52 protein-coding genes (2 of these 52 only partly in view) are annotated in these 57,671 nt (G+C 50.7%); 23 read left to right on the top strand and 29 right to left on the bottom strand.

Annotated elements, in window-relative coordinates; translation table 11 throughout:
- Together O0S10_RS01025 and O0S10_RS01030 are read right to left on the bottom strand one after the other, a co-directional pair.
- Positions 1-66: the beginning of an SPFH domain-containing protein gene (locus tag O0S10_RS01025; RefSeq protein WP_268924026.1), read on the bottom strand. Its footprint begins 993 nt before the window's first position; only the first 66 of its 1,059 coding nucleotides appear in the window; it begins with the start codon at positions 64-66; the stop codon falls past the left edge of the window.
- Positions 67-531, bottom strand: a complete 465-nt coding sequence (locus O0S10_RS01030; protein WP_268924027.1) for an NfeD family protein — start codon at positions 529-531, stop codon at positions 67-69.
- Positions 532-663: 132 nt separating this feature from the next.
- Here O0S10_RS01030 and pepD point away from each other — a divergent pair, with 132 nt between their 5' ends.
- Together pepD and O0S10_RS01040 are read left to right on the top strand one after the other, a co-directional pair.
- Positions 664-2,088: a beta-Ala-His dipeptidase gene (gene pepD / locus O0S10_RS01035; protein ID WP_268924028.1), complete on the top strand. Its 1,425-nt coding sequence runs from the start codon at positions 664-666 to the stop codon at positions 2,086-2,088.
- Positions 2,085-3,287 carry a hypothetical protein gene (locus O0S10_RS01040; protein WP_268924029.1) on the top strand — a complete coding sequence of 401 codons (1,203 nt, stop codon included), beginning with the start codon at positions 2,085-2,087 and terminating at the stop codon, positions 3,285-3,287. Before pepD ends, O0S10_RS01040 begins: the two co-directional genes overlap by 4 nt.
- Before the next feature lie 25 nt (positions 3,288-3,312).
- On the opposite strand, the gene O0S10_RS01045 is transcribed toward O0S10_RS01040, so the two are convergent.
- On the bottom strand, positions 3,313-5,139 hold the full coding sequence (locus O0S10_RS01045; RefSeq protein WP_268924030.1) for a Na+/H+ antiporter NhaC family protein: 1,827 nt from the start codon (positions 5,137-5,139) through the stop codon (positions 3,313-3,315).
- A 1,179-nt stretch (positions 5,140-6,318) separates the two neighbouring features.
- Between O0S10_RS01045 and O0S10_RS01050 the strand changes: the two genes are divergently transcribed.
- Positions 6,319-6,606, top strand: coding sequence for a DUF6110 family protein (locus tag O0S10_RS01050; protein ID WP_268924031.1), 288 nt, complete (start codon positions 6,319-6,321; stop codon positions 6,604-6,606).
- A 7-nt stretch (positions 6,607-6,613) separates the two neighbouring features.
- Complete coding sequence (locus O0S10_RS01055; RefSeq protein ID WP_268924032.1) at positions 6,614-8,716, top strand: heavy metal translocating P-type ATPase; 2,103 nt, start codon at positions 6,614-6,616, stop codon at positions 8,714-8,716.
- 72 nt (positions 8,717-8,788) lie between these two features.
- Here the strand turns inward: O0S10_RS01055 and O0S10_RS01060 are convergent, their stop codons facing one another.
- Complete coding sequence (locus O0S10_RS01060; protein ID WP_268924033.1) at positions 8,789-10,282, bottom strand: RecQ family ATP-dependent DNA helicase; 1,494 nt, start codon at positions 10,280-10,282, stop codon at positions 8,789-8,791.
- A gap of 97 nt (positions 10,283-10,379) precedes the next feature.
- Between O0S10_RS01060 and O0S10_RS01065 the strand changes: the two genes are divergently transcribed.
- Entirely contained in the window at positions 10,380-10,754 is a 375-nt protein-coding gene (locus tag O0S10_RS01065; protein ID WP_268924034.1) for a VOC family protein, read from the top strand.
- A 546-nt stretch (positions 10,755-11,300) separates the two neighbouring features.
- Here the strand turns inward: O0S10_RS01065 and ilvC are convergent.
- Entirely contained in the window at positions 11,301-12,287 is a 987-nt protein-coding gene (gene ilvC, locus O0S10_RS01070; protein ID WP_277612724.1) for a ketol-acid reductoisomerase, read from the bottom strand.
- 129 nt (positions 12,288-12,416) lie between these two features.
- On the opposite strand from ilvC, the gene mptA reads away from it, so the two are divergent.
- From mptA to O0S10_RS01100, 6 genes are all read left to right on the top strand, one after another.
- Positions 12,417-13,352 carry a GTP cyclohydrolase MptA gene (gene mptA, locus O0S10_RS01075; protein WP_268924035.1) on the top strand — a complete coding sequence of 312 codons (936 nt, stop codon included), beginning with the start codon at positions 12,417-12,419 and terminating at the stop codon, positions 13,350-13,352.
- Between the two features lie 395 nt (positions 13,353-13,747).
- Positions 13,748-15,115 (top strand): coenzyme F420 hydrogenase subunit alpha, encoded by a 1,368-nt coding sequence (gene frhA / locus O0S10_RS01080; protein ID WP_268924036.1) that lies wholly within the window; start codon positions 13,748-13,750, stop codon positions 15,113-15,115.
- A gap of 8 nt (positions 15,116-15,123) precedes the next feature.
- Positions 15,124-15,606, top strand: a complete 483-nt coding sequence (gene frhD, locus O0S10_RS01085; RefSeq protein ID WP_268924037.1) for a coenzyme F420-reducing hydrogenase, FrhD protein — start codon at positions 15,124-15,126, stop codon at positions 15,604-15,606.
- 2 nt (positions 15,607-15,608) lie between these two features.
- The gene (gene frhG / locus O0S10_RS01090; protein ID WP_268924038.1) at positions 15,609-16,595 is read left to right on the top strand and encodes a coenzyme F420 hydrogenase subunit gamma; all 987 of its coding nucleotides are present in this window, start codon (positions 15,609-15,611) and stop codon (positions 16,593-16,595) included.
- A 20-nt stretch (positions 16,596-16,615) separates the two neighbouring features.
- Positions 16,616-17,488, top strand: coding sequence for a coenzyme F420 hydrogenase subunit beta (gene frhB / locus O0S10_RS01095; RefSeq protein WP_268924039.1), 873 nt, complete (start codon positions 16,616-16,618; stop codon positions 17,486-17,488).
- 120 nt (positions 17,489-17,608) lie between these two features.
- Positions 17,609-18,496 carry a hypothetical protein gene (locus tag O0S10_RS01100; protein WP_268924040.1) on the top strand — a complete coding sequence of 296 codons (888 nt, stop codon included), beginning with the start codon at positions 17,609-17,611 and terminating at the stop codon, positions 18,494-18,496.
- A gap of 290 nt (positions 18,497-18,786) precedes the next feature.
- Here the strand turns inward: O0S10_RS01100 and O0S10_RS01105 are convergent, their stop codons facing one another.
- The gene (locus tag O0S10_RS01105) at positions 18,787-19,887 is read right to left on the bottom strand and encodes a hypothetical protein (RefSeq protein WP_268924041.1); all 1,101 of its coding nucleotides are present in this window, start codon (positions 19,885-19,887) and stop codon (positions 18,787-18,789) included.
- A 61-nt stretch (positions 19,888-19,948) separates the two neighbouring features.
- Positions 19,949-21,208 (bottom strand): DUF1015 domain-containing protein, encoded by a 1,260-nt coding sequence (locus O0S10_RS01110; RefSeq protein ID WP_268924042.1) that lies wholly within the window; start codon positions 21,206-21,208, stop codon positions 19,949-19,951.
- Positions 21,209-21,258: 50 nt separating this feature from the next.
- Here O0S10_RS01110 and rimI point away from each other — a divergent pair, with 50 nt between their 5' ends.
- From rimI to O0S10_RS01140, 6 genes are all read left to right on the top strand, one after another.
- Complete coding sequence (gene rimI, locus O0S10_RS01115) at positions 21,259-21,741, top strand: ribosomal protein S18-alanine N-acetyltransferase (RefSeq protein ID WP_268924043.1); 483 nt, start codon at positions 21,259-21,261, stop codon at positions 21,739-21,741.
- 42 nt (positions 21,742-21,783) lie between these two features.
- Positions 21,784-22,116 carry a cupin domain-containing protein gene (locus O0S10_RS01120; RefSeq protein ID WP_268924044.1) on the top strand — a complete coding sequence of 111 codons (333 nt, stop codon included), beginning with the start codon at positions 21,784-21,786 and terminating at the stop codon, positions 22,114-22,116.
- Between the two features lie 430 nt (positions 22,117-22,546).
- On the top strand, positions 22,547-23,233 hold the full coding sequence (locus tag O0S10_RS01125) for a GTP-binding protein (protein WP_268924045.1): 687 nt from the start codon (positions 22,547-22,549) through the stop codon (positions 23,231-23,233).
- Positions 23,230-24,240 carry an ATP-binding cassette domain-containing protein gene (locus O0S10_RS01130; RefSeq protein ID WP_268924046.1) on the top strand — a complete coding sequence of 337 codons (1,011 nt, stop codon included), beginning with the start codon at positions 23,230-23,232 and terminating at the stop codon, positions 24,238-24,240. The genes O0S10_RS01125 and O0S10_RS01130 overlap by 4 nt, the downstream gene beginning before the upstream one ends.
- A 9-nt stretch (positions 24,241-24,249) precedes the next feature.
- Positions 24,250-25,017: a DUF364 domain-containing protein gene (locus O0S10_RS01135; protein ID WP_268924047.1), complete on the top strand. Its 768-nt coding sequence runs from the start codon at positions 24,250-24,252 to the stop codon at positions 25,015-25,017.
- 281 nt (positions 25,018-25,298) lie between these two features.
- On the top strand, positions 25,299-26,006 hold the full coding sequence (locus O0S10_RS01140; RefSeq protein WP_268924048.1) for a phospholipase C/P1 nuclease family protein: 708 nt from the start codon (positions 25,299-25,301) through the stop codon (positions 26,004-26,006).
- 27 nt (positions 26,007-26,033) lie between these two features.
- Here the strand turns inward: O0S10_RS01140 and O0S10_RS01145 are convergent, their stop codons facing one another.
- From O0S10_RS01145 to O0S10_RS01195, 11 genes are all read right to left on the bottom strand, one after another.
- On the bottom strand, positions 26,034-27,056 hold the full coding sequence (locus O0S10_RS01145) for an ABC transporter substrate-binding protein (protein WP_268924049.1): 1,023 nt from the start codon (positions 27,054-27,056) through the stop codon (positions 26,034-26,036).
- Positions 27,057-27,110: 54 nt separating this feature from the next.
- On the bottom strand, positions 27,111-27,602 hold the full coding sequence (locus O0S10_RS01150) for a type IV pilin domain-containing protein (RefSeq protein ID WP_268924050.1): 492 nt from the start codon (positions 27,600-27,602) through the stop codon (positions 27,111-27,113).
- A complete protein-coding gene (locus O0S10_RS01155) occupies positions 27,599-28,075 on the bottom strand; it encodes a type IV pilin N-terminal domain-containing protein (RefSeq protein ID WP_268924051.1) in 477 nt (158 codons plus the stop codon). Before O0S10_RS01155 ends, O0S10_RS01150 begins: the two co-directional genes overlap by 4 nt.
- Entirely contained in the window at positions 28,072-28,845 is a 774-nt protein-coding gene (locus tag O0S10_RS01160; RefSeq protein ID WP_268924052.1) for a hypothetical protein, read from the bottom strand. The genes O0S10_RS01155 and O0S10_RS01160 overlap by 4 nt, the downstream gene beginning before the upstream one ends.
- On the bottom strand, positions 28,842-29,264 hold the full coding sequence (locus tag O0S10_RS01165) for a type IV pilin N-terminal domain-containing protein (protein WP_268924053.1): 423 nt from the start codon (positions 29,262-29,264) through the stop codon (positions 28,842-28,844). Before O0S10_RS01165 ends, O0S10_RS01160 begins: the two co-directional genes overlap by 4 nt.
- A gap of 9 nt (positions 29,265-29,273) precedes the next feature.
- Positions 29,274-31,079, bottom strand: coding sequence for a type II secretion system F family protein (locus O0S10_RS01170; RefSeq protein WP_268924054.1), 1,806 nt, complete (start codon positions 31,077-31,079; stop codon positions 29,274-29,276).
- The gene (locus O0S10_RS01175) at positions 31,076-32,830 is read right to left on the bottom strand and encodes a type II/IV secretion system ATPase subunit (RefSeq protein WP_268924055.1); all 1,755 of its coding nucleotides are present in this window, start codon (positions 32,828-32,830) and stop codon (positions 31,076-31,078) included. Before O0S10_RS01175 ends, O0S10_RS01170 begins: the two co-directional genes overlap by 4 nt.
- Positions 32,830-34,212: a hypothetical protein gene (locus tag O0S10_RS01180; RefSeq protein WP_268924056.1), complete on the bottom strand. Its 1,383-nt coding sequence runs from the start codon at positions 34,210-34,212 to the stop codon at positions 32,830-32,832. The genes O0S10_RS01175 and O0S10_RS01180 overlap by 1 nt, the downstream gene beginning before the upstream one ends.
- A 4-nt stretch (positions 34,213-34,216) precedes the next feature.
- A complete protein-coding gene (locus tag O0S10_RS01185; RefSeq protein WP_268924057.1) occupies positions 34,217-36,790 on the bottom strand; it encodes a hypothetical protein in 2,574 nt (857 codons plus the stop codon).
- Positions 36,791-37,192: 402 nt separating this feature from the next.
- A complete protein-coding gene (locus O0S10_RS01190; protein WP_268924058.1) occupies positions 37,193-37,807 on the bottom strand; it encodes a type IV pilin N-terminal domain-containing protein in 615 nt (204 codons plus the stop codon).
- 1 nt (position 37,808) lies between these two features.
- The gene (locus O0S10_RS01195) at positions 37,809-38,576 is read right to left on the bottom strand and encodes a type IV pilin N-terminal domain-containing protein (RefSeq protein ID WP_268924059.1); all 768 of its coding nucleotides are present in this window, start codon (positions 38,574-38,576) and stop codon (positions 37,809-37,811) included.
- 709 nt (positions 38,577-39,285) lie between these two features.
- Between O0S10_RS01195 and O0S10_RS01200 the strand changes: the two genes are divergently transcribed.
- The 6 genes from O0S10_RS01200 to O0S10_RS01225 are packed head-to-tail and all read left to right on the top strand — an operon-like array spanning position 39,286 to position 43,399.
- Positions 39,286-39,933, top strand: coding sequence for a type IV pilin N-terminal domain-containing protein (locus O0S10_RS01200; RefSeq protein WP_268924060.1), 648 nt, complete (start codon positions 39,286-39,288; stop codon positions 39,931-39,933).
- Entirely contained in the window at positions 39,930-40,607 is a 678-nt protein-coding gene (locus tag O0S10_RS01205) for a type IV pilin N-terminal domain-containing protein (protein WP_268924061.1), read from the top strand. The genes O0S10_RS01200 and O0S10_RS01205 overlap by 4 nt, the downstream gene beginning before the upstream one ends.
- A gap of 18 nt (positions 40,608-40,625) precedes the next feature.
- Positions 40,626-41,276: a type IV pilin N-terminal domain-containing protein gene (locus O0S10_RS01210; protein WP_268924062.1), complete on the top strand. Its 651-nt coding sequence runs from the start codon at positions 40,626-40,628 to the stop codon at positions 41,274-41,276.
- Positions 41,273-41,926: a type IV pilin N-terminal domain-containing protein gene (locus tag O0S10_RS01215; protein WP_268924063.1), complete on the top strand. Its 654-nt coding sequence runs from the start codon at positions 41,273-41,275 to the stop codon at positions 41,924-41,926. The genes O0S10_RS01210 and O0S10_RS01215 overlap by 4 nt, the downstream gene beginning before the upstream one ends.
- A 13-nt stretch (positions 41,927-41,939) precedes the next feature.
- The gene (locus O0S10_RS01220) at positions 41,940-42,692 is read left to right on the top strand and encodes a type IV pilin domain-containing protein (RefSeq protein ID WP_268924064.1); all 753 of its coding nucleotides are present in this window, start codon (positions 41,940-41,942) and stop codon (positions 42,690-42,692) included.
- Positions 42,686-43,399, top strand: coding sequence for a type IV pilin domain-containing protein (locus tag O0S10_RS01225; protein ID WP_425438300.1), 714 nt, complete (start codon positions 42,686-42,688; stop codon positions 43,397-43,399). The genes O0S10_RS01220 and O0S10_RS01225 overlap by 7 nt, the downstream gene beginning before the upstream one ends.
- 693 nt (positions 43,400-44,092) lie before the next feature.
- Here O0S10_RS01225 and O0S10_RS01230 read toward each other — a convergent pair.
- The 11 genes from O0S10_RS01230 to O0S10_RS01280 form a co-directional block, all read right to left on the bottom strand.
- Complete coding sequence (locus O0S10_RS01230; RefSeq protein WP_268924065.1) at positions 44,093-44,605, bottom strand: class I SAM-dependent methyltransferase; 513 nt, start codon at positions 44,603-44,605, stop codon at positions 44,093-44,095.
- Between the two features lie 488 nt (positions 44,606-45,093).
- Positions 45,094-46,278 (bottom strand): ABC transporter substrate-binding protein, encoded by a 1,185-nt coding sequence (locus O0S10_RS01235; protein ID WP_268924066.1) that lies wholly within the window; start codon positions 46,276-46,278, stop codon positions 45,094-45,096.
- A gap of 103 nt (positions 46,279-46,381) precedes the next feature.
- Positions 46,382-47,566, bottom strand: a complete 1,185-nt coding sequence (locus O0S10_RS01240; RefSeq protein ID WP_268924067.1) for an ABC transporter substrate-binding protein — start codon at positions 47,564-47,566, stop codon at positions 46,382-46,384.
- Between the two features lie 236 nt (positions 47,567-47,802).
- Complete coding sequence (locus O0S10_RS01245) at positions 47,803-48,792, bottom strand: AEC family transporter (protein WP_268924068.1); 990 nt, start codon at positions 48,790-48,792, stop codon at positions 47,803-47,805.
- A gap of 255 nt (positions 48,793-49,047) precedes the next feature.
- A complete protein-coding gene (locus O0S10_RS01250; RefSeq protein WP_268924069.1) occupies positions 49,048-49,845 on the bottom strand; it encodes an ABC transporter ATP-binding protein in 798 nt (265 codons plus the stop codon).
- Positions 49,842-51,023 (bottom strand): FecCD family ABC transporter permease, encoded by a 1,182-nt coding sequence (locus O0S10_RS01255; protein WP_268924070.1) that lies wholly within the window; start codon positions 51,021-51,023, stop codon positions 49,842-49,844. Before O0S10_RS01255 ends, O0S10_RS01250 begins: the two co-directional genes overlap by 4 nt.
- A 167-nt stretch (positions 51,024-51,190) precedes the next feature.
- Positions 51,191-53,272, bottom strand: coding sequence for a sodium-translocating pyrophosphatase (locus tag O0S10_RS01260; protein ID WP_268924071.1), 2,082 nt, complete (start codon positions 53,270-53,272; stop codon positions 51,191-51,193).
- 157 nt (positions 53,273-53,429) lie between these two features.
- The gene (locus tag O0S10_RS01265) at positions 53,430-54,863 is read right to left on the bottom strand and encodes a DNA-directed DNA polymerase II small subunit (protein WP_268924072.1); all 1,434 of its coding nucleotides are present in this window, start codon (positions 54,861-54,863) and stop codon (positions 53,430-53,432) included.
- Between the two features lie 56 nt (positions 54,864-54,919).
- Complete coding sequence (locus O0S10_RS01270; protein WP_268924073.1) at positions 54,920-56,083, bottom strand: aminotransferase class I/II-fold pyridoxal phosphate-dependent enzyme; 1,164 nt, start codon at positions 56,081-56,083, stop codon at positions 54,920-54,922.
- Between the two features lie 13 nt (positions 56,084-56,096).
- Positions 56,097-56,588, bottom strand: a complete 492-nt coding sequence (locus tag O0S10_RS01275) for an Lrp/AsnC family transcriptional regulator (RefSeq protein ID WP_268924074.1) — start codon at positions 56,586-56,588, stop codon at positions 56,097-56,099.
- 28 nt (positions 56,589-56,616) lie between these two features.
- Positions 56,617-57,671: the 3' portion of an ORC1-type DNA replication protein gene (locus O0S10_RS01280; protein ID WP_268924075.1), read on the bottom strand. The gene runs 202 nt beyond the window's last position; 1,055 of the gene's 1,257 nt are visible here — the last part of the coding sequence; its start codon lies off the right edge, out of view; it ends in the stop codon at positions 56,617-56,619.

Consider the following 57,671-nt stretch of genomic DNA (forward strand, 5'->3'; position numbering starts at 1 on the left):
GCCTTTGGCAAAGATGTAGAGAATAATAATGATCAGTACGATGGATATGAGAGTGAATGCGTCCATTTAGCGGACCTCCTCAACAGTCAGATGAACGCCGGATGCGGCAGTCACCTGTATTTTTGTTCCGGGCGCAAGTACTGCGCCCGTGCTTTTTGCGCTCCAGATAACACCGGAGATGTCAACCTTACCGGAGATGGTGTCAGGGACCACGGTCACGGTAACAACACCGGCCTTTCCGACGATAGTATCCTGACCGGTGGTCACCGGCGTCTGATCGGGAGAGATTCTCCGGTAGATGAGAACACTCACCGCAGCCGCAACAACTGCGGCAAGTACAGCGATGCCGACACCGACGGGAGAGGCAAAAATGTCAACACCGGCAAGAACCATGAGTCCGAGAACGATCATGGCAGTTCCGGGAACTGCCATGAAAAATCCCGGCGTTGCCGCTTCGATGACAAGGAAAGCCGCTCCGGCGACGATAAGAATCCACGGGAATACCGCGGGATCCAAGAGTGTTTCAAGCATGGTATAATGTAGTAATAGCGGGGGAGAGGCAATAAAGGATAGGTTCGTGAAAAATTGTTAACCCCGCCGGAAAAAGATGATTATTTCCGGCATCCAATACATTGCAACCAATACTTCGCTCAGGAACCCCTCATGAATCACGGACACGTTCTGCAGTACTTTGAAGAGATCACCGGAATTCCCCGCCCCTCCGGTCACGAGGAAAAAATACGGGAGTATCTTCTTTCATTCGCAAAGAGTCACGGCCTTTTCGCAAAAACAGACACAGCAGGAAACGTCTGCATCAGAAAGCCTGCGGCAAAAGGCTTTGAAAACTCAGCCGCAGTCGTCCTGCAGGCGCACATGGACATGGTCTGCGAAAAGGATCCGGCAAAGGCGATCAACTTTCAGACCGATCCGATCGAAACCGTAACCGAAGGGGACTGGATGCATGCATGCGGAACAACGCTTGGTGCGGACAACGGAATAGGTATCGCCCTTGCGCTTGATGTGCTTGCCGCAGATATTCCCGCAGGACCAGTTGAGTGCCTGTTCACGGTGGAAGAGGAGACCGGACTTACCGGAGCAGAAGCCGTGTGCCCTGATTTTTTCACGGGAGCAATGCTGATCAATCTTGACAGCGAGGAGGAGGGAAGCATCTGTACCGGATGTGCGGGCGGCGTGGAAACGTTTGCCGCAATTTCCTGGAAACCTCTCGCAGCACCAATAAACGATGTGTATTACCGGATCGACATTGACGGACTCACCGGCGGACACTCCGGAACGGACATTCATCGAGGACGAGCAAACGCGATTAAAATTCTTGCCGCATTCCTGCACCGGCTCCCGGATGCAGCAGTCTGCGAACTGTCCGGAGGTAATCTGATAAATGCCATTCCCCGCCACGCAACCGCGGTCTTTGGTGTTTCTCCGGAACAGACCGCTGAGGTTGAGAAAATGTTCGCGCAGTTTAAGGAGGAAATGATCTGCGCTTGGAGCAGTACTGATCCGGGCATCTCGCTCTCCCTCCTCCCCGAATCTCCACAGGAACAAGCGATTCCTTCCGCCGCAGCAATCATCGACGCTCTTGATGCATGCCCGAATGGTGTTCTTGCGATGAGCAGAACTATTCCGGGTCTTGTGCAGACCTCAACAAATCTCTCCTCGATCAGGATGCAGGACCGTTCCCTGATCATCGCAACTTTTCAGCGGAGCGTGATTGAAGAGGAAAAACGCGAAGCCGCGAAGATGGTTGCAGCGGTGTTCCAAAAATGCGGTGCGGGAATTACCTCCAGAAACGAGTACCCCGGCTGGACACCCGATCCGTCCTCCCCGCTGCTACAGATGGCAGCCGCGGTTTATGAAGATCTCTTCGGCACCGAGCCTGAGATCACGGCAACACACGGAGGACTTGAGTGCGGACTGTTCCGTAGAAATTATCCCGTACTTGACATCATCTCAATCGGGCCGAACGTTCTCGACGCCCACTCCCCCAAAGAACGGCTGCAGATATCATCAGTTGAGAATGTCCGACGGTTCCTCGCAGAACTGCTCAAAGAGATCGGGACAGCTGCATGAAGGATGCTGTTGCCTCTCCGCTCGATATTTTTCAGCTGCATCTGGGCGATGCAGATCATGCATTTCTTCTCTCCATTTCTGTGAAGCTATCCGGGATCATTGACGAGGGACGCCTTCGAAAGGCAGCAGATCGGGCAGCAGCTGAGATACCGATACTCACCAGCCGCTATGCAGGAAACCTTCTGGGAGGATGGTTTGTGAAAGGAACAGAACCGATTCCGATCACGATCACCTCTGAACATCCCGACCGCGTGATGACTGCACTCTCTTCGTATGCAGGACCACTGTTCCGGATGACTGTCTGTCGGAACACGACTGACACCATTGTGTTCTCTGCAGCACATCTCTTAACCGATGCACGGGGAGTTCTGTCAATCGCCGCACGGATTGCAGCGTTGTACCATACTCCGACACAAAAAAATTTCAAAGAAATGGATCGGACTTTATCGCCGGTGTTCAAAAAATTTTCCGCGGAAAAACTTCAGGAACTTTTTACTCAGGAACGCGATCGTTCTCCGGAGGCACTTGCCGACAAAAAATATTTTGAAACCGGATCGGATCCAAACGCAGAACTGACAATCATCCGGGAACAGTGTTCTCCTGAAACACTTACAAGGATGAAAACAGTTGCAAAATTTCACAAGGCAACGATTCATGATCTCTTGGAAGCTGCATACGGAACAGCACTTCGTGACTGGCTGACGGAACAGGGTATCCTGCTTGACATTGTCCCGCTCTGTTCAACCGCCGATCTCCGCCGATACTTCCCGGAAGGCGAACGAGATTATCCGATGAACTATACCGTCGCCTACTGGTCACCGATCCGCTGCAGCAAAAATATTGCGGAAACCCTTGCCCACACTGCAAAGATGTCACAGGATCTCAAACAGCATGCAATAGGAGTCGGAGCCGCCCGGCCATTTTCCGGACCGTTCCTGCATGACGACGACATTGGGAGATTCGCCGGAGTACCGTTCCTCACAAACCCGGGGATAATTCCTGATGAAACGATACACTTTGGTGACAGCATCCGTGTTGAGGAGGTGGAGTTTCAGGGTGTAATCGCCGGAGGGAATGCTTTCTCCGCAGGAGCGTGGACGTACAACAACACACTGCACCTGAGTATCTGCGCAGGAAAAGATGCGGATGCAGCAGAATACATTCTCAAACGTACCGGAGAGATTCTCCGCGGGCTGTAAAAAAAGAAAAAAATATTTTGGAAGATTACTCCACCAGTTTTTCTTCGTCAGGTTTCCAGGTCGGAACTTTCTTTCCGAGAACGAACAGAACACCGACAAGAATTGCCATCGTAATCAGGAGGGTAATCCACACACTCATGCCGAATCCGACAATGATGTAACCGATGACAACAACTGCTGCAATCGTTAAGGCATACCACAACTGCGTGTCCACGTGATCAATCAGACTACACCCTGCTCCCATAGAGGAGAGAATGGTGGTATCCGAGATGGGTGAACAGTGATCTCCGAAGATTGCACCGGTTAATACACCGGACGAGCAGACAACAATGTATGAGTAGACGGAGGCATCCGGCATACCGGTCGAAAATCCCGCAATTGCTGCGGCGAGCGGAATAACGAGCGGCAGAAGAATTGCCATTGTTCCGTATGCGGTTCCCGTTGCAAACGAGATGATGCCGGCAATGATGAAGATGAGCGCTGGAACAATCCACATCGGCAGGGACTCGGACAGGGCTCCGACGAGATAGTGTGCGGTTCCCAGATCACCGATGATCGAGCCAATCGACCAGGCAAGAATCAGAATGATACACACATACAGCATCGACTTCATGCCGTGCGCCCAGGTCTCAATACCGGTCTTTAAGGTAAAGATCTTCTGGGCGAAGCCCATCACGATGGAAACAATACAGGCGAGGAGTGCTGCCTGGAACAGTACAATACTTGCGTCAGAGGAACTGTAGGCTTCACGCACCGAATCAAGGAACCCGAGCTGGACAAACTCTTCCGCGGAGATTAAACCGTTGCCGGCCATGATTGCATCTGCACCATTGGTGAAGAACAGAATCAAAGCAGAGACGATCAGCACGCCAACCGGAATGATGGCATTCCAGATGTTTGCCGGAGCTGCCTTTTTGGAGGTTGCGACAACCGCGTGATCCTCTTTGCAGATCTCCTGATCTTCGACAGGAACGGCATCGTCGTCCTTCTCCACCTCAGAACCAGGGCGGATTGTCGCACCCGTCCGGCGTGAACGAAGTTCTGCGGTAAGCATCGGGCCGTACTCGCGAAGGAGCATTGCAGAAGCAAACACGAAGAAGAGTGCTAAAATGTTGTAGAAGCGGTAGGGAATCGTGTCGATGAAGATACTGTATGCGGAAACACCGGTGATGCCGGCGATTGCAAGACCTTCATTGATGTTCACCAGCTCGGTTCCAATCCAGGTCGAAATCACAAAAATACCTGCGATTGGTGCTGCCGTTGAGTCCACAATGTAGGCGAGACGCTCGCGGGAAATGCGGAACTTGTCACAGACCGGCCGCATAATGGGACCGACGATCAGGGCGTTTGCATAGTCATCGAAGAAGATGACAAAACCCATGATCCATGTTGCAAGCTGTGCGGTACGCGGACCTTTCGCATGCCGTGCCACCGTTTCGGCAACGGCACGCATGCCGCCCATGCGGGTGATGAGTGCAATCAGTGCACCAATCACAAGCACCTGCATAATAATACCTGCATTCCAGCGGTCCGCAAGGGTGCCGATGAAGTACTCGGTGGAACCGAAGAATGCTCCGCCAATGGCGCCCAGGATGTCGCCGCCAAGAAGGGCAAGCATCCATGCACCGGAGAGCACGCCGAGGAACAGCGAGAGAATGACATTTCTTGTGAGGAATGCCAGAAGCAGTGCGAGAATCGGCGGTATCAGCGTCCAGATTCCAAGAATCTCAGCATACTCTGCTGCAGATCCCCCCTCGGGAGCGGCGCCGACAAGACCGGTTGCAAGCGGTATTGCAAAGGCGACGATCACCACAATCAGGGCGATGATATCAACCATCTTTGATTTTTCCATAAGAACACACCTCAGGGTAAAAATACCTGAATAGGAAAGATATTAAACGGCACCGTATTTATGAGCTTTGGCTTACCGTGCGTTGCATTGAAATTCGTTTATTTGAAAGCCAATGTTCGTCATTGATCGTATTTTAGCCCACGGAATCCTAAAAAAATGTATTTCCGTGATTTTCTTGTATGTTCCGTGATGTTGTGAGCCACAAAGTGGCGAACGAAGCAGGACACGAAGCGGCATGCGGCTGAAAAGTTCCGTGTGTTTCGTGTCTTCCGCGGGTGACTCATGAATAAAAATGCAAACCCGGCTTACCGATCTCCGGCGACAGGCCAAAGGAGTACAAACGATGCGCATAGCCGAGTAAAAACAGAGAAGATACGTGTATTACTGAGGTTTTTTGGGAAATAGGTGAGACTGCACGGCAAATCCGAATGTATTCAATGCAGTCTCCAATGACAGAAATTCTCTGAGTCGCGTCTCTCCTGCTGCCGGAAAGAGACAACTTAGTACATAGGTTCGATACACCTGACAAAACACCACCATGTCGGTGATGCCGTGTTCGTTTTCGTACGCTATGTTTGTGGAAACAGGAATGTTTTCTTTAGGGGGGTAAACATTTCACCGTTCCAATATACCATTGTGGGTTAGGTAGTAAAGAATACCGCCCGAAGATTATTTGGAAATAGGGCAAAAACCAGTGTTATCCCTAACGATCGTTTATTGACAGCAAACATTCATCACGGATCGTATTTTCCGCGGGAGTCAGGATTCCAGGAAAAAAAAACGCAAAAACCAAAAAAATGATACGGCGGGTGGGAATAGTTTGCATGGTTTTTTCCGCCGAGAGAATATTGTGGACACGGGCATCGGGCGATAACACCGCCCGTTTGCCGGACGAATGGATAATCCATGAAACGTGTATTCACTTCACTTCTGTATCATCTCCCTCTCTTTCGCATCGGTCGCGGATGTGTTCATATCGCATACAAGGGTAATGGGAACACGAATGTTCCTATTCAGTATTTATACGATATTAGGCAGATAAATGTCCTCTCCGAAAATTATTCGGAAAAATGGGAGAGAAAACCCTATTTTGGTAGGACGAAATAGTTTCGTAAGAGGTATAATTCCGAAAAAAATTCGGAGACGTTATTTGTCAACCTAACAGGAAACCTGTTAGACATGGTACAGATTCAAGACATCATGAAAGACCAGAAAACCTGGCTTTTCCTTGGCGGCGTCGCCGTCGGGGCAGCAGCAGTAACCATCCTCGGCAGTAAAGCCGCACGCGATCTGGCGATTGCCGGGCTTGCCCAGGGAATGAAGATGAGAGATGACGCGGAAGCAGCCCTCAGCAGCATCAAAGAGGAGGCAGAAGACGCATACGTCCAAAAGTTCCGGACTCTCGCTGGAGATGACGACGGGAAGTGTCCGCCGGCTGAGATCGAGGTAAAAAAGATCGAGATGTAAAACTCTTATGCAGTATACCATTACCCATGAGCTTCCCGGACGCATGCGGCTCCGGGGCAGCATGTATGCGTTTGACCTGGGCGAAAGTGTTTCGCTTGAAGAGTACCTTGCAGCTGTACCCTATGTACATGACGTCTCGGCAAATCCGAAAAACGGCAGTATTCTGATCCTCTATCAGCGTGACTGCAGAGGTGAACTTCTCGCGCTTCTCACCAGTATCAGGATCAGCAATCTGCCGGAACCCTCACCCTGTGGACTGGAAACCAAACGAACCGATGCAGAATTCGTTCGTGATCTTTCGCTGCTGCTGTTCCGGCGTTTTGTGATTCGTCCCCTGCTTCCGCTGCTGCTTCGCCGGATTCATACCGTGTTCCGTGCGTGCGGCTACTTCCGGGACGGAGGCTCAAGCCTTCTGCACGGCAGACTTGACACCTCGGTTCTGGATGCCTCGGCTATTGGAGCTGCAATTGTTCAGGCCGATACCAAAACGGCAAGCTCGATCATGTTCCTGCTGCGGCTTTCCGGTCTCCTTGAGGATTACACAAAGAAACGTACCCGCAATGCTCTCGTTCACAGCCTTGCAATTAATGTTGATCGTGTCTGGATCAAAACCGGCGACGGAGAGATGACTATCCCCATCTCCCAAGTCACGCAGGGCGATCAGGTGATCGTCCGGACCGGAACCCTGATTCCAGTCGACGGAACGATCTGTTCCGGCGATGCGATGGTAAACGAATCCTCCATGACCGGCGAACCTCTCCCGGTCCATAAATCGATCGGTGCAAGCGTGTATGCAGGAACCGCGGTGGAGGAAGGAGAGATTGCAGTTGCCGTCAGATCCCTCGGCGGCGAGACACGCATCAACAAAATTGTGGATATGATTGATCAGTCCGAAGCGCTCAAAGCGGATGTGCAGAACAAAGCAGAGCAGCTTGCGGATGCAATTGTTCCCTACAGTTTTCTTGCGGCAGCAGGTGTGTTTCTGATCACCAGCAACCTGACGCGGGCGCTGTCGGTGCTGATGGTTGACTACTCCTGCGCTCTCAAACTCTCCACGCCGATCTCCGTCATTTCCGCAATGCGAGAAGCATCCGGGATGAACATCATGGTAAAAGGAGGGAAGTATCTGGAAGAGTTTGCACTTGCTGATACGATCGTCTTTGACAAGACCGGGACGCTCACCGTTGCAAGTCCGCGGGTTGCCGGCATCCTCCCCTTTACTGGTTATACCGAACGCGAGATACTGCGGACTGCCGCGTGTCTTGAAGAACACTTCCCGCACAGCGTTGCACGGGCCATTGTCCGCAAGGCCGAGGAGGAGAGACTCAAGCACTGCGAAGAGCATGCAGCGGTTGAGTATGTGGTCGCACACGGTATTGCAACCCAGTTGCACGGGGAACGGGCGCTCATCGGCAGTGCTCACTTCATCTTTGATGATGAGGGCGTGCCGCTTGGTGAAGAGGAGCAGAGAGTGATTGAGCTGGAGAGTGAACACGGCAGGTCTCTGATCTATCTTGCCATCGGCAGAAAACTTGCCGGAATTATCTGCATTGAGGATGCACTGCGTCCGAAAGCCGGGGAGGTGATCGCATCCTTACGTGATCTTGGTATCGCAAACGTGGTGATGATTACCGGCGACGGTGAGGCGACCGCCCGCGCGGCCGCATCCGTACTCGGCGTTGATACGTATTACTCGCAGGTACTGCCGGAGGACAAAGCGGCGATCATCAGTGATCTGCGGGCTTCCGGCAAGAAGGTTATCATGGTCGGTGACGGCGTGAATGACACACCCGGACTTGCGGCAGCGAACGTCTCGGTTGCGATGAAGGATGCATCAGACATTGCTCAGGAGGTAGCAGACATCACGCTGCTGTCGGCAGACCTGCAGGAACTGATTCTGCTCCGGCATCTGAGCAGAAGACTCCTGAAGCGGATCGACACGAACTACCGGTTTATTCTCGGATTCAACACGGGTCTTCTGGTATTCGGTCAGCTCGGCGTTCTCACTCCGGCAGCAAGCGCACTGCTGCACAATGTGTCCACGATGGGTATCAGTGCAGGAAGCATGCGGCCGCTCTTACGCGAAACAGAAACTTCCAGATGCTGCTAAGGCAGCATCCCTCATGTTTTCAAAAGATATCCGGAAATTTCTTTTTTGGAAATCTCCGACTCTGCAAAAAAATTATTTTTCTGTGACGCAGAGTTTCATCACCGCATTTCCTTTGAGACAAAGTTTCTTTGCAGCGATCAAATCCTGTACTACCCCCATGACCTCGGAACGTTCATGATTTTTTGCGGCACCGTAGAACGGGTGCGACGTCAGGCCGGAACTTTTCGTATGGGCACGATCCAGACCGAGAAGAAAGGAAACAAAGGAGGAAACGGTCATCTGTCCTGAAAGACTGTCTGCCGCATCGTACACAATTCCGGAGAGATCACCGGAAGGAGCAGCAATCTTTTTTGGTTTCGGTTTTATGCGATCGCAACGGTCGCAGTTGCCGCACGCAGCAATCTCCTCGCCGAAGTAGGAGAGCAGAACTTTTCTCCGGCATCCCGGGGTTACGCAGTAGGAGTACATATCAGCGAGTTTTTGTCTTGCGATGCGCAGTTTTTCCGGCTGGGAGTACTCACGCTCCAGCATAGAGGATATTTTTGCCCGATCACCGGAAGAGTAGTAGAGGATACAGTCGGCATGACCACCGGCACGACCGGCACGACCGGTCTCCTGATAATAGGATTCAAGATCCTTGGGAAGATGCGCATGAATGACGTAGCCGACATCCGGTTTGTCAATTCCCATGCCGAACGCGATCGTTGCACAGATAACCCGGATGCTGTTGTTGAGAAACCCTTCCTGAATGCGGTTGCGTTCGGGTGTCGGCATTCCCGCATGGTACGGGCTTGCCAGAATGCGGGAGCGCCGGAGGCGTTCAGCAATCTCCTCGCAGCTTTTGCGGGAAAAACAGTAGATAATTCCCGAAACATTCGGATGCGCGACAACATAACTGACAATCCGCTGGACACGTACCGAACCGGTCGGTTCTTCGTACACCTCGTACCGGAGATTTTTCCGGTTGAAGCTGCCGACATACTCGCGGGGGTTTTTCATACCGAGTTCGCGGACGATATCTTCCCTGACCCGTTCAGTCGCGGTCGCGGTCAGGGCGATAACCGGCACAGCCGGAAATTTTTCCCGGAGCGTTTTGATCTCCCGGTACTCGGGCCGGAACTGATGTCCCCACATAGAAATACAGTGGGCTTCATCCACCGCAAAAAGTACAACACGGCAGCGGGAAAGCGTTGCGGCAAACACAGGGGTTACCGCACGTTCGGGCGAGACATAGAGGATGCGAACCGTTCCCGCGGCAATTTCCTTTTCAACCCGGCGCCGCTCGTCATAGGTCTGGGTGCTGTTGAGCGTTTCCACCCGGACACCCTGTGCCGAGAGAGCGTCCACCTGATCCTTCATGAGCGCAATCAGGGGAGAAATGACAACCGTCATACCGTCCAGCATCATTGCCGGAAGTTGATAACAGAGGGATTTTCCGCCGCCGGTTGCCATGACAGCCAGAACATCGCGTCCGGCAACCACATCCTGTATGATCTCCTCCTGATTGGGCCGGAATGTCTGATGGTGGAAGAACGCTTCCAGAGTTTTTTGGATGTCCTGCGTCATGCACTTGATTACTGGTTAAGTTATCCGGCAGAGTCCATAATAAACTAGTGGGGTTCGGGGACAAGAGTAGATATGACATCCGCACCAACAGATTTCCATGAAATTTTCGATGCTGCACAACAATATCAACGTCTTTGATCTGGAACGGTCGATGAAGTTTTATGCAGACGCGCTCGGCCTTTTCGAGGTGGGACGCATTGCACCGGAATCGGGAGAGTTTATTATTGTGTATCTGGGTGATGGAACGTCCGGTCACAAACTGGAACTGACCTGGTTACGGGATCGCGAACAACCCTATGATCTCGGTGACAACGAGTTCCATCTGGCATTCGGTACGGACGATTACGAGGGGGCGCTTGCAAAACACAAAGCAATGGGCTGTGTTGCATTCATTAACGAGGACATGGGCATCTACTTCATCACGGATCCGGACGGCTACTGGCTGGAAGTTCTTCCGCCTGGACGTGGGTAACAACAGTCAAACAAAGTAAAAAAGGGAATAAAAGAGATACTATTCCCGAAAGGGTACGGGACTCCACTCTATCAGTACAGAATAGGCTCTCTTATTTTTTGTAGTTGGTAATACGACGGTGTTGATGCATCTGACTCCAGTTGCATCTGTGGGGTACGGGGTTCTTGACCAAACTATACGGATTACCCCGGTATCCCAAACTCTGTGGTATACGTTCTATCTTCTTTTTTGTGATCATAAGTATCACCCCAAGACTACTTTCAATCATGTTATGACAAGTCGATACTTGTACCTACCAGTGAGATATGACACACTATGAAATGAAAAAGTCAGTGATCTCACCAAAGGAGGCAATGTCATGCATCCGCGTAAAGTACAACAAAAATATTCTCCGAACCATTCCAGTACCCTCACGAGATACGACTGATAAATGGCAGAGACCTCAGAATTTACACCATTCTAATCAAAACATACCTTTGTGATTACTATACTATAAATTTTAGGATCATCCTGTCGCATTTCAGTTGTTACGGCAGGAAATAAAAATTATTTTCCACCGGAAATAATCCGGCGTACATCCGCACCGACCCGTTCCAGCTCCGACTCTTTTTCCAGCCGTGCGAGTGATGTGTACTGCGGACGGTTCACCAGATTTTCGAGCAGCCACTCGCGGGCAAACGCACCAGACTGGATTTCGCAGAGAATTTCCTGCATAGCAGCACGGGTCTCCGGACCGATCACCCGCGGACCGCGGGTCAGACCGCCGTAGCCGGCGGTCTTCGACACCGAATCGTGCATCTTCGTAAACCCTCCTTCATAGAGGAGGTCAACGACCAGTTTCAGTTCATGCATGCACTCGTAGTATGCCATCTCCGGCTCGTATCCTGCCTCGACCAGAGTCTCATATGCTGCTTTCATCAGATTTACCACACCGCCGCAGATCACCGTCTGCTCGCCAAACAGATCCGTCTCGGTCTCATCCGCAAAGGTTGATTCCATAATGACAGAACGGGCAGAACCGATACCTTTCGCAAAGGCAAGAGCCGTCTGTTTTGCAGAACCGGTTGCATCCTGATGCACGGCAATGAGAGAAGCAACTCCTGAACCTTCGAGAAACAGCCGTCTGACCTGCGGACCGACACCCTTTGGGGCGACCATCACGACATCCACATTTGGCGGAGGAACAATCTGCCCGTAATGAATATTGAACCCGTGCGCAAACACAATTCCCTGACCGTCATGCAACCAGGGAAGCATCTCACGGCGGAAAATCTCCGCAGCCGATTCATCCGGCACCAGCATTGCAAGAATGTCCGCTTCGCGAACGGCATCCGCAACCGGCATTGCAGTAAACCCGTCGCGACTTGCGGCCTCAAAACTTTGTCCCGGACGAACACCCACGATCACTGCAAGACCGCTGTCACGCAGGTTTGCCGCCTGGGCGCGCCCCTGTGAGCCGTATCCGATCACCGCCACTGTTTTATCGGCAATCCTTGACCAGTCAATATCAGCGTCATAATATTTTTTCAGCATGCGTGTCAGTGATAGATAGGCCCGGACACATATAAAATTATATACCGTCGGGGCAATACACATAGATGCACGTTACCTTGCCGGTTTCTCCTGTGAATTTCCCGGCGGAATAACGAAGGATACAGTATAATGTCATTACCAGATGTGCAGTCCACTGCTCCTGACGTACGAATCAGCCTGACCCGTGTCGGCGTGAAAAATGTCAAGAAGCTCGTTGAAGTGGGAAGGCCCGGCAAAACACGCCCGGCAATATTCATCTCCGACTTCGATGTCTTTGTCGATCTCCCCAGCAGCCTGAAAGGCGCAAACCTTTCCCGCAACTTTGAGGTCATCGACGAGGTACTGCAGCAGGCAACCTCCGGCGACGTCCGTGGTATTGAAGATGTGTGTGGTATCGTCTCCCGAAAACTGCTCGATCATCATGAGTATGCCGACAGGACCGAAGTGTTCATGCGCAGCTTCTATATGATCAACCGCGACACGCCGGTCTCAAAGACTTCCTGTCAGGAAGTTGTCAACGTCTATGCCCATGCAATCGCCCAGAGGACCGAAGGAAAACCAATCGTCCGCAAGAGTGTGGGAGCAGAAGTCACCGGCATTACCGCATGCCCGTGTGCCCAGAACATCATGAAGGATCATGCAATGCATGTGATGCAGGAGCTTGAAATCCCCGAAGACAAAATTGATGCATTCTTCAAGGAAGTCCCGATGGCAAGCCACAACCAGCGTGGCCGCGGATTCCTCTGTGTGGAAACCGACGACGACATCGTTGTTCCACTGGAACAAATCGTCACCGTCCTCAAGGAATCCATGAGTGCAAAGATCTATGAACTTCTCAAACGCGGAGACGAGAGCTATGTCGTTATGGCGGCACACAAGAATGCACGGTTTGTGGAGGACTGTGTCCGTGAGATGGCACGTCAGGTCGTAAACACCTTTACGTACCTTCCGGGAGATACCCATATCACCATCCGCCAGACAAATGAGGAAAGTATTCACCAGCACGATGCCTATGCGGAGCGGAAAGCAACGCTCGCCGAACTGCGTGAAGAGCTGAATGTATAATACACTCCATACACTTTTTCTCGGATTTAATGAAGATTACCCGAATAATCTTCGGAATTTTCCGGAGCGCATAAATAATTCCCGATTGTGCCAAAAAAATACAACGTGTTCTTTAAAAAACGAAGGCAAAATTAACGTTTTTTTGAAGTAAGTAATACTAATAAAAGAATAAGTAGCACTTACGATCATTTCACCAGAAGCGAGTAAGACAAATTGGAAACACACCGAAAACAGTCTGATTATTCTCCGGCACGAAGAGAGGAAATCTTTAATAAATCCTAGGCAAGAAAGTTAAGATAGCGTACTTCGGTACGTGTCATTAACCCAAAAGGACAATGGTAATTTTCCTGTATAGCTAATCGAACAACCTAAATATTTAGGATGAGGCGATAACATTGTCGAAAGTAGTAGAAATTTCCCCGACCACCAGACATGAGGGTCACTCCAAGCTCGTTTTAAAAGTAAACGATGAAGGAATCATTGAGCGCGGAGACTGGCTTTCCATCACGCCGGTTCGTGGAGTAGAGAAGCTTGCCATCGGTAAGACCTATGAGCAGGTTCCCAAGATCGCTTCCCGTGTGTGTGGTATCTGTCCGATTGCCCACACCCTTGCCGCAACAGAGGCAATGGAAGCATCAATGGGTGTAGAGATCCCAGACGACGCATATCTTCTGCGTATAATTCTCCAGTGTGCAAACAGACTGCACTCCCACGCACTGCACGATATTCTTGCACTGCCGGATATGTACCTGCCGGGCACTGACTCGAAGATCAATCCGTTCTCCCCCGAGGAGCCGGTCAGATCCGTTGCAAAGCGTATCCAGACTCTGCGTATGATTGGCCAGACCATTGGCGAGATCGCAGGCGGAGAAGCAGTACACCCGTCCAACCCGCGTGTTGGTGGTATGTACAAGAATATCACTCCGCGTGCACGAACCAAGATCTATGACCTTGCAAAGCAGGCACTCCCGCTCGCACGCGAGCAGATGGAGTTCATGATTGCAGTCTTCGAGAACTATGCAAAACGTGACTGGGCAGAGATGTGCGGCCGCGAAGTTGCAATCCCGAAGGACCTTGGTTTCCACCAGCAGGGATACATGGCAACCGACCCGTGTTACGGAAGCTCCTCTCTTGACGAGCACCCGACCTGGGACCCGGCACGCTGGCTTGAAGTCAGACCCTGGGACTGGTACATGGGCGAAGAAGAGATCACTCTCGAAGACCCGGCATATCCGGTTGGCGGAACCACCAAAGCAGGCGGAAAGGCCTGGCCGCAGATGCAGGCATGCACCGGTGTCCCACTCTATGACGGACAGCCCGTCGAGGTAGGACCGCGTGCCCGTCTTGCAATGTACAGAAACTACGACCGCAAGGGAGCCATTGGTCTCAACATTGCACGTGAAATGGAATACATGGACTCCGTCTACAAGATGATTGAGGCAGCAGATGCACTCAACACCTCCGGCAGTGTCGTCGCAGACGTCATTCCGCAGGGTGACGGAACCATCGGATGGGCAGCAAACGAAGCACCGCGTGGCGCAGATGTTCACCTCGCAAAGGTCCGCAACGGAAAAGTCGAGTGGTTCTCCATGCTTGTCCCGACTACCTGGAACTTCCCGACCTGCAGCCGTGCACTTACCGGCGCACCATGGGAACTCGCAGAAGTCATTGTTCGTGCATATGACCCCTGTGTATCCTGTGCAACCCACATGATTGTACTGGATGAAGACAACCGGCTTGTGGCACAGAAGCTCCTTGAGTGAGTATATACATGGAAGGACTGTTTCCAGAAGTAATAATCGCCGGTGTCGGTAACGAACTGTTTGGCGACGACGGATTTGGTCCCGCAGTAATCAGAGCACTTTCCGAGTATGAACTTCCCGACAATGTAAAAGCCATGGATGTGGGTCTTGGCGGCCCCCATCTGGTTTTTTCGATGATCGATCCGGAAGAGACGAAGAAGCTGATCATTGTGGACTGCATGGACTTCGGGGGAAAACCCGGAGACCTGACGAAAATTCCCGCCGACCTCCTGCCGGAAGGCAGACAGGAACGTTACATGGATGCCCATTCCGGAAATCTGCTGGATCCTATCGGCAGACTCAAAGGAAAAATGGAAATTATTATTCTCGGATGCCAGCCCGCCTATATACCTGCACCGGACAGCGAAGACTTTGCTCTTGAGCTGAGTCCGGAAGTACAAGGGGCTATTCCCAAAACTGTAAACGTCATCTTGAAAGAGATAGGAAGCTAACAATGGGATTATTCGATAAATTCAAAAGCTTACTGTTCGGAAAAGGCGATGTCAGCGAGGGAACACAGGACGAGAAGCCTGTTGCCAGTAAACAGGAGCCTGTTGCCAGTAAACAGGAAGAACCTGTGTCAGCAAAGCATGAAGCGCCTGTTACTAAGGCAGAGCCGGCTGACATGAAGGTCGAACAAAAGCCAATTATTCAAAAACCAAAGGAGGAGAAGCCAGTGGCTGACAAGATTACTGTAGGACACGTACACATGAGCGGATGTACCGGATGTCTCGTGTCCCTTGCAGATAACTACGAAGGATTACTTACTATCCTTGACAAATACGCTGACCTCGTCTACTGCCTGACGCTCGCCGATGTGCGCCACATCCCGGAAATGGATGTCGCACTGGTCGAGGGTTCCGTCTGTTTAAACGACGAGTGCTCAATGGAAGAGATTCTGGAAACCCGTGAGAGAGCAAAGATTGTTGTTGCTCTCGGAGGCTGTGCATGTTACGGCAACACCACCCGCTTCTGCCGTGGTGGCCAGCAGAACCAGCCCCAGCATGAGGCATTCCTGCCGATCGGCGACCTGATCAAGGTCGATGTGTACATCCCCGCATGTGCACCGACCCCGCAGCAGATCCGTAATGTGTGCCTGATGGCATACCTGTTGCTGAAAGGCAACGACGAGCAGAAAGCACTCGCAACTGCATACCTTACCCCGCTGATGAACCTTGCAGCAGCAGGAACCGAGGCATGCGGATGCGACCTGATGACTGAAGTTATCAACCAGGGCCTCTGCTGCGGATGCGGCAGCTGTGCGGCAGCCTGTACGGTCCGTGCAATCACGATGCAGTACGGCAGACCGCAGGTCGAGCGTGATCTGTGTATCAAGTGCGGCGCCTGCTATGCACAGTGCCCGCGGAGCTTCTTCAGCTTCGATGTCTGTGGACAGTATGAATCGATTACGAACCTCATTGGAGAGGTTATGAAACCCTGAGGGTCCCGGAGGAGAAAAAAATGGAATATCTTGGACAATACAAGGCAGTCTACAAAGCCAAAGCCGGCTGTGAAGACATTCTCTCAAAGGCCCAGGACGGAGGAATCGTCACTGCAATGTTTGCCTACGCACTCGAGACAGGCATTATTGACGGAGCAATCGTCGCAGGACCAGGAGAAGAGGCATACAAGCCCGAGCCGATGATCGCCACCACCGTTGACGAGCTTCTCGCAGCACGTGGTACGAAATACTCGATCTCTCCGAACATGGCTCTGATCAAGGAGGCAACCCGCAGCTACGGTCTTGACAAGATCGGTATCGTCGGAACCCCCTGTCAGATTCAGGCAGTCAGAAAGGCACAGCTGTACCCAATCGGTATGCGCGACGTGCCGGACAAGATTGCACTGGCACTCGGTATCTTCTGTATGGAGAACTTCCCGTATCAGGGTCTCTACCAGATGGTTGAGGACCACTGTGCAACCAAGATCGACAATGTCACCAAGATGGACATTGGAAAGGGCAAGTTCTCTGTGTACACCGAGCGCGGTGTGAACGCACAGATCCCGCTGAAGGTTACCCACAAGTACGAGCAGCCGGGATGCCACGTATGTCTTGACTACGTTGCAAACCTTGCAGATATCTCGACCGGATCCGTCGGAACTCCTGACGGATGGTCCACCGTCTTCGTCCGCTCCGCAGCAGGAGAGGCAGCCTTCAACAAGGCAGTCGACGCAGGCTGGATCATTGCAGAGTCGATGGATGGCGTCAAGCCGGGTCTGGAACTCGTGACCAAGCTCGCAACCGAGAAGATCACCAAGAACCAGAAGTACATCGAGCACCGCGCACATGCGGAGCACGAGGCACTCAAACCACTGCGCAACCCATACATCTAACCGTGTCCTAAGGGTTGTACATGTACCCACCCCTCTCGGGTACAACCTTTTTTTGAAACTTTCATTGCAGGCTCCTGCGTACCGGTGAGATTTTTGTGTATCGGGTGCAAATGAGTTAGTATGACTGAGGATAAGGACCGTCCTGCAGATACTGTGCCGGAAAAAACAACTCCTCCGAAACGACGGAGGGTTACAAAGAAAAAAGCTGAAACGGAAATGGTTCCGGCCCCCACAGATGCGCCCGCACCTCAGATGGAAAAGAAGATCGAGCTTTCCGCAATTGAGACTCCGGCAGAATCAGAGGAAAAACCAACGGAGGAACCTGACCATCCGCACAAGGCTGTTCCCGAACAGTTTCTAAACGATCTTGCACTCTTCGCCGATATTCTGGAGAAGACACCGGCACTGCTGGATCCGATCCGCGAGGTGTTTGAGTATCATCTGGTGGATCCGATCGACCGCAAAACGTTCCCCCGGATGGTAAATGCGATGTCGATGCTTTTGGGCCCGTCGGCAACGATGGTTGTGATGACAGCGTGTCACGTGAACTCCGCGGCATTCTTCGAGGATCTGTTGTATGCAATAAAAGAGGAAAAGAGCCGGAGTGCGGTGTGGATCATTCAGCATCTGACCGCTCTCTACGGAAACCGTGTCCAGCAGGCATACACACTGTCATCAGGGACAATGGATGAGGACTGGCACACGGTGGATGTCAACACCTACAAACGCGAAGGTGAAAATGCGTACTGGATCGTTGATATGAAAATGATGCTTTACTCAGGAAAGGAGAGCCAGATCAAAATGACGCCGGACTCGATCTTTCAGCTCGTGGAAATTCTGACAGCAGAGCTTGGAAGAAATATTCCAGGGGAAAATGTGGATCCGGGTCTCGTGAAAAAGTGCGAGGAGAACTTTACGATCTTTTATGAAAAGTTTTACGGCGCAAAAAAAAGTGAAGAGACCAAAAATTCCGATGGGGAAGAGGAACACCCCGCCGGATATGCATAATTTTTTCGAACGGGAAATTGATCACAGAGTTTATGCTCGCGGACCCGCAGACAGTGTTTCATTGTGTGTTCGGATTTTCTCCGCATTTTTCCGTTGCTGTCGACCCGGACGGCGTCCGGCGGAATTTCCTCAGCAGGCGGAGGCATCGAACCGGCACAGAACAGCATCGCAGCCGCCAGAACGAGGACTGTAATCACGACTCGAAAAAAATTCGTAGGCGGAGTATGGGGATTTATACCACATAAAGAGAGTGGGCAGACTCACGCTCGAAAAAACATTGAGAAAGGGCATCACACCGCAGGAGAATCCTGTGTGTAAACTGCCGCAGCCGCGTACTTCACGCCGTTCTCGGTGTAAAGTCTCGTGGCATGGATGGATTTCTCCTCAATCCATCCGCGATAGAGATATACGTCGTCATCAATCCGGGTACCGAAAACAACACTGCCGCTGTTTTCAATTTTTCCTCCGAGACCGGCACCAGCGAACAGTTTTCCCGAGGTTCGGTTCACCGCAATCGTCAGGGGGCCGGATACCACCGTCCGCAGACCGGTGCCTGAAACTGTTTTCTCCCCGGGTGCGGACCAGAAGCCCGAAAGATCCGGAGCGGTATCAGCAACCCTGCCGTATTCACGAATGGCAGACACAATTTCATCGCCGGTATCTGATTCGGAAACGCCGGTTGTCCAGAAAGAAACCGTATCTTCAGCGATCTCCACATCCCAGAATTCCCCGTCCTCCATGATGACGAAACCCGATGCTGTCGAGCCGGAAACTGCATAGATGCCGCCCACAAATGCATGCGGTGTGATGGTTCCTGCAATATCGAGATCCAGACTGCCGGAGAACAGCGGGCCGGTCTGGTTAGAAATACTTAGAGATGTTCCCCGCAGACTTTCTTCCCCGGTCAGTCCAATCTGCCGGGCGGACGTACTGTTCCATGTACCGGTAAGAAGAGGACACGTTTTCTCCACGGAACCTGGGGTCACAAGATGGACGGCAGAAATTGCGCGACTGCCTTTTTCATAGGAGAGATCAATGACACAGCTCTCATTTCCGGAAAACGATCCCATCAGAAGCCGGCGGGAGCCGGTGGAGGAGAGATCCATCTCGAACAATGTTTGATCTTTATCAAAAACCATACCGGCAGCCTGCCTGCCGCTGACGGTTCCGGAAAGAAGCCGAGACTCCTCCGCAACCTCAATCACAAGAGAAGATGGGGAAAGAGAGACAGATTCCCCGGAAGGAATTGTAATACTGGAAACAACACCCAGATTCCAGAGATACACCGGTGAATCGGACGCGTCGTCCGGCGGCATGACACAGCCGGCACTAAACAGTACGACCAGAATCAGAAGAAAAGCAGAAAAACAGAGAAACACACGCGAGCTCATAGAAGTATATACCTCTGTTATCCTACATAAAATGTGGGCTTCTCCGGAAAAATGAAAAAAATTAGTGTATTTCGTGGATGACCATGCCGGAGAGAAGTTTCGGCTCAAACCAGGTGGACTTCGGCGGCATAATCATCGCATTGTCCGCAACATCGATGACACCCTGGGCCGTTACCGGCTGCATGATGAACGCCGCCGAGTACTCGCCCGCATCAACCTCCTTCACAACATCTGCGAGCGGAACAATACCGCCGACAAAGGAGATACGGGGATCGCCGCGGGGATCAATAATGCCGAGCATATCATCCAGCACCGATTCCTGCAACACCGAGACATCAAGCCGGGCAATCGCATCCGCCTTTGGATCCACCGGACGTGTCAGCTCATACCACTGGCTCTCCAGATACAGGTGAATAATGTGGACAGACCCGTCCGTGTCCGCAAGGGGCGGGACAACATTTTTCGTCGTGTCCACCTTTTTGATTGGTGTTACCGTGAACCGCAAAGCGAGATCGCCGAGGAACTGATCGGCATTCATGCCGGCAAGGTCGCGGACCAGCCGGTGATAGCCGTAGATCCGCACCTTGTCATGAGCGAACAGAACACTCATAAACCGCTCGGCATCCGGCGTGCATCTGCCCTCCGCCTTCCGGCGATCATAGACATTTGCCGAGGACTTGGCGCGATGATGGCCGTCGGCAATGTAAAGATTGGGAATCTCTGCAAACATCATCTCCAGCTTTGCAATCTCTGCCGGATCGCTCACGCGGTAGATCTGATGCAGATTGCCGCCCGCACTCCGGTACTCGCCGAACGGCTGCATGGCATCTGCAAGACCGGAGATGTAGGCATGAATACTGCCCGGGTCTTTATAGAGCAGGAACACCTGTCCGGTATGCGCCGAGACAGCATCGATGTGACGGGTACGGTCCTCTTCCTTGTCGTAGCGGGTCAGTTCGTGCTTTTTGATCGTGTCGTCCTTGTACTCCGCAACACTCACACAGGAGATGAGACCGGTAAAGGTCTCACCGCCGAGCGTGATGCGGTAGATGTAGAAGGCAGGTTTGTCGTCAGAGACAAGAAGACCGCTCCCTTTCATCTTCGCAAACATCTCGCGGGCACGCTCATAGATGCGGTCATCATGCGGATCAATGTCCGGCAGTTCTGCATCGGTTCTGATGACGCGAAGGAGAGTTTTGTCGTTCTTCGCAATCTCAGCGGCGGCATCCTCCGCACTGATAACGTCATACGGGACGGACGGAACAAACGAAAATGCCGCGTCCGACGGATGGAGGCCGGTGAATGGATATATGGTGACCATTATTTTCAGAGACTCCTATAATATAGTTCGGCGACAATACTAAAATAACAATGGTAGTGGTGAACGGCGTCGGCGGGACAGCCGCCGGCTGTACTATCCGCAAGGCGACACTGGAAGACATTCCGGAAATTTACCGGATTGAACTGATGTGCTTCTCCGACCCCTGGGATTATAAAGGGATGATCGAGATGATGGGCGTGTTTCTCACCTCATTCTATGTCGCAGAGGCGGACGGACGGATCGTCGGGTTTTCCGCAGGAGCCATTGAGGAGACGGATGAGGAAAAATACGGTCATGTCTGCAATATTGCAGTGGTACCGGAACTTCGGGGATTTGGAATCGGCAGACTGTTGCTCCGTAAACTGGAACGGGATTTCTTTCTGGACGGATGCAGTGCATGCAGTCTTGAAGTCCGGGTAAGCAACACAGCAGCCCAAGGGTTTTATGAGAAGATCGGGTATGAAGGGGTGATTATATTCGGTGAGTACTACGAGGACGGCGAGGATGCGATTGTGATGATGCGGTGGTTCTGACGCGAAACAGAGTTTTATCTCTTCCTGCATCAATATCTCGGTATGAATTATGATCCGAAATCCCTAATCGGAGTACCGGTTGATCTTGCTTCGCTCACGGAGTATCAGCCGGGATCGGTTGTTTCCCGAATGGTTATCAATAAAAAGGCGGGAACGGTCACGGCGTTTGCGTTTGAAGCAGGCGAAGGACTTTCCGAACACACCGCGCCGTACGATGCACTGGTGATCGTACTTGAAGGAGAAGCAGACATTCCGGTAGGCGGAGTCATGCATCATCTGAAAGCCGGACAGATGATCATTATGCCGGCAAACGTACCGCATGCGGTGCACCCGACGACCCGGTTCAAGATGATGCTGGTAATGATTCACGAATAAAAAACGAAAACATCAGTGATCTATGATGCAGCAATAGTTGCCATAGAACATTTTGATGCTTTTTTGTGGCAATTCATATACATGGACATCGCCGGAGCGGGATCGATAGTCTGTTTTGCTGTCGCGGGAATCATCTACCTTCTCTTCGTCTTCTAAAGGAGAACATCCGGACGGATAACCAGTCCGGATCAGAATAGTTTTTTCCCGATCATACACAACGACTTTTCCTGATTGTGTGGATGTGTTGGAACAGTTCCGTAGGTTCCAGTAATCCTGCCGCACCATGAACGACACTGCAGCAGAAGAGGAAATAAAAACTGTGGGAAAACCCTCGCGCATAGATCAACAACATTCGGTTAATTTTCCGGAGGAGTAATCTCACATTTTTATGGGAAGAGACCCGAATATATACCTCTAAGGAAAATTTTCCATGCGACTGATAACCGTGGCAGGCCCGCCCTCATCAGGAAAAACATCGGTTATCCTGCGGCTTGCGGACGTCCTGCGTGAAAAAAATCAGAAGATAGGCGTCGTCAAGTTTGACTGTCTCACCTCCTTTGACCGCGAGCGCTACACCGAGTACGGCATTCCGGTGCAGGTCGGGTTTGCCGGAAAGTTCTGCCCCGACCACTTCTTCATCAGCAACATCGAAGACGCTGTCAGATGGGGCCTGCGGGAAGAATTTGACATCCTCATCACCGAGAGCGCCGGCCTCTGCAACCGCTGCTCCCCGCACATCCGCGGCATACTCGCAGTCTGTGTCATTGACAACCTGTCCGGCGTTCACACACCCCGGAAAATCGGACCGATGCTGAAGTTCGCCGATATCGTTGTGGTTACCAAAGGCGACATCGTTTCCCAGGCGGAACGCGAGGTGTTCATGTTCAACATCCGACAGGTCAACAGTGGTGCAAAGATCGTTTTCATCAACGGCATTACCGGACAGGGAGCGTTTATGCTCGGAAAACATGCAGAGTCTGCAGCAGAGGTTGCAAGTCTGCGCGGATACAAACTCCGGTTCACCACACCATCCTCCGTCTGTTCCTACTGTACCGGAGAAACACGGATTGGGGAAGAGTATCAGAACGGTATGCTGCGAAAGATGGAGTTCCCATGACCGGTGATCTCTACGACCGTGTTGCAGGCCGGACCCTTCGGGAACTGCTTACCGAACATCCGGTTGCTGCGGATTTTTTCATCAACTACAACCTGCAGAATCTCAGGGACGATCTGCCGCTCCATGAAGCACTGGACTACGCCGACGAAAATACGCTTCTCGATTTCGGGCTGGACAAGACCACTGTTCTTGATCAGCTTGTCCTGTTTCTCCAGACAGTCGCCGAAGAGAAACAGACCGCTGTGGTACAGGAGATTACTATCCTTGGAGGCCGGACAAAGTCCGGAGATGCCGAGGAGTTCACCCTTTCAATCAGACCGGGCGAGATCGTAAGCATTGTCGGACCAACCGGGTCCGGCAAGAGCAGACTTCTTGCCGACATTGAATGCCTCGCCCAGCGGGATACGCCGACGAAGCGGCAGGTTCTTGTCAACGGCAGAACGCTTGGAGATGAGGAACGGTTTGCGATGGACGGCAGACTCGTTGCCCAGCTGTCGCAGAACATGAACTTCGTGATGGATCTGTCGGTTGGCGAGTTTCTGGAGATGCACGCAAAAAGCCGGCTGCATCCGGATCCTGCGAAGGTTGCTACCGAGTGTTTCGCTGCTGCAAATGATCTTGCCGGCGAGAAGTTCACGCCCCAGACCAAAGTGACACAGCTCTCCGGCGGCCAGTCACGGGCACTGATGATTGCCGACACCGCCTGCATGAGTGCGTCGCCGATTGTTCTGATCGATGAGATCGAGAATGCCGGTGTTGATCGAAGACAGGCTGTCCGCATGCTTGCAAAAAATGAAAAAATAGTTCTCATCTCCACGCACGATCCGCTTCTTGCCTTAATGGCCGGAAAGCGGCTGGTGATCAAAAACGGCGGCGTGCACAAAATTATCGAGACAACGCCGGAGGAACGGGAGAGCCTCGCAAAGATTGAGATGCTGGACAACACCCTTCAGTCCATCCGCAATCGGCTGCGGACCGGAGAGAGAATCACCCCCGATACTATGTGAGGAAAAACCATGTGGGAAATCTATGATGCAGTTATTTCCGGGATTCCGGAGGAGTACACGGTTGATGATCTGCTGCTTGGCGGCTACACCACCTATGTCAGGAGCGGGACGGGATGCGGTGTTGCCGGAACAATTCCGGGCGACAGCCGCCCGGAGGTGTTCCGGCGCAAACTCGGCATGCCGCTCCGCGAACTTGCCGAGGCGGTGAAGTCCTGGAACTATGTGGAGTCGTCAATCGGTCTTGCGGCAATCAATGCCTACTACAACAGTCCGGAGGTCGCAGCGGCGAGCGGTGTGGAACTTGCAGCGAGCCGCATAACAGAGGATCGGAAAAATGATCCGTTTATTATGTCCCAGAACCGGATCAAAAACAAAAAGGTCTGTGTGATTGGGCACTTCCCTCATCTGGAGCAGTTGTTCGCACCGGTATGTGATCTGTCGATCATCGAAATGCCGCCGGGGGCAGACGATTATCCGGAACCTGCGAGTGATTATCTTGTGCCGGAAGCGGATTTTGTGTTTATTACCTGCGCAAGCATTGTGTACAAAACCCTGCCGCGATATCTGAAACTCGCGGAAAATGCGGAGAATGTAGTGATTGTGGGACCGTCCACACCGCTTGCACCGGCATTTTTCGATTTCGGCGTCGATGACATCTCCTCGTTTGTGATCCGCGACGGCGACCATGCGAAACGGATCGCCCAGGGACTTGATATGGACCGGATTTATGCAACCGGACAAAAGGTCAGCTGGAAGAAACCGGCTTCAGAGAAGTAAATCGAAATAAGATCGTAAAGAGACGTAAAATATTTTGAAATGCCAATCCCACCTCAATGGTAATATTCCCGTTCCTTCGAAACAATAGTGAGAGATAGTGGAACTATTGTGAGAGATATACTCTCCCGAAATATCATGGAAAAATTTCATGTAACACAGCGAGATATTCAAGAGATTATATGGGTAATGGAAATGGAAGATCAGGAGGGAGACCTTTTGCTGGAATTGATACCAGATCTACGTGCATTATTATGTGTCTGGTGATATGTGCGTGTTTTTGTGTGTCCTCCGTATCAGCATGGAACACTTTTAGTGACGATGATAAGGACTTTTGTGAGCACCCGTCTAAGGAAAAAATCTACGATAATGGACATGGACAACACGAAGCCATGGTGTACGAAGCCTGTATCAGGGCAGGTTTTTCGGAAGACACGGCAGTGAAGATCATGGGGTACGCCGGGTATCCGGATACCTCATACGTAGATGATGAGTGGGGCAGCCATATCTGGCCTGCAGATTCCAGCGAGAAGTATGAAAAGCGCAAGCCGTGGGGATGGCACAAAGTCGCAGAAAAGTACATGCTGTTCCGTAATGCAGCAACAAAAAATGATCAAATAAAATGGGCGGGGTGCATCCTGCACTATATTTCAGATTCAGCCTGTCCATATCATTCGTCAGAAAGCTGGAAGTGGCACATGGTCATCACCAGAAATCACAGAAATTACGAAAATTATATTTCGGAAAACTGGAACAAATACTCCAAATACACCAAATCTCTCGGAACGTACACTACGAAGAATCTTGACCTTTCAAATTCCGACTCTATTCGGGATTGGTATCGTACTGCTTATGGGTACCAAAATTACGAAGAGTATGACAAACACAATTTAATGTGGTTGAAAGAGAACGCAGAATTTTCCCTTCTGCGGGCACAAAACGCAACAAATACGATTGCAAAGATGCTTTACAGAGAAATGATGAACGCGTGATCCCGAATAGCCAAAAATAAATAATTTTTAGATCTTTTTTCCAAACATCACAAGCCCGAGAATCACACCAATCAGAAGAAGAGGAAAAGCGAAACCGGAGGCTTTCGGAATTGCGGTTGCTGTTGGGGTTACATGAAAGAGATCGGGATACAGAACTGCCGCAAGATCCTCAAGGGCATCAACAATACGCGGACCGCCACGGTTGAAGGTGTCACCGTTCATGACAGAGACGCGTTCCTGCTGTACCGCAGAGAGTTTCGAAAGCCGGGGATCCGTCACTAACGTGCGTTTCAGAAGATCCTCGCCATCCTCACCCATGCCGGAACCGGAGCTGACAAGAATTATATCCGGATTGGTAGTGATCATGCGTTCCAGCGTCACAACTCCCCATCCTTCAACATCAGCGAATGCATTTTTGCCGCCTGCAAGGGTAATCAGCGTGTCCTGAAATGTGGAGTTTCCGGAAACCCAGTACGGATCGGTACTCAGCAGATGGACAACGGTCGGCGTATACGTTTCCATGCCTTTGATCTTTTCCGTAACGTTGTCAATTCTTCTCTGCATTGAATCAATGAGAGTGCCGGCCTCAGCAGATGTGCCTGTGGCGGTGCCGACACGGCGAATAGCACTGAATGTTCCTTCCACACTATCAGGATTCAGACAGATCACGGTATACCCAAGCTGACGGAGATGATTGACGTTGTCCTTCCCGTTCATCGTATTGCCGAAAATAATATCCGGATCAAGAGCAACGACTTTTTCAACATTCACCGTTGACATTCCGCCGACAAGGGATTTGGTCTGAGCTTCGGCGGGATAGTTGCAGTACTCGGTCACCCCGACAACTTTACTGCCAAGACCAAGGGCAAAAAGAATTTCCGTGTTGGATGGTGCAAGGGAGACAATTCTCTGCGGCTCCGAGGAGATGACAGAGACAAAGCCGAAGTCATCAGTGATGGTAACCGGCGTCCACTGATCTGCTGCTGCCGCCCCTCCGATGCAGACACAAAGAAGGATCAGTAGTGCTGAGATCGAGACGAGGCAATTCATTCGACGGGATTGGCTGGGTACTGGTTCTTGTTTCATGGGATCAACTCATATGATTTACGGGATTGCGATCTCTCCGGAAGAAACCGGGGTGCTGGTTCTCCGATCATAGATGCGGTAGGTCAGGTGTTCCTTCGATGACATGGGAAATACGGAGGAGTCCGGCAACATCAGGGAAAATCCTCCTGCGGTGTTCTGCAGAGCAATATAAAATCTGTCGCCGAGTCCGACAACAGATTCGTTTGAATAGCTGTTCAACAATCGGGATTCTCCCGAATTCCTGACAGTCGTGTAGTCTGCAGGACGTTCACGGATTCCGAGGCGGACCTCAATCTGATCGAGAACAAATGAATCACCGGCAATGTTTTCAAAGGTAATGTAGTTTTTGTCTTTATCAATACTGCCGACAATGGTTGCACTCACCGGCTTGTCTGTGGTGCTGACGGCACTGTTCATGGCAACCGCAACAAGACTGACCAGAATAAGGGTGATCGTCAGCAGCAACAGAACGCCAACGACCTCGGAGACAGCAGAATCAGATTTTGTCATGGTTTTTCCTCCAGAAGAATGGTGTCTTTAAAGAGAATCGAGTTAGTCGGAAGATGATAGATGCGAATCTCTATCGGAGTGGATGTTTTGCAGTACTGTATAAGATCGATTTCTAAGATCTTCAGAAGAGAGGCGGTGCCTGCCCGGTTCATTGTACTGATGCTTTCTCCCGCACGCCAGCTGCTGCTGTCTTTGACAAGATCCACAGCCCGGAAAGAACCCTCGTGCGAATCAACGAACGTGGTAATTTTGCAATCAGCAGGCGCAAGTGCATCACCGCCACGGTGTTCAAAGATCAACGAGAAGTTTCCTCCGCTGCCTGAGCTGTATGCGGTAATGTCAACAGACGGAGCAGATTTCGGTGTCTGGGCAAGACCGCCGGCATAGGCAGCGAGAACAGCCGTAAATATGATGACGAGCGTCAAAAGCAGCATAGCACCCACAACAGGAGATACAGCAGAATCACGGGTCATTCAACACTCACCCCAATTGACAGGATACGGACAGTGAGATTTATCGGGTAGGGTACATCTTCGGAAACAGAAGTGATCGAGGTTACATTTTCGTAGTATTCCGTGATCTCTGTAGCGTTCAGTCGGATTTTTGCCGTGCCGGTACCGGTCACGAAATTTTTCCCGTCTACCGGAGTCATCGATATAATCTGCATCGTGTAGTTCCCGTTTCCCTCCGGAATAACTGTCTTCGCCTTCTTCAGCCATTGATTCCTGGTATTATTCTCCTGTACGAGACCTTCCCTCACTGTGTACAGCGATATATCCGCAGGTGTCTCTTTTGCCCCTTTCGTAATCCAGACAACACCACTCCGGTATGAATAGCCCTGCAGTTCCCACGACGAGTACGACGGGGTATAGGTGATATTGGTCGTGTTTATCAGCAAAGAAAACGTTCCGCCATCATTATTGATAACAGATATAGTTCCAATCTGATTTTTTTCCAGTTCAATCGTTCCGCTGGACTTCACCGGACTCAGGAGAATATCTCCGCCGCCAAGCGGCACCGGTTCGGAAAACTGTCCGGATTTCCCGAGACTGTAGAGGTTGTCAACATCAGAGGACAACCGGAGAAATGCATACTGAACCTCACCACTGTGCAGAATCTCGGACTGCTGCTTCAGTCCGGGAACGTAGGTTGCCGAATAGATCGCAATGCAGGTTGCAAGAATGGCTAAAACCAGCATCAGGGCAATTACGGTTGATACAGCCTCATCAGTACCGGATTTCATTTTGTGTACTCTCCTGGATAAATGACATTCCGCGGGGTTGCAACACGAATCTCATACGTGGTCCCGGACGTGAATTTGTCTGTTTTCACCGCAACACTCCCGCCGAGATCAAACACAGCGGTGGTATTTCCTGTATAATCGGACACGCTGCATGGTTCGAGAGAAAGTTTCTCACCCCCGGATTTCGGAGTCGCCGTGATCGTCAGATCTTTTACTTCCACCCAGTCGCCTCCCTTGTGCCAAAAGATCAGATGGGTTGTGTTGCTCTCCATTGAAACAGTTGTCACCGTCTCCCGATCTCCCGGCAGAAGACTGAATGCGGATGTTGCAAACAGCGACACTAAAATGATCACCAGAACCAGAATCAGCATCTCCCCCACAACCGAGGTGATGGCACTGTCAGATGTATCGTAGTTCATAATTTTTCCTCAGATGATAAAGATAAACATCACAATTGTTGCAGAAAGAAGAAGGATCGAATGCTTCAGACCGCAGAGAATACTGTTCGCCGAAAGCTGTCCGGCCATGATACCGGAGAAGAAGGCGAGGATAATACCGATGTGGAACATGTCGGTTTTGTTCGACGTCAGATCAAACGTAATATCGTACGCTGAAAAACTGGAGATAAACGCGACGTTCATCTGATACGCCGAGTAGAGATAGATACCGAACGACAGATAAATCACCGCCAGATACACGAATGAAACATTCAGCCTCTTTGACTTCATCTTCAGATAATGTTCCAGATCGGCGATGGCAATCGTTAAGATCTCGCGGATGTAGTCGGTCACCTCACTTGCCTTGACCAGAAGCGAAATGGCACGCTTCACTGACACAAGACCGATACGCTCCTCCATCCGGACAAGTGCTCCTGAAAGTGAGGAACCGTAGCGGAGTTCTTCAGAGACAACTTTGATCTCGGAAGAGAGAACGCCCGTTTTGTTGCCGGAGATCATGAAGATTGCACCCTGCAGTGTCATGCCGATATCGCGCATGTCTGCAATCTCCCGGAGAAACTCCGGGAGCTGGGTTTCAACCTTGTTCACGTACCGGCGGCGGATCTCATATGCCAGCATCAACGGAAACATCGCAGCGATCGCCATCACACAGATGAGGGCCTGAAACGTAAATGTCGGGAAGATCACAACAAACGATCCGAGCATATAGGAGAGGAAGACGAAAACCGCAAAAATGCACCCGACCAGAAGACCGACAGTGTAGTCGGAGATGAAAAATTTGATCGGATGCCGGATAATGTCAAGCATTCGGAGAGCCTGCTTACGGCTGTTGAGCTGTTTGATGAATGCGGCATCCGGTTCAATCTCCGTACTGAACTCAAGAAGTTCTGATCCGTACTCGTTGTCACGGATCTCCCGACGGGCGATGTCGAGATTGTCCGGAGGAAGAAGGATGTAGAGAATAACGATAAGAACAACTGCCCCAAGCGGCAAACCGATGTACATCAGCGGCATGATACCTTCCATCTGACTCTGACCGGAAAGGTTCTGGGCAACCAGCATGATGATAATCGCAATCGGCCCCGCAACAAATGCGGTGACGTAAATTTCTGCAATCATCTCCAGGAACTGGAGGAGAGCCTCCAGTTCCTGCCGGGCAAGTTCACGGTACGACTCGGACTTTGCATTGAAGAAGTTGGTGAGGTTGCCGCCTGACCGGTACACGAGCGTGAGATCGTTTAAGAGTTCACGGAAGTTCTCCGAGGGAGTGACTGCAATGGTGTTCTCCATTGCGGTCAGCAGATCCTCGCCGAACAGCTCAACATCCCGGACGATTAAACCGCACTCCCTGGAAACTTCGCCGTAGAGATCAGCTGCGTCATAGACGCTGCGGAAAATATCATACAGCGTAATCGTGGAGGACAGAGCCTGCATGTAGGTTATCGCATACGGCAGGTCCATATCGATCTTGGTTTTTCTGCCCTGTGCCTCCAGTTGCGGATAGTAATAGAGGCAGACAAAAACCCCTGCGGGGATCAGGATGACGGCAAGAAACATCGTCAGCCACTGAGGCAGAAACGAAATGAGATCAATACTGATGTCAAAGACGTAGAGAAGAACGCCGGCCATCATCATGAGGAGCGCCGACAGGGCCGTCAGAAGAATTGTCAGCATCATGTACTGATCAACCGGTACAGTGATGTGAGCCGATCGCAGGTGTCCGGCCATCTGTTTGTTGAAGAGAAACCGGTCGATGAAGTCTGTACCTTCGGTCATTCTCCTTTCTGCTCCGAAATTATCGTTGCAAGAATTGCTGTCTCAACATCCGCAGGTGTGGTTCTGTTGGACGCGACCATCTCCTCCAGTGCCCGTCTGCGGACGGCAATCTTTTCCTCCAGCTGTTCCTGCGACCAGTTGTTCTGATATGCGATGTTGTCAAAAACCGAGGAGGTTTCGTAGACCTTGACGAACCGGTCGGTTTTGTGATCCCACATGAACAGCGGCTGCCACCCGACACTGTCATCCCCGACCGAAATTTCATTGAGAGAAAGACAGCGACGGAATCCTTTCCCTTCGCCGTACAACAGACTCTGAACGAGGATGAGGTTTAATGCCCCGAACATGGCAATTGGAACATTGATCGGGTTGTGGGTCAACCGGTTGATTGTTTCCTTGACATTGCCTGCGTGCAGTGTTGAGTAGGTGGTATGGCCGGTGTTCATCGCCTGAAAGAGTGTCTGGGCTTCCTCACCACGGACTTCTCCAACGATGATGTACTCGGGACGCTGCCGGAGGGCCGCTTTCAGGAGCGAAAACATGCTGATGTTGCCCATGCCGGAGACGTTGGCAACGCTTTCCCGGGTCCGCATCGGCAGCCAGTTGGTATGCGGCAACTGAATCTCACGGGTGTCTTCGATGGAGACGATCTTGGCGACCGAGGGAATGAAGAAGGACGCGGCATTCATCGTCGAGGTTTTGCCGCTTGCGGTTCCTCCCGCAATGATCATGCTTTTGCGGTTCTCAACGGCAAGCCAGATATGCGCCATGAGATCAGCACTGTAAGTGTTGGACGCAATCAGGTCTGCGGGTGTCATCGGGTCGGCTTTAAACTTCCGGATGGTGAACGAACTTCCTTTGGAGGAGATGATGTCCGAGTACGTCAGCTGTGCACGGCTGCCGTCCGGCAGGGCGGCGTCGATTAAGGGTGTTGTCAAAGAGAGTTGTTTATCAGCCTTCTGGGCAAGTTTGAGAACGTACTTGTTCAGCTCAACCGCGTCAAAGGCACAATTAGTCTCGACATTGGCGAACCGCCGGTGATACAAAAAGATCGGGGTGTCAGCACCGTTGCAGGTGATGTCCTCGATCTTTTCGTCGTGCATGAGGGGATCGAGTCTGCTGTAACCGAGGAAGTTACGGTTGAGATAGTAGATGAGAACACCGACACGGTCAGCCGGCATCCTGGGATCAAAGGTGGTGATAGTTTCACGGAGCATAGCAGGGTCAAGGCCGAACTCACCGCGTTTGCGCACCGTGTCGTAGACAAGCATCGATCGCAGATGTTCGAAGGTTTCTTCGAGCACGACGAGTTCCTTTTCAGAGATCTTCGGTTCGATGATATGGTAATGGATGTGGGAGACTTCGTCACGATAGATATTGGTGTAGGCGTACGGAGGCGTCAGCCAGTAACGATCAAGTACTTCGTACTCGGTTTCAAATGGCGGGAGTTCAAGAATCCGAGGCGGTTCTTCAAAGACGATTTTTTTCTCTGCGGATTTTTTTTCAAAAAGATTTGCTATGGAAAATCTTTTTGCAGTTTTTTCTTCCTGCTCTTCACGGGACTGCTCTTCCTTTTCAAACGAAAAGAGCTCTCGAAGATCCAGTACGGTGAATTTTTTTTCCGAGGAACCGGATCCTTTTTTGTCATGGAAGAACATGGTTCGAAGACTGCGACCGGAAGTGTTTTTTTCCACTGCGGGATTCTCTGCAGACTGTTTTTTTGTTGGAAACCCCGGCATCGTCAGTTTCATCAGATTCCTCCGGTATATGCGGACGTACCGTCTTTTCCATGATACTGAAGCGTTATGTCAACACCGGCATTCCTGACAAAAACAGCAATAGCATAGCTTCCGGGTGAGAAGGGACCGACAGTCTGGTACTTGTCGGCACCATAGAGGCCCTGCCATCCGAAAACCTTGATCAGATCCGCAGTACCGGTTTGTTCGTTGTAGGAGTAGAGGGCAATGCGTACATCACTGTACGGGGTCATGTCCTTTTGTGCGTCATCATCCATCCCGGTAATCTGATACACTATCCGCCAGGGAACGGTGGCATTGTGAACAGCAGTACCCCATGGGGTGTACAGTGTTGCCGGAACGTCCTCAAAGGTGACAAACTGCTGATAAAGCTGCCATTTGTCCTGCATACTCCATCCAATTCCGCTGGGATACCAGCTGTCCGCGTAGTAGTCGGCGACCTCCTGCTGCCAGTCGCGTGGTGAGAAGGTGAGATTGTTGGATTCTTTAAGAAGGAGCGTGTCCGTGAGGCTGAGGGCAGGATATTTTCCATCGGTTGGTGTATAGTGTTTGCCGGTCCAGAAGGATTCTTCGGTAAAAATTTCCGGCGTTATGCCATTGTAAGCCGCAACCGGAACGCCTTTGGTGTTGGTGTCCACAACCCAGAAGGGAGCGACCGGCAGGGTTGTACTGGTGTTCGCAAGAGCTGCGGTATAAACAGGACGATCGCTGTCGTCGTCACTGATAAGCCCTAAAGCTGTTGCATCAGGAATGATAGTGAGGCGATCATAGGTCGGCGGATAATAGAGAAGGGCACACCCGTATCCAAGTTCCTTCAGTATCGCGGCGGCAAGAACTGCATGATCGGTAGAATCACCTATCTGTTCCGCAAGCAGGACTGCAGGTGTCCGCGGATATGCGGATGAATGACCGGTTTCCGCATCAGTCTGATACGGGATTGACTGAGAGAAGGCGAGGGCAAGACCGGCAATGTCAGCATCATCGGTGTATCCCTGCTGCGTGATTATGCGCTTTATCTGACCCGCAGTGTCGGCGACAACCCCGCCGTCTCCGGCAGTGATGATATAGTCTGTAAGATTTTCCGGGAGAAGCGTCCCGCTGATACCATGCTGGTATCTCTGATAGATTTCTTTGGAGATGTACAGGTTTAGTGTGTGGCTTACTCCGTTGTACTCCCATGTGTAGGATTTGTCTCCCCATGGCCCGATCTCCTCCTCGGTCGTTCCTCCGGGCGGCGGAGTCGGTGTTGGTTCCGGCTGAAGAAAAGAAAAACCACCGGCTGCATGGAACACGAGAAGACCCACCATAACGACGATCACAGCAACCATGGCGATCATTATCCACTTGAAGGTATTTTTATCAAGTTTAAATGCCATCGATCTACCGCCTCCGGACACGGATTGCAATGGTACTCAGGACAAGTCCGAGAATGGCAATTCCAACACCGAAACCGGGAGCAGTGGTGAGGGTGGGTACCGGTGTCCATGCGGCAGACGTTGGTGTAGGTGTTTTCAACGGGGTTGCCGGTGTGGTGGCGTAGGGGTCATCCGATAACGCCGGGTCACGGGTCGGGACGGCAGTTGTGGCAGAGGCTTTCGCATCCGGAGTGAGAAGTTCAAAACTGTAGCTTTGTTTGAAATTGACGTCTTTGCAGGTGATGGTGACTTCATAGGTTCCGGGATACCAGCTGCTGGTATCAATCTCGTCGTAGCTAAACGTACGGTAGCCGCGGAACGGGATCGGAGAAGACGGGGTCGTGGTGTCCACCGGGATTTTCATGGCAGTGCTGGTGTCTGCAACCGTGTTCATATCCATACGACTGATGGTAAGCCAGAGGGTGTCTTTGGTCTCGGTTTTATCCGCGGTTTTGTCGAATGTTGCAAGATTGGTTTTTCCGGAGATTTTGAGTTTGTCGCCGACCGCAACAGTTCCCAACGCGTCAAAGGTGATCCAGGGGTCTTCAACGATGAACTGGGTCATGACGTAGAGATCGTCGGATTTGGGATCTTCAAACATTTTGGTGAGGGCATCGGCGGCGGCTTTTCCCTGCATGTAGGTGAAGTCGGATGAGGAGCCGTAGGTTGTGGAGACAGTGGTAAGTGTCCCGCCGTTCAGCGCAGATCCGTCAGCATAGATGTCGAAGATGTTATTCGGTCCCGGATGCTGATAGACGAGGTAGTAGGTTCCGGGAGAGAGGCCGTAGGTGAAGGTACGGTTGTAGGTGAAGCCGTATTCTCCCCATGGAGCTTCTTTTCCGATGCGGGAGTTGTCGGACGAACTGGATGAGGACGAACCTGAGGAGTCGGTGGTTCCTCCTCCATAGAGCGGGAAGTTGGCCTCGCGGTCTGCATACCGGAAGTTTGTGCCGAACATATACCAGCGGACTTCGCCGCCGGGATGACCGGCGCCGACGCCCGGACTGCCGCGGGCAATCCACCATGAGTACAGGATATCCCCTTTGGCAAAGTAGCCCCCGGTTTTATCGGAGGATTTCACCTGGATACTTTGTTCACTGATGGTGTAGTCCCACGATAAGGCGACGTCACCATCAATGCCGGTTCCGGCACCTCCCGGTTTTCCGCTTTCCTTCTGACCGATGGGATTGAGGTTTGCGTGGATGGTGTAGGAACCTGGTTCAAATCCCCGCGTCTGCCAGTAGTACGCCCAGTAGCCGAGATTGGAGCTGTAGGTGGTTACCGTGAAGGTGGAGGGATCACCGTCAACAACTTCCTGAGCCGGAGATTCCAAAGAGACACCGTTCGCCGGAAGGTTCGGGCCGGTGATGTAGAGGTAGACGGGACAGATGTCAATACCGCTGACCCGTCCGGTAAGGTAGATCTGATCACCGACGGCAAACTTTCCGGCCAGAACATCTGCGGATGGTTCGTCAAAGTACAGGGTTACGACCGGCGGTTTTGCAACGGTGAAGGGTGCCGATACGCTGTAGATGGTGCTGACGGTGTACTCGCCGGTGATGACGTTGTCGGGGATTCTGATGGAGACGACGTACTTTCCGGAGTCGTCGGTTGTGACGGTGATAGACTGGTTGTTGATCATGGTGATTTTTCCGTCGTCCACGAAGTACGGGCGATTGTCCCCGGCGGGGGTTATGACAAGCGGATATTCGGTTGCGGCAGTGCCCGACAAGGTTACGGTGACAACTTTGTCGGTCTCGATTTTTGAGGTGTCAAGTGATATTGCCGGTTTTACCGAGGTGAGAACTACCGGTCGCGGGCTGTACTGGCCGTTGAGATTCCCCATGTTGGTGATTTTGAAGGTGACGGAAACTCCGGAAAGCTCCTCACCGGGGTTGATGATCGGGACAAACTCCTGATCCGAGAACCGGAAGGCAAGGTCCTGATATTTCTGCGACGGATCGGCGTGGCTGTTGAGGCTGACCATTGCACCATTCAGATTTTTGACGGATGAACGTTTGAGGCCGCTCGGCATGCTGATTTCATAGTCGTACCAGTTGACAAGTTCGCTGTATTTGATTCCCTGACCGGTCATGTAGAAGATGACACCGAGATCTTTGGGGATGTTTGTTCCGGTCAGCGGAGTTCCGGACGGATTGTCAGCGGCAATGACAGAGATTGTTCCGGGGAGGAACTGATCGACCCATACGGATGGTGTGCTTTTCATCGGGGTATTGTCATATTCAACACAGTAGTAGCCGGTCGGGGTGTTGCCGGGAACGGAACCGATGTTATTTGCGATGGAGATTTTATTCTGAGGGGTGTCGCCGTCAAAGCGTACGATCCCGGTAATGGTTTTTCCTGCCGTTCCAAGGGCGGAAAAATTCAGATTGCCTTCTCCGATGTAGATGGTGTTTCCCGGGCTGATGCCTGCGTTCATTCCTTCCGGGGTGGTGTATCGTGCAGCTGCCCATCCGGTAAGGATACTGCAAAGCAGGATGGCAAGCAGGCTGATGATAAGGATCTTTTTTGGGTTCATGTGCCGGGTCTCCGAATATGTACTGGCGGACATTGAGGCAAAATACTGGCAATTTTATGCGAAAAAAGCAGAATGCAGGATTTCGCAAATTCCAATATTTTTTGATTGTTACTAACTTTTACTTTAGTTACATATACATGTTTTGCTATTATAACGGAAAATAGGATGAGTTCGGCATCAGCAAAAGATGTAATGAACTCCCGGATTCCAACGGTAAATCGCAGTTCGGCATGCAATAGAGATTTTTTACCGGATGGGAAGAGATTCTGCGGAACGGCATCAGTGGTTCTGTGAGAGAACAACATGACGTGCGGGATGCTGAACGGCGATGTGCTGTTGGAATGTCGGGAATTGGATATCATGATCAGACCGGTTTCAGGAAAAAAAGATTTTTGTGTTTCCTCACGCGGTGATGGTGACTTTTGCCCGTGCAATGATACTGCCGGCAGGATCGACCATGTCCAGATAGAAGTACTTGCCGACGTTTTCCGGGTTGCAGAATGCATATGACCCGAAATACTCGGACTTTCCACCTCCTGTCCAGAGAATCTGTGCGTTGGCATTGACTCCCGGACTTGGACCCTGCCAGCCGGCAGTTGTACTGTAGTCCACACAGTTTTCATGGGCAACATGCAGAGAGTCTCCGGATACAAGAGCCGCAGTTGTGTAGAATCCGCTTGTTGCATTCAGAATCGATTTGCCCTTCGAGTTGAGAATGATCGATTTGTCAACTGTCCATGCAAATTTGTTGGCATCCGCCCCAAACAGTTCGGACGGGGTGGTTATGAAGGCAACATCAGCAAGAGCTACCGGATCTCCACCCGCGTGGGTGATGGTAAGACCACCGGACTGGCTGTAGATTCCCTTCAGTGCCAGTTGGGGCGGGGTTGACTGGGAGTCCGCAAGCCCCGAAGCGAAGCTGCTCACCAGTGCGGCAATGATGATCGTAACCACGAGCATCAGCATGACACCGACGACCGGTGACACAGCATCACTGGATTTTTTTTCTGTTTTCATGTTAGCTCACCACCACATTCTTTTCATAAATTGTCTGACCACTTGGCATGTGGATCAGTTTCACGTTTACCGTATCACCGGTACGCAGATACTCCCAGTTTTTACCGAGAACTGCCTGCATGCCGTCAACCTTGCTGTTCTCAGAGTAGGTCCATGCACCAGAGTAGTAATACTGCTTTGTAGTACCGTAACCGTCACCACCGGTAGTGGTAACGAATCCGCCACTTTGTCCGGCCGGCCATGCCGTCATGACAGTACCGCCGAGGAGGGTATAGTTACCAAACTGCTGCTGTTTGTTGTTCGGTTTTCCCGAGTTCGGTGCCTGTATACCATTGCCGTACCCCCAAGGGGCTGTCATTCCTTCAAATCCGCCGCCGGACGTCCATCCAAAAACGTTACCTGCGGAGGTAACGGCTGCACCGCCGACAGTGAGATTTCCGTCAATGATGTCAGCACCACTTCTTGCATGAGTGCCGACAACCGTCTTGTTGGTTACGGTCCAGCTGGTAACAAGTTTCAGATCTTTGGTTGCGATCGGTTCACTGACCGACAGGACTTTGGCTTCAAAAACGCTGGAAGCATAATATCCGGTGTTTTTAATGGTGACATCCATTGTCAGTGTCGGAGCTTTTTCAGTACTGTTGATAAGACCCCCGGCATACATGCTGACAACAGCTGCAATAATGATAGTGATGACAAGCATCAGCATCACCCCCACGACCGGCGATACCGCATCATGTTTTCGTGTTGTGTTTGTTCTGCGCTGCATAATTTCACACTTCGTGTACTCCATCGGTAAGGAAGGGGTAACACACTAATATGGATCATTACAGCATATAAATCAACAGTATAATATTTACAATTTGTAAAAGTAAACAGATTTACACTAACAACAGAGTTTAGTTTGTCAAATTATCAATTTTTTCGGTACGCGCGAAATATTTCCAATGTTTTCAGAAAAATACTGATAAATTGAATATAATAGATTAAATTTCCGAAAATACCAGATGTAGAAGATACCTGACCCGGAAGAAGAAAGGGGGTTCAGATTTTCCGGCAAATGGTCGGAAACGATCGGCATCAATGAGGAATGCGGGCTTCGATTGTAAATACACGAAATATTTCCGAGAAATGAAGGGATTTTTCAACGACCGGGGGGCCTCCCTCCCGGAGAACGAGCCTCTAACACCGTCTATCGGGTTTTGTTAAACCCGTTTCATGTACCATTGATTGTCTTGAGTTTTTTGATGTCGCGGCCGAGATCTGAGAAATACAACCGCAGTAGTTCCGGGACATACGCATTTTGGTACCGGGATCCTTTATTGCAATGCAGATACAACTCGCAGAATTTTTCCCAAATATGCAAAACAAACCTAGTTCGCGACGTATATTTATAGCAGCCAGTACATACCACACAATACCAAATTATTTTCATTACCTACAAATGAATTGGATAGTTTGGGTGGAGCATGTGAACTATGAAAAAAATTACGCCACCGGGAAGACATCGTCCGAAAAAACAGGACGCGGTATCGCCGGTTGTCGGTGTCATGCTGATGCTTGTCGTCACCATCATTATCGCAGCTGTTGTCAGCAGTTTTGCGAGCGGACTTGGGACTACAAGTGAAGCGGCACCGACCACTTCGCTTCAGGTCTCACTTTACGGCGGGACACTTGAAAAAAAAGCAGTCATCGAACACTTGGGAGGGGAAGCTCTTCCCACCCGCGATCTGCAGATTATAACCTCTTACACCGTTCCTGATCGATATCTTGGTCAGGTACTGGGAGCCGGAGGGAAAACAATCATGCATACCATCGACGGGAAACTTGCACCGACAGTCGAAAATGATCTGGACTGGACGATTACCGATTATCCGTTTGTGCATCAGGTAACAAACAATGACAAAAATGTTACCACAAAAACCGTAAACCGGCTCTTCGGCGATGCAACACTGACCTCAGGAAGCAGTCTGGTTTTTGATATTGACTATTTCCTCGGATTCAACACAACCACCGAGCGCAAGACCTACGGATTTTCCACAGGAACATCAGAAGCCCATGTATCAATCATTCACACTCCCAGCGGGAAAGTGATCTTTGACAAGGACGTGAGGACGATCGTATGAAAAAAACAGTCCAGGAAAATGCGGTTTCCCCGGTTGTCGGTGTTATGCTCATGCTGGTAATCGTTGTTATCATTGCAGCAGTTGTCAGTGGATTTGCCGGAAACATCCTTTCAACCACAGAAAAGGCACCACAGGCCCAGATTCAGTATGTCGGAGTAATGGCAGGAAACCTCTCCAGTGATGACGGCGGACTCGGAGAAGTCGGTCTGGTATTTGAGCACAAAGGAGGAGAAGAACTTTCTTTGTTTAATCTTCAGCTTGATCTCAAAGAAAATATCCGTACCGGCGGAAATGAGACGACCGTCTCGTACAATGACGCCCCGTCAGCTACCTACAAAAACAATCCGGTACCGGGTGAGTCACGATTGCCTGATACCATCAAAACCCGCATGAAAAAAATCGGTATTTCAGCGAGTGCAATAGGAACTCCGGGAAACACTCTCATCAAACCCGGAGACCGATTCATTGTATTTGTGGATCGGATCATCGCCGCATCCGGCTCTTCCTACAATCACGTCTACCTCATTGCAGACCGCGGCGGCAGTACCGCCTACTCCGAAGGGGAGTTTGAGCTGGGACCAAAAACCCAGTACTCCTTAATCGATACAAAATCCGGATCGATTCTTTCCACCGGGGATCTCGCCGGCAGAATACTTGATTCTGAACAATGGTGAGTAAAAGAGGCTGTTATTATGACACTTCCCAGAAAAACAAACAACAAAAACACGAATGAGGCAGTATCACCGGTGATCGGTGTTATGCTGATGCTTGTGGTGACCATTGTTATCGCGGCATTCGTCTCAATGTTTGCCGGCACAACCTTTGCAGATGCTCAGGCAGCACCATCAACCGTACTGAATGTGAAAATTGCATCCAACGGCGGGGCGGACGGAACACAGGACGTCATGCTTCTGGAACATGTGGGAGGCGGCAGTATCCCCTCATCTGATCTCAAAATTACGACGTACTACACCTCGACCGGAACGGAAAGAACCGTTATCCGGGGTGAAGCGATCGCCCAGTCGATGCCTTCCATTACCGTGAAGGACGCATCCGGGGCAAACAAGAACATTGTTGTTCCTATCTTATCAGATGTAACCGCAGGTTCAGTAGGAGATACAAAAATTAATTTTGGAAAATATGAGTTCGAATCCGGCTCTGTTGCGAGCACGTACAACTCTGCGGGAACATGGACAGTCCTTGGTTTTACGAATCCGACAACAGCAACAAAGGATCAGATTATCGAAAAATATGGATTTACCAAAGGTTCCAAAGTGACGGTGAACATTATTCACACACCGAGTCAGGCTGTTCTCTATAACAAGGAGGTCATTGTACAATGAAGAAACAGATCAGAGAAAACGGAGTATCGCCGGTTGTCGGTGTTATGCTCATGCTGGTTGTTACCATCATTATCGCGGCGATGGTTGCCTCGTTCACCGGCGGTCTTGCCGGAGAACAAAAGGCAACGCCGCAGGTGAAACTGGATGTTTCCTACACGGCAAGTATTATTGATACGGACAAAACCAACACGGAACCAGACTATAAAGCAGGATACAAACCCAACAATGGTCTGACATTCCGGCTTCTCGGAGGGGATTCGTTCCAACTGAAGGATATTGCCGTTCAGCTCAAAAGCGGAGATGCGACCATCACCTTTGATTCAAATGTATATCGAGACACCACAAGCAGCAATGCTGATTCGGATAAACTGAACATTATACGTGGATCCAATGGGGTGAATGAGACATATTTTGCCGTTGTAAAACAGCAGGATGAGGTTATCGCTCTTGGTGAGACATTCTCTCTTCTTGCTGACGGATATTATGACAACAGTCTGAATACTACGGCAACAAAGAAGGGACAGTTCCTTCGCTGGACTCCGGTTAACGGAGGGACATTTGATATTCAACTGAACGTACCGATTGAGTATGTTGTTCTCGATAAGAACAGCGGCGGACGCATGCAGGCAGGAACGATTACAATTCGTTAACCGGAGGTTTTGCATGCGAAAACTTGTTTCAAAACGAAAATTACCCAGTTCCTTTTTCAGGGAAAAAGAGGCGGGAGTATCTCCGGTAGTCGGTGTTATGCTGATGCTTATCGTCGCAATTATCATTGCAGCGATTGTGGCCGGGTTTTCAAACGGTCTTGCTTCGTCCGTATCTCCGGCTCCTTCTGCGGGATTCGATTATACGATCCATGCAGGTCTGGCGGAATACAATACAAGGACGCAAAATCCTCCGGTTATGGTTGAGATAACCTCATGTACCGGGGAACTAAGTTCAAATGACCTGCAGATTGTGACCTCATACACAGTGCCGGATACGTACAACGGTGTTATACTGGGAAATTCAGGAAAGGTTATTACGCATACCATTGACGGACAGCTGGAAAAGTACGGTATGTCGCTGATTGGAGACAGTGTAAATCCAAACTGGCCAAGTGAAATGGTCTGGTCATCGCATGATGATCCCTTTATCCCCCGGACACATCTGTACACTACTGACATTGTACCAGTTTCCGGAAATGGTGTCACCCTCGGTGAAGGGATGAATGATTACCGTTTCTTTGGTGGCAAAGCTCCGATTGCCAGTGGCACGGTCTGGTGGTTCAAGAACATTGATCAGTTTCTCGGATTTGATGTGAGCGACAGAACCAGCTACGGATTTGGAGACGGGTCAGTTGTTCACATAACAGTAATACATGCCCCGACAGGCACTATTCTGAGTGATAAGGAGGTACGTGCAGTATGGTAATGAGAAAAAACAAGGATACAGCGGTTTCCCCGGTTATCGGTGTGATGCTCATGCTGGTAATTACGATCATCATTGCAGCGGTCGTAAGTTTTAGCGCCACAGGCTTTCTTGGGTCTGCAAGTACCTCCGGCGGTAGTGCGGATGTGAAGTTTATCGGCCTCTATACCGGAGGGTATACTCTCGGCGAAGGCTATCCGAATACTGCCACCATCGGTGAAGGAGGGATGGTATTTGAGGTTACAGGAAACACACCCCTTGATGTTACCAACCTGCGTCTCTCCGGATCAGGGTCTGTGGGAAGCGGCGGATCGTTTGCTGTCTCCTACAATACCCCAGTTGCACTTGATTGGATAAGCTCCACTGAAGGAGGAACAGCTTCATCAGGAAAGGTAAGAAGCCATCTGACCCAGCCGGCAAGTTCCATAGATCACCGCATCGTGAAGTTCGGTGAGGGATGGAGGAACGAGGAGAAGTACAATACTATTGTTCAACCGGGAGAGCGGTTTGTCGTTCTTGCCGAGTATGTCATGAAAGGTTATGGAAATCCGCCTTCCTATATGATAGGATTTGCCGCCAGAAATACAGACGGATCAACAGCTATCAGTGGTGCGATAAGTTCTGACGGCAACAGTCTGATTACCCTGATGGATATGAAGACAGGAAAGGTGTACTACAGCGGCGCCCTAACAAATGATCAGGCAATCTGATTTCCAACATTTTTTTCTTTTTAGATGAGACGTACACGATGATCACTGGGGAGAAGAAGATCCTCAAACAGATTTCATTCTTTTTCGTTGTAAAAAATTACAAGGTATTTTTGCAACTCTACCTATGAATATTTTGAATGGAGATTTTCTAATAAGAGTTACGTGGTGATCTTCAATGAAGAAAAGTGTTGAGGTCTCTGAAAAATCTCTTCGATGGCTTTTTGCGTGTTAAATTATTGCATATCTCCAAGAGCCATCCCGCGGAATTCCTATTCGAATAAGTTTTCAGATACAGGGAGTATGAAAATTCATGCACATCCGCCATGCACATTTACCAGCATACAAAAAATATTTAGTTACATCAGGATAACTATATCTCCACGAAGTGATGTGTGTGCAACCAAACGATCGTGACGTCGGAATAGATATTGTAATGAACACCCTCAAAGACAATAAATACGGCCTTTCTATCGCCGAAGTTTCGCGAAAATCCGGAATGAACAGAAATTCCGCTGCAAAGTATCTCGGTATTCTTGTTACCCTTGGACAGGTAGAGATGCAGATTGTCGGGCCTGCACGGGTATATCATCTCTCATCCCGTATTCCGGTATCCTCCGCAGCCTTCAATCGGTTTCCCGATCCGATCATTGCGATAAATGAAAACGGCACTATCAGAGGAGTCAACAAAATGTTTCAGCAGGTATGGGAAACAGATACAGATCTCAGTACTTCCGAACTCAAAGATGTACCAATTCCCGCCCTTCGTGAGGTGGCCGCAACATCGTGCACTCCGGCCTCTTCCGGTGTTACGTCCTCCCAGCACTTGCGAATCTCCCGAATGGGCGGAGCATGCATCATTTTGCGGTACCGCTCCATCGCCACCCCCATCGGTTCCGACGGCTCTACCGTCGTTACCCGGCAGCCGAAACAGGACAACGGCACTGCAAGAGTTCCGGGACCAGCCCCTATATCAAGAACCGAAGATCCGGACGGAATATGCATTTCAGCGATCTGTTTCTCCATCCGGGACGGATCACCGGAGATAACATTCTGAACAAACCGATCGACTACGCCCTGATCCGACCAGAACTTTCCCCCTCCCTCACCCATCTTTTCCTTCTGTGCAACGGAACGAGCATGCTGTTCATCCCACAGACGGCAGTAATCAACAGCCACCGAAGACGTACCGGAATTATGCAAACTCATACCTTTATACAAAAGTGGCCAAAGGTAATCAAAAGGCTTGTATTGAATCGAAAAAATCAACTGTAACTAATTTACAAAAAGTACAGAAGCAGAGAACACAATCCATCAGTGATCTTTCTCCCACCAAATGTGTGCAGTACGGAAAACTCCTGAGATAAAAAATCCTTCATCATTTTGTACGATCCTATCCTGCACAAAACCGGCAACGATCTCCTGCCGCCACTCCCCTCACAGATGCACAGTCTGCGGCACACAAGAGTTCCGGGACCTGACCCCATATCACCAAGCCGGGCGGTGTCTGGAACACGGCAAACTGATGTTCAATTCCGGAGATGTCGCTGTAAAACAGCCGATCCAAAAACCGGCGGGCGTTTTTGGGATCTCCCCAAAAACTCCTGTCGTCATGAAATATTTCTTTCTGGAGGTTTCCCGCCGACTCCTGCGCATTCCAGAGGGAAATATAATCGACCATCACTGATGGAAATCCCTTATAACCTTCGTCCGGCAAAAGCCACTGCCGCGGCAACTCCCGCCAGAACACCAATAATCGGTACCGGCGCCTGGGTTGTCGGCGGAACCGGAAACACATTCGGTTTTGCATAGATCATCAGTTCATTCAGGTCCGCATCCGTCAGTTCATAATGGAAGAACAGCGAGTAAAACTCCTTTACGCGGCTGTCAATGCTGTAGTCAAACACATCCGGATACATCAGATTTCCAAGCCAGATCAGCGAAAGAAGCCGGTGAACAGACGGTGGTCCTCCCATCCAGTTGTAGGGACCGTTCGGCGCCTCATACACGTTGCCGTTCTTCACGGCAGGCAAGGACTGCCACATCGGATCGCTCATGATCTTTTTGTAGTAAGCATGGTCAGTGGTGGAGGAAACGATGATGAAATCAGGATTCATCTGTAAAATATCCTCCATCGTGTAACCGTCACCCGATCCACCGCTTGCCACCGTAGGGGGAACAACATTGTTGCCCACATAGTCGATGACCTCCGCATGGTACGAGCCTTGGCCCACCATCGATACCGAGTTGCCGTCAATCGCCGTCACATAGATCAGCGACTTTTTGTTATCACCGATCTTCGTCATACCGGCATCAAACTCCGCAAGAAGTGACGACGTATAGTTTGAAAGCCGCTGACCCTGTTCCTCGCGGGAAAGAAGCGCACCAAGTTTCAAATACGAACCCGGAATATCATCAAGGGTATTCTGGGTGATAAATGCAAACGTCACATTTGTTTTGCGGGAAATATCGTCAAGGTCCGGCTTCATCGTCTCCTTTGCCTCGCCGATATCCAGAACAACATCAATGTTCAGCTCCTTGTCCATCGCCATAATCGACTCGGGATTCATCGTAGAAGCCTTGGAACCATAGAACTGTCCGGTAACCGGCAGCGTCAGAAGACGGGGATCAATATACTTTTTCTGAAGGTCCGAAAACTCACTTGCGATACTCACGAATAAATCCGGATCAAGCGAGTACAGTACGATCTGTGCCAGAGGCCCTGAAGGCGACACCGCATCAACCGCAGCGGGAAGAGTAATCTCCCGGCCGACATCATCGACAAAGGTCCGCATCTCCTCGGCCGAAACAGCACCGCAAACAGCAGTACACCCGACACAAATCAATGCCAGAACCAGAAAAATTTCTACGAATTTCGTCATAACATACACCCCTGAAAACAGGAGAAATACACTGTTATTCGTCCCGCAGATATAAAATATAATTCCAGACAAATGAAAAAAGTAAATGAAAAAAAGTTAATTTTCAAGGACGGCAGGTCCTTCGGAAACTGAGGCCTAGTACAACGACAGAAACGCCTGCACAGATGCCGGCGATCGGTACTGGTGTCTGGGTTGTTGTCGGAGACGCATGCGGCTTTGCATAGACCATCAGTTCGTTCAGTTCCGCATCCGTCAGTTCATAATGGAAGAATAGCGAGTAAAACTCCTTCACACGGCTGTCAATGCTGTAGTCAAACACATCCGGATACATCAGATTTCCAAGCCAGATCAGCGAAAGAAGCCGGTGAACAGACGGCGGTCCTCCCATCCAGTTGTAGGGACCGTTCGGTGCCTCATACACGTTGCCGTTCTTCACAGCGGACAGAGACTGCCACATCGGATCACTCAGAATTTTTTTGTAGTACGCATGATCAGTGGTGGAGGAAACGATGATGAAATCAGGATTCATCCGCAAAACATCTTCCATTGTGTAATCATCACCTCTGCCGCTACCCGACACCGCAGAAGGGACAACATTGTTACCCACATAATCGATGACCTCTGCGTGGTACGAACCTTTACCCATCATCGATACCGAGTTCCCGTCAACCGCCGTCACATAGATCAGCGACTTTTTGTTATCACCGATCTTCGCCATACCGGCAGCGAACTCCGCAAGAAGTAACGACGTATAGTTTGAAAGCCGCTGACCCTGTTCCTCGCGGGAAAGAAGTCTGCCAAGCTTCAGATACGAACCCGGAATATCATCAAGCGTATTCTGGGTGACAAATGCAAAGGTTACATTTGTTTTACGGAAAATATCATCAAAATCCGATTCCATTGTGTCCTTTACCTCACCGACATCCAGAACGACATCAATGTGCAGTTCCTTATCCATTGCCATAATTGACTCGGCGTTCATCGTAGAAGCCTTCGAACCATAGAAGTTGCCTGTAACCGGCAGTGTTAGAAGACGCGGATCAATATACTTCTTCTGACTCTCCGAGAATTCGCGCGCAATACTTACGAGCAGATCCGGATCAAGCGAGTACAGTACGATCTGTGCCAGAGGCCCTGAAGGCGACACCGCATCAACCGCAGCAGGAAGAGTGACCTCCCTGCCGATGTCATCAACAAAGGTCCGCATCTCCTCTGCAGCAGCTGCGCCTGAAAATGCGGCAACAGTAAGGAGAACGAGGACTATGAGGATTTCTCCACAAATTTTCATTCATATGCCTCCCGAAAACGGGAATTTCAGATCACAATCCTGTGGAACTGTGTCGCTCCTCCCCTTGGGAGTAGCTACAGGTACTAATTTAGTGGGCATTCGATAAAATATTATAGATTAAAAAATAGATTAAGTAAATTATAAAAATTTAACAAAACCTACCCGTAACCCCGAACAAAAAACAGAAGAGATCCTGACGGACCTCAACACTGCACGCGATCATATAGTATATTCATTCAACATGGAATGAACCCAGTAATAAACAGCAACGGCACGGTAACAGTAGCCAGAAGCGTGGTGACAAGTATAATCTCTGCAGCTATTTCCGGATGGGCTTTATACTCCGCCGCAATAATGACGGTCTGAACCGCAGCAGGCATCGCCGCAATAATAACGGCAATTGCAAGGATCACGTTTTTCACTTCAGAAAGAAGTTCAACATGAAGAACCTCGGAATCAAACAACGGAAGCAGAGTATCCAGCATGACAAACACGATCAAAGGCAGAACAAGAAGCCGGACAATAGAGATCAGATAGTGACGAGAATTTTTGAACAGAGCAAGGATATTAACCTCAAATAAAAATCCACCCGTCGCAATTAAAGCGAGAGGAGTTGACATTTTTCCAAGAAGTGCCAGAGTCTCACGGAAGGGCTCCGGAATCGGAGTCGAGGTAAAATACAGCAACAGACCAACCAGAGTAGCAAGAAATGCAAGATTCAGGAAAACCCGCGGATCGAATTTCATCGATGCCGCACCTTTCTTCAGCGATGAGGTCATAAGCCATATTCCCAGGGAAAACGTCAGAAGGAAGTACGGTAAATTAAAAATTGCCGCGTAAAGAATACCTTCCTGATCGAAGATCATATGAATAATAGGGAACGCAAAAAAGACGGCGGACGGAAACACCAGAATAAAACGATAAACACCGATTTCATTGGATTTTGAACGAATCAAACGCGGTATTATCAGGGCCACAACTATGGACACAACATAGTACACGAGAGACGAAAGCAAAAGAAGAAGAACGATGTTGATACATTCGGGAGTGAATGGTTTACATGTAGACGAAACAAGTATCAAAGACGGAAGTGACACAAATAATACGAATTTCGATATACTGCCAATCGAATCCTTACTCAGTATGTTGTATCGCCTTGCGGCATAACCAACTCCGATGATCAGAAGCAAAGTGAGTACTATTTTGATAACAGAATAAAATTCCATACGGTATATACTGTAATGTGCAAAATTCAGAATACTTTTGTATATAAAAAGCCATGAAAATATACAATACAGAATGACAATAAGTATCAGTAGATTCCAAAAGATAATTTTTTCAGAAACAATACAGAATTGGTCTTGGCATTCCGACACAATAGGAAATCAGCTGGTTATAGAAACATCCGGAATTATAGGGGAAGGTAGCAGCTCGGAGAACTGACAAATACGAAATCCAAGAGAACGAACAAGCGTTACTCATTACTTCCCGACACCACCGTCAATCGGGATACAGAGTTTGTGACGGCGGGAACCGTACTGATAATCTTCGATATGAACGTCCACGCCATACACATCCTTGATCAGTGATGCATCCAGAACCTCCTCAGGTGTACCGTCCGCAATCACGCGGCCGCCGTAGATCATCAGTGTCCGGTTCGCATACAAAAAGGCATGATCCGGATTGTGGGTAGAAAGAATGATGCTGTAGCCCTCCCTGGCAAGATCCGAGATCCGGCACATCACCCGGAACTGGTTGCCGTAGTCCAGATTTGCCGTGGGTTCGTCCATAATCAGAATTTTTGCCTTTTGGACAAGTGCCCGTGCAATCAGGGCAAGCTGCCGTTCACCGCCACTGATCTCGCCGTAGCCCGCATCCCGCAGATGGGCAATACCGAGACTTTTCATCGCCGCATACGCCTCATCGATATGGTTCTGATTCGGGGAGGCAAGCAGATTCACCCGATTGGTCAGACCCATCAGAACCACGTCGAGAACCGTGTAGTTGAACACCGGGTACGTTGACTGCGGAATGTAGGCGATATACTTTGCAATCTCCCTGTGATCCATTGTCCGGATGTTCCTGCCGTTCAGATGAATGTTTCCCTGATAATGCGGCAGAAATCCGAGAATACACCGGAACATCGTACTCTTTCCAACACCGTTTGGTCCGAGAACCGCAAGTAGATCTCCTTCACCGACTGAAAAAGAAACATCATCCAGGATCAGGCGGGAATTTTTCGCATACGAAAAATACAACGAGGAAACCTCAAGACTCATGATCGCTTGCCTCCCATCATCAGAAGATATGCAAATATCGGTGCTCCCACAAACGCTGTAAGAATACCCAGCGGAACTTCAGTGGTTGCAATAGTGCGGGAAAAGTCATCCACCACCAGCAGAAATCCCGCGCCCATAATGACAGCAGCAGGAATAATTCTCCGATAATCGTAGCCGAATATCATGCGGCAGAAGTGCGGAATAACAAGACCAACCCAGCCGATGATACCGGAGATGGAGACTGCTACTGCAGTTACCAGTGTGGCACAGATGATCACAATGAGCCGCAGAAGATTTGTGTTGATGCCCATGCTCCGCGCCTCATCCTCACCGAGTGTAAGGACGTTCATCCTCCAGCGGAGCAGATACAGGGGAAGAAGACCAGCAGCAATAACAATTCCTGCAAAGATCACGTCATCCATGGTGGCACCGGCAAGACTGCCCATCAGCCAGTACGTAATTGCCGGAAGCTGATCGTTTGTGTCTGCAACAAGTTTGATGTAGGCGGTGGCAGCACTGAAAAGACTGGCGATCAGAATACCGGCAAGCACCATGCTCAGGGTTGCAGACCCCCGGGTAAGACGGCTGATCAGATAGGCCACACCAACAGCAATGAGACCGCCCGCAAAGGCAAAGATCGTGATGGCTCCGGTTCCCAGATAAAAATAAATGGCCAGAGCTGCACCAAATCCCGCTCCTGCTGAGGCACCGAGAATATCGGGAGAGACCAGAGGGTTCTGAAACATTCCCTGATACGCGGCTCCTGCCGTTGAAAGAGCCGCACCCACAAGAACAGCAGCAATGATTCGTGGGAGACGGATGTTGAACAGGACGCTGTAGGTTGCAAAGTCCCATGTATCAGGGCCCGGAAGGATCAGAAAAAACAGATCCAGAACACTGGCAAAGAATGCAGACGATGCTTCCGCAAGAGCGGTCAGCGGATAGAAGGAAGGAAACATCGAAAGAAAGGCATCATACGCGTTCAGTACCGATTCTCCGACTGAAAGGAGGGAAGAAAGGAACACCAGAACAACATCAGCGATGCCAAGAGAATATCTGCCGACAGCAAAGGATCCGACAACGCAGATCGCGGCTGCAAGGATCAGAAGAACAAACCTGAACCGGTAGTTTGGCAGCTTCCGATCTGAGGCGGAGGAAGTCCGGACTGCATCAGCCATATGTATATACTGATTATTCCTGCAAAGGTGATTAAATATCTTGAATTCTATGGATTTTGTTAATGGAATTATATTAACGGATCAGATGATAAAAAGGGCAACGCGGGAGGAAGATCTTGAGATAACTACCATGAAAAATGAAAAAATGTGAATATGAGTTTGTCTGATTATGCAGCGAAAGCTAAGATTACCGGCACAAACACCAGTGCAATCATGCTCATCAGCTTAATCAGAATGTTCAGAGCCGGGCCGGAAGTGTCCTTGAACGGGTCACCGACAGTGTCACCGACAACTGCTGCCTTGTGGGCGTCAGAACCTTTGCCGCCGAAGTTGCCAAGCTCAATGTACTTCTTTGCGTTGTCCCATGCTCCACCGGAGTTTGCCATGGTAAGCGCAAGGAGAACACCTGCAACAAGCGATCCCACAAGGAGACCACCGAGGGCAAGAGGACCGAGAACCAGACCGATAATGATCGGTGCAGCGATTGCAATAACGCCCGGCAGAATCATCTTGTGAATTGCCGAGTCGGTTGCAATAGCGATTGCGGACGTGTAGTCCGGCTCTGCAGTACCCTCCATCAGACCTTTGATCTCTTTGAACTGACGGCGAACCTCAATCACAATCTTCTGGGCTGCCTGACCGACTGCGGTCATGGTGAGTGCAGAGAAGAGGAACGGGAGCATACCACCGATAAGGATACCAATGAACACATTAGTGTCCAGGAGATCGATTGCCTCAAGGCCGACTGCCGTTGCGTAAGCGCTGAAGAGAGCGAGAGCGGTCAACGCAGCCGAACCGATTGCAAATCCTTTACCGATTGCGGCAGTCGTGTTTCCGACCGCGTCAAGAGTGTCAGTGATCTCACGAACAGCGTGCGGCTGACCGGACATCTCGGCGATACCACCTGCGTTATCGGCAACCGGGCCGTATGCATCAACTGCGAGGGTCAGACCAAGGGTGGACAGCATACCAACAGCTGCAATACCGATACCGTACATGCCGGCGAAGTAGTAGGCAACGTAGGTTGCGGCGGCAATGATCAGAACCGGCCAGACGGTTGACTCCATTCCTTTGGCAAAACCGTTGATGATGTTGGTCGCAGCTCCGGTCTGACAGGACTCGGAGATTGCCTTCGTTGGTTTGTAGTCGAAGGAGGTGTAGTACTCGGTGATCAGACCGATACCAAATCCCGCGACGAGACCGGCGATGGTTGCAAACCAGATACCCATACCGAATTGACCACCGACAAGGTTGGAGGTCAGGAAGTAGGTTGCAATGACAGAGAGGATCAGTGCGATGATCGTTCCCGTGTTGAATGCCTTGTGGATTGCGGAGTTCTCGTTTTTCTTGGTTCTGACGAACAGTGTTCCGACTGCAGCGGCAATGATACCACATGCTGCAATCAGCATCGGCAGAAGAATAATGTTGAGCGTGTTTGGTGCTTCACCGAAAAGTTCGGATGCAAACGCTGCACCGACGACACCGAGAGCCATGGACGCGATGATCGATCCGACATAGGACTCAAACAGATCGGCACCCATACCTGCAACATCACCGACGTTGTCACCGACGTTGTCTGCAACGACTGCCGGGTTGCGGGGATCGTCTTCGGGGATACCTGCCTCAACTTTGCCGACGAGGTCTGCGCCGACATCAGCTGCCTTGGTAAAGATACCGCCGCCGACACGGGCGAAGAGTGCAACAGAAGATGCACCAAAACCGAATGCCGCCATGTTGGAGACTACGGTATTGACTGCAACGATGTCGCCGAAGCCGCCGAAAATGCCGATAAGGGCAAGGAAAACAACGGACGCACCGAGAAGACCGAGACCGACCACGGACATACCCATGACCGAGCCGCTCGCAAAGGAGACTTTGACTGCATCAGCAATACCGCGTTTTGCAGCATTGGTAGTTCTTACGTTTGCCTTGGTTGCGCTGTGCATACCAATGTATCCTGCAAGTGAAGAAAGAGCTGCACCAATGACATATGCGGGTGCTGCCCAGATACTCATTCCATCGTCGGTGACGAAGGAAAGACCTGCAAGAATGATTGCAATAACAACAACAAAGGCTCCGATTGCACGATACTGACGGTTCAGAAAGACCATTGCGCCAAGGTGAATGGCTGCAGCGATCTTCTGCATCTTCTCATCACCCGTTCCCTCTTTCTTTACCACAGAGTAAGAGTAGAGGGCGAAGAGAAGGCCGATAACGGCACATATTGGAGCGAGATAGATCAGATCCATACGAATCAAAAACCTCCGGATATCCGGTTTGGTTTCTCTCTATAGTACAGGACAGACTACCTAATAATACTACTGTAAAAAGAGTTTCCGGTATTACTATAATCAACCCCGTACGAAAGAGTTTCGATTATTGACGAACTGATCGCGCAGAAATAATCTACGAAAAAGTTTTGTCATCCAGAAAACACAGCTTCTCGTACCCCATCGTGAACAGATCCACCACGATCGCCTCCGCAGGGGTCGGATTGATGTTCATCTGTTTCTGGAATGACGTCTGTCCCTGCCATGTCCCCGCATTCACACCGAGCACACCGCGATAACTCACCACATCCGTAATGTGGACATGCCCGGTATGGAGAATGTCCGGGACATCGCGGATCACCAGATGATCCATCGGGGTGGACAGCAGCGGTGTTCTCTGACCATAAATCGGACCGAGATGACGGCGCTTCAACATCGCCTCCATGATCTCTCCCGGATGCTCATAACTTGCTCCCGGAATAAACTTGATTAGATCATCAATGCTGCGCCCGTGATACATCAGAACATTCACTGACTGAATGTTCACGACCGCAGGGTTTTCCACGAACGTAACATTACTTGGGAACTGGGTCCGGAACTCTTCGGGGAGAACCGGCTGCGGCTCTGCGGCCCGTACTGCATCGTGATTCCCGGGAGAGAGAACGATCTGCAGATGGGACGGAAGAGCCGAGAGCATCTCGCCGACCGCATCGTACTGTTCATAAATCGTTTTGATGTGCAGTTCCTTGTCCTGATTCGGGTACACACCAATACCGTCCACCACATCTCCTGCGATCAGCAGATACTTGACCTCAGGCGTTGCTTCCAGCCACGACGCAAACTTCTCCCAGGCATCCGGAAGAAACGTATCGCTTCCCACATGCACATCCGAGATGAGAACAGCCTTCCCCGGCTCTTTGGACGGGGAGATAGTGTGAGTCAGCGGAATCTCCGGCCGGAACAGTGTGTCGGAAAAGATCATCCCTCCCCCACCGCCCGTATCACGGGCCAGTTTTCCGCGAATGCCGATAACCTCATCAGGAATGATCTTCTCCGCCTCATCAAATCCTTCACGGTTTTTGTTGAACAACACCTTGATCGTGCCGGTCGGATCCTCGATCTCCACAATTCGGTGACCCTTCGCACTCGTCGAACTCTCAACCACCATACCGATAACACCGATATCCGTGTCGGCAAACCGGCTATTCTGTTTCACCAGTGCCTCAATCGGGATCGGGCTGACACGGGGCCGCATCATCGCGGCAAGAGCGTCGTACCGATCACGGAACAGGGAAAAGGACTCCTCCGGGTTTGCTGTCGGAACAGAGGAACCCTCTCTTCCTGCAAGAATTTCCGGCAAAGCGCTCACGCCGACTGAAAGCTTGTCAACCCGCGCCGCCATCATACCCGGCACCTCTTTCGGAGTCACGACCGAAACAGCGGATGGAAGAGAACTGATGATGCCTTCAATGATGCCGGAGCCACCGCTCTCACTAATATAGGTAACAACCGCCGGATGAACCAGCAATCCCGCCTCAAGGAACCGTGCGACGATCTCTCTCTTCTGCATGGAAAATCGGGAGGAGCATATAAACTCCTCCACTCGAAACAAAGGGGTTAAATACTTCAGCTGTGCAGCGACGCAACAAACATTCCGATGCGGTGAACAGCTTCGGAAAGTTTCGCCCGATCTACCGCGTAGCACGTCCGCACATGGCCGCGACCACTCTCACCAAAGGCACTGCCCGGCACAACTGCCACATGCTGCTCTTTTAACAACTGCTCAGCAAACTCCTCATCCGTGAGGCCCGTTCCCTCAATTGAGGGGAACGCATAGAACGCACCCTTCGGCAGATGGCAGGGAAGCCCGACATCATTGAGGCCCTTCACAAAGAGGTTGCGCCGCATCCGGTACTCTGCGACCATCTCGTTTTTCGCCTCTTCACCATTCTTCAATGCCTCAATCGCGGCGAACTGTGCGGTGGTGGGTGCCGACATCATTACGTACTGATGAATCTTCAGTGCCGCATCCGCGATCTCCTTCGGCGCACAGATATAGCCGAGCCGCCAGCCGGTCATGGCATATGCTTTGGAGAAGCCGTTCAGCGTGATCGTCCGATCCCACAGACCATCAATTGAAGCGGTTGAGACATGATGTCCGTCGTAGGTCAGTTCCCCATACACTTCATCGGAGAGCACTAAAAGATCGTGATCAACAACAATATCGGCGATGGCTTTCAGATCGCTTTCACCCATCACTCCTCCGGTCGGATTGTTCGGGAAGTTCATCATCAGAACTTTCGTCTTTGGAGTGACGGACTCCATCAGTGCCTCGGGTGTTATCTTAAACTGATCCTGCGCACGACAGGGGAGCGGTTTCGGCCGGCCGCCGGCCATCAGCACCTCCGGCTGATACGAGACAAAACAGGGATCCACAACGAGAACCTCATCGCCTGGATCCACCACCGCCCGCACCGCAACATCAAGTGCTTCAGATACACCGGTTGTTACGATCATCTCGGTCTCAGGGCAGTACTTTGTGTGATAGCGGTGATCAAGATCTGCCGCAAGAAGTTCCCGCAGTTCGGCAAGACCGCGGTTTGACGTGTACATCGTCATGCCTTTTTCGATGGAAGAAATTGCAGCCTGTGAGATATTCCACGGTGTATCAAAATCCGGTTCACCAACACCGAGGCTGATGACATTGTCCATCGTAAGGAGCAGATCAAAGAACTTCCGAATACCCGACGGAGGAATCTCCGCAGCCATGCGTGATACAAAATTTCGCATGATTCCCCGCCATTTAGAACGTGATAAGCTGCCGGTCGCGACTGCCGGGCCGCGACATCTCGACGCCCTGTTCTTTGTATGTCCGCATTACAATCTGTGTCATCGTTTCACGGACACCGTCAATTGACGCAATCTGCTCGGCAACAAACCGGGAGACCTCGGCCATCGACTGGCCGCGGATAATGACCTGCAGATCATAGGTGCCGGTCAGGAGAAGAATGGACTCCACCTGCGGGAACCGGGCAATCTGGGCAGCAATGCCATCATAGCCAAGTCCACGCTCGGGAGTGATTTTCAGAGACAGAATGACAGCCACCTCGTCAACTCCCGCAGCACTGTAGTCAATAACGGCAGTGCAGCGCCGGAGAATGCCTGCTGCGTGGAGTGCTGCGATACGATTCTCAACTTCGCGTTCATCAACCTCCAGCATGACAGCGATATCGCGTGCGGAGATACGGCTGTTCTTTTGCAGTTCCCGAAGGATTACTGTATCCTTTTCGTCCATGATTTTTCACCTTGTGCGATACAACGTCTCAGAGGAGCGGCTGCAAGATGCTGCACTCCCGAAGACTTGGATCGTTCATTACTACTGTACGTATCTGATTAGTGGGACTGTTGAAATAGATTTCTGTTGTCCGGCCATGACGTCCATGCGAGACAACGCGGGCGGTGACGATACCAAGCATATTCAGTTCATTGATGAGATCGGAGACCCGGCGATGGGTTAAAGGTTCGACGTCGAGTTCTCGTGCAAGTTCGCGGTAGATGTTGATGACACTGCCGCTAGTGAACACTTTTTGTCCCGAGGAGGAGACGATGAGCATAGCACAGAGCACCATTTTTCCCTGGCGCGGAAGGGTCTGAACGCACTCACTCATGGTATCAGTCTCGATATTTTCCTGGGCGCGGCGGACATGAGACTCAAGAACTTTGTCTGAAGACTCGCGTTCAGCAAGTTCTCCGGAAACACGGAGAAGATCCAGTGCACGCCGGGCATCGCCATGCTCCTGGGCAGCGAGTGCTGCACAGAGAGCAATAACATCCTCACTGACAGCATCAGGAAGGAAAGCCATTTCAGCACGCTGGTGCAGGATATCCTGCAACTGAACAGCATCGTAGGGAGGGAACACCAGTTCTTCTTCGGAGAGGGAGGAAAGGACACGGGGATCCAGAAAGTCCTTGAAGGTAAGATCATTGGAGATGCCGATTATGCTGACCCGGGAATTTTTAAGATCACTGTTGATTCTTGTTAAGTTGTAGAGCGTATCATCGCCGCTTTTTTTCACGAGTTTGTCGATCTCATCAAGTACGATGATCTGCAGACCCCCGGCCTGTTCAAGAACGTTCTTGAGTTCGGAGTATACCTGATCGGTATGCCAGCCAGTTGCAGGAATGGTATTTTTGGCGCGATCGCTTGGTTTGAGATCATGGCCGCTGATATGATTTGCAATCTGGGCAAGCACGCGGTACTGGGTATCGATGGTTTCACAGTTGAGATGTACCATGCGGCAGGGAGAAAATTCAGAACTTTCGTTTTCCAGCTCAGATCCGACAAATTTAACAGTAGCAGTTTTTCCGGTACCGGTCT

The sequence above is a fragment of the Methanocorpusculum petauri genome (assembly GCF_026891975.1).
In the GTDB taxonomy this organism is placed as follows: domain Archaea; phylum Halobacteriota; class Methanomicrobia; order Methanomicrobiales; family Methanocorpusculaceae; genus Methanocorpusculum; species Methanocorpusculum petauri.

Excerpts from the sequence above, each read along its gene's own strand:
- frhD (WP_268924037.1), top strand. The coding sequence starts at position 15,124 with ATGGAAGGACTGTTTCCAGAAGTAATAATCGCCGGTGTCGGTAACGAA.
- O0S10_RS01150 (WP_268924050.1), bottom strand. The coding sequence starts at position 27,602 with ATGACAAAATCTGATTCTGCTGTCTCCGAGGTCGTTGGCGTTCTGTTG.
- O0S10_RS01245 (WP_268924068.1), bottom strand. The coding sequence starts at position 48,792 with ATGGAATTTTATTCTGTTATCAAAATAGTACTCACTTTGCTTCTGATC.
- O0S10_RS01215 (WP_268924063.1), top strand. The coding sequence starts at position 41,273 with ATGAAGAAACAGATCAGAGAAAACGGAGTATCGCCGGTTGTCGGTGTT.
- mptA (WP_268924035.1), top strand. The coding sequence starts at position 12,417 with ATGTCATTACCAGATGTGCAGTCCACTGCTCCTGACGTACGAATCAGC.
- O0S10_RS01255 (WP_268924070.1), bottom strand. The coding sequence starts at position 51,023 with ATGGCTGATGCAGTCCGGACTTCCTCCGCCTCAGATCGGAAGCTGCCA.
- O0S10_RS01235 (WP_268924066.1), bottom strand. The coding sequence starts at position 46,278 with ATGACGAAATTCGTAGAAATTTTTCTGGTTCTGGCATTGATTTGTGTC.
- O0S10_RS01065 (WP_268924034.1), top strand. The coding sequence starts at position 10,380 with ATGAAATTTTCGATGCTGCACAACAATATCAACGTCTTTGATCTGGAA.
- O0S10_RS01175 (WP_268924055.1), bottom strand. The coding sequence starts at position 32,830 with ATGAAACTGACGATGCCGGGGTTTCCAACAAAAAAACAGTCTGCAGAG.
- pepD (WP_268924028.1), top strand. The coding sequence starts at position 664 with ATGAATCACGGACACGTTCTGCAGTACTTTGAAGAGATCACCGGAATT.
- O0S10_RS01030 (WP_268924027.1), bottom strand. The coding sequence starts at position 531 with ATGCTTGAAACACTCTTGGATCCCGCGGTATTCCCGTGGATTCTTATC.
- O0S10_RS01190 (WP_268924058.1), bottom strand. The coding sequence starts at position 37,807 with ATGAAAACAGAAAAAAAATCCAGTGATGCTGTGTCACCGGTCGTCGGT.
- O0S10_RS01040 (WP_268924029.1), top strand. The coding sequence starts at position 2,085 with ATGAAGGATGCTGTTGCCTCTCCGCTCGATATTTTTCAGCTGCATCTG.
- O0S10_RS01165 (WP_268924053.1), bottom strand. The coding sequence starts at position 29,264 with ATGAACTACGATACATCTGACAGTGCCATCACCTCGGTTGTGGGGGAG.
- O0S10_RS01205 (WP_268924061.1), top strand. The coding sequence starts at position 39,930 with ATGAAAAAAACAGTCCAGGAAAATGCGGTTTCCCCGGTTGTCGGTGTT.
- O0S10_RS01200 (WP_268924060.1), top strand. The coding sequence starts at position 39,286 with ATGAAAAAAATTACGCCACCGGGAAGACATCGTCCGAAAAAACAGGAC.
- O0S10_RS01270 (WP_268924073.1), bottom strand. The coding sequence starts at position 56,083 with ATGCGAAATTTTGTATCACGCATGGCTGCGGAGATTCCTCCGTCGGGT.
- rimI (WP_268924043.1), top strand. The coding sequence starts at position 21,259 with ATGGTAGTGGTGAACGGCGTCGGCGGGACAGCCGCCGGCTGTACTATC.
- O0S10_RS01225 (WP_425438300.1), top strand. The coding sequence starts at position 42,686 with ATGGTAATGAGAAAAAACAAGGATACAGCGGTTTCCCCGGTTATCGGT.
- O0S10_RS01260 (WP_268924071.1), bottom strand. The coding sequence starts at position 53,272 with ATGGATCTGATCTATCTCGCTCCAATATGTGCCGTTATCGGCCTTCTC.
- O0S10_RS01045 (WP_268924030.1), bottom strand. The coding sequence starts at position 5,139 with ATGGAAAAATCAAAGATGGTTGATATCATCGCCCTGATTGTGGTGATC.
- frhB (WP_268924039.1), top strand. The coding sequence starts at position 16,616 with ATGGAATATCTTGGACAATACAAGGCAGTCTACAAAGCCAAAGCCGGC.
- O0S10_RS01170 (WP_268924054.1), bottom strand. The coding sequence starts at position 31,079 with ATGACCGAAGGTACAGACTTCATCGACCGGTTTCTCTTCAACAAACAG.
- O0S10_RS01155 (WP_268924051.1), bottom strand. The coding sequence starts at position 28,075 with ATGACCCGTGATTCTGCTGTATCTCCTGTTGTGGGTGCTATGCTGCTT.
- ilvC (WP_277612724.1), bottom strand. The coding sequence starts at position 12,287 with ATGCTGAAAAAATATTATGACGCTGATATTGACTGGTCAAGGATTGCC.
- O0S10_RS01110 (WP_268924042.1), bottom strand. The coding sequence starts at position 21,208 with ATGGTCACCATATATCCATTCACCGGCCTCCATCCGTCGGACGCGGCA.
- O0S10_RS01125 (WP_268924045.1), top strand. The coding sequence starts at position 22,547 with ATGCGACTGATAACCGTGGCAGGCCCGCCCTCATCAGGAAAAACATCG.
- O0S10_RS01240 (WP_268924067.1), bottom strand. The coding sequence starts at position 47,566 with ATGAAAATTTGTGGAGAAATCCTCATAGTCCTCGTTCTCCTTACTGTT.
- O0S10_RS01185 (WP_268924057.1), bottom strand. The coding sequence starts at position 36,790 with ATGAACCCAAAAAAGATCCTTATCATCAGCCTGCTTGCCATCCTGCTT.
- O0S10_RS01250 (WP_268924069.1), bottom strand. The coding sequence starts at position 49,845 with ATGAGTCTTGAGGTTTCCTCGTTGTATTTTTCGTATGCGAAAAATTCC.
- O0S10_RS01100 (WP_268924040.1), top strand. The coding sequence starts at position 17,609 with ATGACTGAGGATAAGGACCGTCCTGCAGATACTGTGCCGGAAAAAACA.
- O0S10_RS01145 (WP_268924049.1), bottom strand. The coding sequence starts at position 27,056 with ATGAATTGCCTCGTCTCGATCTCAGCACTACTGATCCTTCTTTGTGTC.
- O0S10_RS01230 (WP_268924065.1), bottom strand. The coding sequence starts at position 44,605 with ATGAGTTTGCATAATTCCGGTACGTCTTCGGTGGCTGTTGATTACTGC.
- O0S10_RS01195 (WP_268924059.1), bottom strand. The coding sequence starts at position 38,576 with ATGCAGCGCAGAACAAACACAACACGAAAACATGATGCGGTATCGCCG.
- frhG (WP_268924038.1), top strand. The coding sequence starts at position 15,609 with ATGGGATTATTCGATAAATTCAAAAGCTTACTGTTCGGAAAAGGCGAT.
- O0S10_RS01105 (WP_268924041.1), bottom strand. The coding sequence starts at position 19,887 with ATGAGCTCGCGTGTGTTTCTCTGTTTTTCTGCTTTTCTTCTGATTCTG.
- O0S10_RS01060 (WP_268924033.1), bottom strand. The coding sequence starts at position 10,282 with ATGACGCAGGACATCCAAAAAACTCTGGAAGCGTTCTTCCACCATCAG.
- O0S10_RS01055 (WP_268924032.1), top strand. The coding sequence starts at position 6,614 with ATGCAGTATACCATTACCCATGAGCTTCCCGGACGCATGCGGCTCCGG.
- O0S10_RS01180 (WP_268924056.1), bottom strand. The coding sequence starts at position 34,212 with ATGGCATTTAAACTTGATAAAAATACCTTCAAGTGGATAATGATCGCC.
- O0S10_RS01220 (WP_268924064.1), top strand. The coding sequence starts at position 41,940 with ATGCGAAAACTTGTTTCAAAACGAAAATTACCCAGTTCCTTTTTCAGG.
- O0S10_RS01275 (WP_268924074.1), bottom strand. The coding sequence starts at position 56,588 with ATGGACGAAAAGGATACAGTAATCCTTCGGGAACTGCAAAAGAACAGC.
- O0S10_RS01160 (WP_268924052.1), bottom strand. The coding sequence starts at position 28,845 with ATGAAATCCGGTACTGATGAGGCTGTATCAACCGTAATTGCCCTGATG.
- O0S10_RS01130 (WP_268924046.1), top strand. The coding sequence starts at position 23,230 with ATGACCGGTGATCTCTACGACCGTGTTGCAGGCCGGACCCTTCGGGAA.
- O0S10_RS01210 (WP_268924062.1), top strand. The coding sequence starts at position 40,626 with ATGACACTTCCCAGAAAAACAAACAACAAAAACACGAATGAGGCAGTA.
- O0S10_RS01120 (WP_268924044.1), top strand. The coding sequence starts at position 21,784 with ATGAATTATGATCCGAAATCCCTAATCGGAGTACCGGTTGATCTTGCT.
- O0S10_RS01135 (WP_268924047.1), top strand. The coding sequence starts at position 24,250 with ATGTGGGAAATCTATGATGCAGTTATTTCCGGGATTCCGGAGGAGTAC.
- O0S10_RS01265 (WP_268924072.1), bottom strand. The coding sequence starts at position 54,863 with ATGCAGAAGAGAGAGATCGTCGCACGGTTCCTTGAGGCGGGATTGCTG.
- O0S10_RS01050 (WP_268924031.1), top strand. The coding sequence starts at position 6,319 with ATGGTACAGATTCAAGACATCATGAAAGACCAGAAAACCTGGCTTTTC.